Origin of the sequence: Enterobacter sp. BRE11 (assembly GCF_031844285.1) — a bacterium.
Taxonomy (GTDB): Bacteria; Pseudomonadota; Gammaproteobacteria; order Enterobacterales; family Enterobacteriaceae; genus Pantoea.
This window is the reverse complement of sequence record NZ_JAUZUX010000022.1, coordinates 1-55,401: the sequence shown is the minus strand read 5'-3', so window position 1 is coordinate 55,401 and position 55,401 is coordinate 1. Positions and strand designations below refer to the sequence as shown.

Here is a 55,401-nt window from a genome sequence, read left to right as displayed (position 1 = left end):
TGAATCACGCCTGAAGGGAAAGCTGCACGTTATCAGCAAGCGTTACACTCAGCGCATTGAGCGACATAACCTGAATCTGAGACAACATCTGGCAAGGCTGGGACGGAAGTCACTGTCGTTCTCAAAATCGGTGGAGCTGCATGACAAGGTCATCGGGCATTATCTGAACATAAAACACTATCAGTAAGTTGGAGTCATTACCTCGAGATGCGGCAAAGCCCTTGTTCCCCCTCTTTCAGGCAATCCGCACGCTGAACGGTACACCCATCAGTGTCATTTTATTCAACGCCTTCACCCGCGCCCTTGCCTCGCCCACCTGCGCATCGTAATCACGCAGCGACAACCGTTCTCCGAACTGCATCTTCATCCGCGACATCGCCGTTTCCGCCAACGAACGCAGATGGTAGCCGATTTTAAGGTGTATCACGGCGGCTCATACTCTCAATAAATCCCTGTTAGTAAATGCCCCTGTTATAGCTCATTCATTGCCTGAGCCAGCAGTCGCGCAGCTACCTCAAGCGCAGGGGATTGAAAAAATCTTCAGATATATATCATCACTCTGAACATACCCGACTAACGGCAGAATCTCACGACTCTGCCGTTTTTGTATTATTTTTCAGAGGAGTAGTAATGAAAAATTCTGAAGGTTTGAAGTCATTTCAGCAATCGCTTTCCGGCCTACCGCAGTGGGTAACAGAGCGGATTCTGCAACAAATTAACCAGTTAACTGACTACGAGCCAGTGATCGGCATTATGGGTAAGAGCGGTGCCGGTAAATCCTCACTCTGCAATGCCCTGTTTGCCAGTGAGGTATCACCGGTCAGCGATGTGGCCGCCTGCACCCGTGAACCTTTACGCTTTCGTCTGCAGGTTGGCGAGCGCTATATGACCGTCGTGGATTTACCCGGTGTAGGCGAAAGTGGCGCTCGCGATACCGAGTATGCTGCGCTGTATCGCGAACAACTCCCCCGGCTCGACCTGGTTCTGTGGCTGATTAAGGCCGATGACCGGGCGCTGGCGGTGGATGAGCACTTTTATCATCAGGTGATTGGGGAGGCATACCGGCATAAGGTGCTGTTTGTTATCAGCCAGTCGGATAAGGTCGAGCCCACCAGCGGTGGGGGGCCATTGTCCAAAGAGCAGAAGCAGAATATCAGCCGTAAAATCTGTCTGCTGCATGAGCTGTTCCAGCCCGTACATCCAGTGTGTGCCGTGTCGGTCCGTCTTCAGTGGGGACTGCGGGTGATGGCCGAGCGAATGATTAAGTGCCTGCCACGTGAGGCCACCAGCCCGGTGGTGTCGCAACTCCAGCCTTCCTTTCGCACGACGGTAGTCCGGGAACAGGCGCGTAGCGATTTTGGTGAAACCGTCGGTGCTGTACTCGATAGCATCAGTGCCTTTCCCCTGATACCCGCCCCGGTGCGGGCCGTCATTCAGGCCGTGCGCACCACCGTGGTGTCAGTGGCCCGTGCCGTCTGGGATTTCTTCTTCTGAGTATTTAACCCATCCCTGTTACTTCCCTGCCCCTGTCGCCGATGCGACGGGGATTTCTTTTATTTGTTTTCCCATTATGAGGAGTCTGCTTATGACCCGTCTGGCTTCGCGCTTTGGCGCAGCAAACCTTATCCGTCGCGACCGTCCGTTAACCCGTGAAGAGCTGTTTCGCGTAGTGCCCAGTGTATTCAGTGAGGACAAACACGAGTCCCGTAGTGAGCGTTATACCTATATACCCACCATCTCCCTGCTCGACAGCCTACAGCGAGAAGGCTTCCAGCCATTCTTTGCCTGTCAGACCCGCGTGCGTGACCCGGGTCGTCGTGAACATACAAAGCATATGCTGCGCCTTCGTCGGGAGGGGCAGATTACCGGTAAGCAGGTGCCGGAAATCATTTTGCTGAATTCACATGATGGCACCAGTTCGTACCAGATGTTGCCGGGACTATTTCGCGCAGTTTGTCAGAACGGGCTCGTCTGTGGTGAGTCGTTTGGCGAGGTGCGGGTGCCGCACAAGGGGGACGTGGTGAGTCAGGTAATTGAAGGCGCGTATGAGGTACTGGGCATTTTTGACCGTGTGGAGGAGAAGCGGGATGCGATGCAGTCGTTGCTGTTGCAGCCTCCTGCGCAACAGGCACTGGCACAGGCTGCACTGACGTACCGGTTCGGGGAGGACCACCAGCCGGTTGCGCCGTCACAGGTGCTCTCCCCGCGCCGCTGGCAGGATGAGAGTAACGACCTGTGGACCACGTACCAGCGTATTCAGGAGAACCTGATTAAGGGCGGGCTCAGTGGTCGTAGCGCAAAAGGCGGGCGCACGCATACCCGTGCCGTGCGGGGCATAGACGGTGATGTGAAGCTTAACCGGGCACTGTGGGTGATGGCGGAAGCGATGCTCAGTGGTTTTCGGCCTGCGTGAGTTCACACTTTGCATCAGATAACGTTACGGCGGTGTTAATAAATGACACTCCCTGTCATTTTTGGTGGGAATTTTTGCCGAGTATTTCACCGAAAAATGGCGCAGGCCTGACAGATTCAGGCTTCAGGCCTTCCTCAAAATAGCGGCTCCAACAGACATATCCTGACAACCCCCTCCTTTAGAATCTCATGTCTTTCAACCGGTTAACCTGCACGGAGGAACCATCATGCCACCGACAGAGCGTCGCTACGACAGACTGGCGGTCAGGCTGTCGTTGATTATCAGCCGCCTCGTAGCGGGTGAAACGCTGGATATGCAAAAGCTCGCGACCGAGTTTGACGTGTCAGTCCGCACCCTCTACAGAGACTTTCGTGAACGGCTGATTTATCTGGATCTCGAATGCCATCAGGGCTGCTATCGCCTACGGACAGGGGCCGGGCCGCAGGGCGAGCTGGATGTCCTGACGTTTGCCCACCGTACCGGCATCGCCGGCCTCTTTCCGGGGCTGGACCGTCGGCTGGTGAGCCTGCTGCTGAACTGCGAGGGTGCCCCCTGCCTGACCGGAGATGCGGTTTCTGTGGGCTCACCTGCGACCCAGCTGTCCTTTTACCGGCTGGTACAGGCTATTACCACCTGCCAGCGCGTCACGTTGCTGACTGACGGAAATCGTTGCGAAAGACTGGCCCCTTACAGGCTGATTGCCCAGCAGAGCCACTGGTACTTGGTTGCGGAGCATCACGACCGTCCGGTGGTGTTTTCGCTCAGTGATATTCACCTTGTGCAGCCCCTCACTGAGAGTTTTAAACGCAACGAGCGCTTTTACCGACTGACAGAAGATTTAAGTTTTATCCGAGCACTGCCGCATTTTCAGTTTATTCAACAGGCAATCACCAACATAACTACAACCTAAAGGAAATCAGCTTCTTGCCGATACCCTTTTAGGGGAAATTCTACACACAACAAGGTATTTATGATGAAGCGAAACCTGAACACCAGCTACCGGCTGGTATGGAACGAAGTTTTGGGAGCATTTGTTGTTGTCTCAGAATTGGCAAAAGCAAAAGGAAAGCGCAGCACTGCTGTTCTCGCGCTGGCAGTTGCCGGACTGGTGGCAAGCCCTGCGGCACTGGCTGATGATGCGCCGGGAAACACCCGTACGGTAGCGGCCGGTGAGGTAGTCAATGGTGCGGTGATCGGCAATCACGACTCACAGATCGTTTTCGGTAAGACAAACAACACAGTCATCAACACAGGCCTGGAGTTCGGTGCTGATAATGATGACAACAGCGGTGGTCAGTGGGTACAGACGGGGGGCGTGGCAAACCAGACCACCATTAATAATAGCGGGCTGCAGGGTGTACTGGCTGGCGGCAGCGCCACAGACACCACAGTCAACAGCGGTGGTGGTCAGAGCGTGCATGGTCAAGCTTCAGATACCACGCTTGACGGTGGTACACAGTGGGTACACAGCGGCGGTATTACCTCCGGCACGATCATTAATAAAGACGGGGCTCAGCTGGTAAAAGCTGGAGCGCAGGCTACCGGTAGTGTGGTGAATACCGGAGCACAGGGTGGTCCCGATGCAGAGAACAACGACGGGCAGTGGGTTGCCGGTACCGCAACTGATACCACCATTAATAACGATGGTCGTCAGATTATTGCCGCTGGTGGCCTCGCTACCAGCACAGTGATTAAAGCGGACGGCGACCAGAGTGTGCACGGTTCGGCAATTAATACCCTGCTGGAAGGTGGCTTCCAGTACGTTCATGAAGGTGCCAGCGCCGAAGGTACAGTGATTAGCCAGAACGGCTGGCAGGTGGTGAAGAACGGAGCGACGGCAACGGATACCACTATCCTTAATGGTACTGGCACCGAGGTGGCAAACGGCAACAGCGCATCCTCGCAGAGTGTGCAGGCTGGTGGCTCTGCCCTGAACACCACTATCGGTGATGATTCACCCTCCGGCGAATTGCTGACCGACCTGTCGTATCAGATGGTGGATGGTGGACGTGCGGAAAATACCACCATCAATAATGGCGGGGTACAGTCGGTTTTTGCCGGTGGTACAGCTATCGGCTCGGTCGTGAATCGTGGTGGTCGGCTGGAAGTGTCCATCTGGCAGGATGAACCTGTTGCCGGGAAAACGGCAGTGGCCGGGTCGGCGAATAACGTCACAGTGGAAGCGGATGGCATATTGTCGGTGGATGCGGGCACTTCCGCGACGGATGTGGTCATCAAACAGGGCGGTGCATTATGGGCGACCACCGATTCCACGGTTACCGGGACGAACAGTCTTGGGGATTTCTTCATTGATGGCACCACGCATATCGCTACCAATGTCCTGCTGGAAAACGGCGGGCGTCTTGATGTACTAGGCAATGGCATCGCCGATACCACTACGGTTAATCAGGGCAGTATTCTGGCCGTCGCGACCGGTGGTAAGGCGCAGAACATCGTAATGCATGACGGCGGTGTGCTGATTGCCGATACCGGTGCAACGGTCAGCGGTACGAACACCACCGGCGCATTCGGCATTGACGGCGCAACCGGTAAGGCCAGCAACCTGCGTCTTGATAACGGCAGTCAGTTCACGGTACTGGGTAACGGCAGTGCGGATAACACCACAGTGGGTGCAGGCAGTACACTGAATGTGGCCCAAGGTGGCACGCTTACTGGTACCACCACATTTGGCGACGGTGCATCGCTGACAGGGAGTGCCACCAATAGCGGACAACTGCACTTCAGCAACGGTAACGCAGCCATCAGCGGTTCGGTAAGTGGTGACGGGCAATTACTCAAAGAGGGTAACGGTACCCTGACGGTCAGCAATGGCACGTTGTCTCAGTCACAGGTAACCCTGAATCAGGGAACGCTGGCGCTGAACAATGCGATCATCAACAGCGATATCATCGCACAGTCTGGTACCCAAGTGCGCCTGACTGGCAACTCGGTGATGAACGGCGCGATTGACCCGACTGACGTCACCCTCGACAGCGCTGCCAGCTGGAATATTCAGCGTGGGGCGGCAGTGAAATCGGTGCTCGATAACCTCGATAACGCCGGAACCATCAGTTTTACTCCAGCCACCGGTAGTCAATTTGTCCCGGAAACACTGACGGTCACCAATCTGACGGGCCGTAACGGCACCATCAACATGTCGATTCGTCTTGATGACCCGGCCTTCCCGACCGATATGCTGGTCATTGACGGCGGACAGGCAACCGGCAAAACTTGGCTGAACTTCACCCATACCGGTGATGCAGGGCTGGGCCTAGCGACAACCGGCAACGGCATCAAAGTGGTGGATGCGATTAACGGAGCCACCACTGAAGCCGGAGCCTTTGCGCTGGGCCGCAAATTGCAGGCCGGGGCGTACAACTACACCCTGAGCCACGGCAGTGCCGATGAAAACTGGTACCTCACCAGTGAAGCGGGTTACCGTGCCGAAGTGGCGCTGTACGCCTCTTTGTTTGCGCAGAGTATGGATTACGACCGTGCATTGGCGGGAACATACAGTCAGCGCAGCAGCGCCGTGAACGACCAAGGGATCTGGGGACGTATTCAGGGCGGGCATACCGGGCGTGATGGTAACGGCGGCATTGCACAGGGCGACACCCCGGAAAGCAGCGGCAGCTACGGTTTTATGCAGCTTGGTGGTGACTTGTTCAAGCATGATACCGGTACACTTTCCCTAACCACTGGTCTGTATGGCGCAGTAGGCCAATCGTCGGTGGATGTGAAAAACGACGATCGCTCTGCAGCAGGCAGCGTGCGTGACACGGTGTACAGCATCGGCGGCTATCTGACAGCAGTTCATGATGCCAGTGGATTGTGGGCAGATATCGTGGCACAAGGCTCCCGTCACAGCCTGAAAGCCAACTCTTCGGATAACCGTTTTGATACTGACGGCACTGGCTGGCTGGCCTCTGTGGAAACCGGTCTACCGTTTAACATCAGTCAGGGATTGGTGCTGGAGCCACAACTGCAGTACATCTGGCAAGGACTGTCTCTGGATGATGGGCATGACAACGGCGGTTACGTGAACTTTGGTGACGGCAGTGCGCAGCATGTCCGCGCCGGTATCCGTTTTGGCAGTTCGTCTGAAATGGACTTCGGTCAGGGTACCTCTGCGGTCACAGGGTTTGCTGACAGCATGAAGCGCAGCGCAAGTGAGCTTCCGGTGAACTGGTGGGTACGTCCGTCGGTCATCCGCACGTTCAGTTCCGATGGCGATATGAGCATGGGCACGGCGACTGCAGGCAGCAATGTCAGCTTCACCCCGTCTCAGAAAGGCACGTCGCTTGACCTGCAGGCGGGTATTGACGCACGAGTACGGCAGAATGTCACACTGGGCGTGCAGGGCGGTTATACCCGCAGCGTCAGCGGTAACAGCGTTGACGGTTACAACGGTCAGGCCACACTGAAAGTCACCTTCTGATAATCCTGCCACTCTAACCAGAGTGGTATCAGTAGTCCTCACAGCCCCTGTTGCTCTGGCAACAGGGGCTTTTTGCATTTAAGGAGGCATATGCCTGAATCTCACTTACTGCCACCGGGACCCTTCACCCGAAGACATGCGCAAGCGGTCACTACCACGTACAGCAATATCACCCTCGAAGACGACCAGGGCAGTCACTTCCGCCTTGTGGTTCGTGACACTGAAGGCCGGATGGTCTGGCGGGCATGGAACTTTGAACCCGATGCCGCTGAAAGTCTTAACCGCTACATCCGCACCTCTGGCATCCGTACAGGCACCTCCACCCGCTGACCGCGAAGCATTTACCCGCACATTTCACCTCCCCGAACACGCTTTATTCCCCCATTTGCCAGCCATCGCCGCTGGCGTTTTTTATTAACGGAGACATGCCCATGACAACACAGACGCAGTACGACCTCGCACCCGCTAACCAACCCGAATTTGAACTGACCGTCACGCCGGTCCCCGATGAACAGCGTATCGATTTCTGGCCACAGTACTTTGGCGCTATCCCGCAGTGGCTACTCCTGGAGCCGCATATCTTCGCCTGGATGGACCGCTTCTGTGAGGGCTACAGCGGTGGTATCTGGTCGTTCTACACCCTCAGCAATGGCGGCGCATTTATGTCCCCCGAGCCTGACAACGATGAGACATGGCGTCTGTTTAACTGCCTGAACGGTAACGATGCCCAAATGAGTGCAGAAGCAGCAGGTATTGCTGTCTGCCTGATTGCGTATAGCCACCATGCCTGCCGTACAGAATGTGACGCGATGACCGCACACTATTACCGCCTGCGGGACTACACCCTGCAACACCCCGAGTCACAGGCCATTCTGCGCATTATTGATTAAGGAAACTCATTATGGAAAAACTACTTTCCACACAGACTCCGGCATTTCCGCTGACTGCACAACGCACGATAAAACGCGCTTTAACGCTGCTTGATCACCACCTGCGCGAAACTGGCGTGGCATTCACGTCCGCCCAGGCTGCCCGTGACTGGCTGAAATTGAGAATGGCGGGACTGGAGCGCGAAGAGTTCATGGTGATGTACCTGAACCAGCAGAACCAGTTGATTGCCCACGAAACCCTGTTCACCGGTTCAATTAGCAGCACCGAGGTACATCCTCGGGAGGTGGTCAAACGCGCCCTGTATTTCAATGCAGCAGCAGTGATACTGGCGCATAACCACCCCTCCAGGGACACCACACCCAGTCAGGCTGACAAAGCCATTACGCAGCGTCTGGTGCAGGCACTTGCGCTGGTGGACATACGTGTTCCGGACCACCTTATCGTCGGTGGTAACCAGATACTGTCGTTCGCTGAACACGGTCTGTTGTGAGATGCATTTACCTTAAAGGAGAACATTAGTGAATGAAATGACCTGGGGCCTGCAGCGTGACGTCACACCACGCTTCGGTGTCCGGCTGGTGCAGGAGAGCAACCGACTGCACTATCTGTCTGACCGGGCCAGTATCACCGGTAAGTTCAGTGACGTTGAATGTCTAAGGCTGGATGAAGCATTCCCGCACTTTGTCCGTCAGATGGAATTGATGCTGACCACTGGCGATCTGAATCCTCGCCATACACACTGCGTCACCCTGTACCACAACGGTTTTACCTGTGAAGCCGACACCCTTGGCAGTTGCGGCTACGTATACATCGCCATTTACCCCACTCAGCGTTAATTACCTTCACGAGAGCAAACATGAAAACTTTACCTGCAACAACTCTGCGGGTGGTGAAGCCCTGCCTGTCACCCGTGGCTGTCTGGAAAATGTTACTGACACGCCTGCTGGAACAGCACTATGGTCTCACCCTCAACGACACACCGTTCAGTAAGGAACGTGTTATACAGGAACATATCGATGCCGGGATCTCGCTGGCTGATGCCGTGAATTTTCTGGTGGAAAAATACGAACTGGTGCGTATCGACAGGAAGGGGTTTAGCTGGCAGGAACAATCCCCTTATCTCCGGGCTGTAGACATTCTGCGAGCACGGCAGGCAACTGGCTTGTTGCGGCAAAGCCGTAAAAATTTGGTACGGTGAATATTACAGGCAGTGCTACTGGCTTTCATCACTATCCGGGGATGCTGGCAGCGAGATGAAGAGGGCAGGGTAGCAATTCCTTACCTGACCCATTACCTGACCCAAATTGCATCCAAAGAAAAAGGAGTTAGACGATTTCTCATCTAACTCCTTGTTTTATCTGGTGGCCCCTGTTGGGTTTGAACCAACGACCAAGCGATTATGAGTCGCCTGCTCTAACCACTGAGCTAAGGGGCCAGCGGAGCGGGGATTATAATGTATCTGTTTAGAGCGATCCAGCACTCACGCGCCAGATGCTGAAAAAACGTCCATCACATGAGTGCTTGATTAAACTAAACATTTCCAGAACACGCGGTCAAATTTTACCTGTTACGTACAGAAAAGGCGGCCAGGCAAACATGCTCCGATCCGCCTTTAAGCTGACTCATACCCACATTCCCAACTGAAAAATGTTAAGCACCAACCTCTCAATCGCGATAGCGCGACGCCGACTGGCTCAGCGAAAGATAGGGCAGCATCGCGCCGCGCGCCCGGTCATACTCCTGCCACAGCGCGATCTCCTCCAGCGCCGGGATAGTCACCGCTTCGCCCGCCTCCAGTCCCGCCAGCGCGGCATCCACCATCTCTTCCACTTCCATAATCATGCTGGCCGGTACCCCATCGATCGACGTGCCGGAGCGGTCAAAGATCTCCGTGCGCGTCACACCTGGCAGCACAGCCTGCACCTGGACGCCGCTGTTCGCCAGCTCGCGCTGCATTGAGCGGGTCAGCGTCAGCACAAAGGATTTACTGCCGTTATAGGCGCCGTTAAACATCTCATGCATCAGCGAGAGCACCGAGGCGATATTGATAATCACACCGCGTCCACGCGCGCGAAACGCATTGGCCGCCGCATGTGCCAGGCGGGTAGGGGCGATGATGTTGAGTGCCAGCATGGTCTGAATACGATCGATATCCGCATCGATAAACTCGCCGTCCACGCTCATACCGGCGTTATTCGCCAGCAGCGTAATCGCCGTGTTATCTCGCAGCTCCTGCTCGACGCGCTGCAAATCAGCTGTATCGGTCAGATCGGCGCGCAGAATACGCGCCTCAATCTGATGCTGCTGTTGCAGCGTCTGCGCCAGCGTCTCCAGCCGGGACTGGTCGCGCGCCACCAGGATCAGATCGTAGCCGCGCGCTGCAAGGCGCTGAGCGTAGGTGGCGCCGATACCGCTGGATGCGCCGGTGATTAAAGCAAAGCCTTGCGATGATGCTGACATGATAAACCCCTGTTGTATGATGGTTGTCATATTTGTAGTTAATATGACGTTCGTCATATTCATCGTCAAGCTGGAATATGATGGTCGTAATAATTACTATGAACAGCAGAAACTATCAGCGGGAAACGAGCGATGGATAAACAGAGCCATAAGGCGCGCACGCGGCAGCGCATTCTGAATGAGGCGGCACGGGTGATGCGCGAATGCGGCACGGAAAGCATCGGCGTGGCGGCGCTGATGAAGCGCGTCGGGCTGACGCACGGCGGCTTCTATGCGCACTTCGACTCGCGCGAGGCGCTGGTGCAGGCGGTTATCGCCGAAATGTTCACCGACTCGACGCAGCGTATGGCGCCGCTGTGGCAGGGCGCCGATCCGGCCGCGCAGCTGAACGCGCTGATCGACTACTACCTGTCAGAGTCGCATCGCGACTGTCGCGCCGAGGGCTGCCCGATGCCCGCGCTGGTCAGCGAGGTCGGCCATCTGCCGGAAGAGGCGAAAGCGATCTTTACCCAGGGCGTGACGTCGATGCTGCGGCGGTTAGGCGAGCTGCTTGCCGAGCTGGGGCAGCGCGACGCCGAGGCGCTCGCCAGCAGCCTGCTGGCTGAGATGGTCGGCGCGCTGGCGCTGGCGCGCGCCTGCCCGGATCAGGCGCTCTCTGCGGCCATGCTGGCGCGCAGCCGCCAGGCGCTGAAGCGCCGCACCGGGCTGGAGCAGGCAGCATGAGCGAGCACAACATCAGCGATATCATCGCGCCCGGTCTGGAAGTGCTGTTCTGCGGCATTAACCCTGGCCACTCCACGGCGCACACCGGCTATCACTTCGCCCATCCCGGCAACCGCTTCTGGAAGGTGCTCCGTCTGGCTGGCTTTACCCGCGAGCAGCTCCGGCCCGAAGAGGAGCAGCGGCTGCTGGAGACCGGCTGCGGCATCACCATGCTGGTTGAGCGTCCCACCGTGCAGGCGAACCAGCTGGCCGCTGAAGAGCTGCGCGACGGCGGCGCGCGCCTGACCGACAAGGTGCTCAACTACCAGCCGCGCGTGCTGGCGATCCTCGGCAAGGACGCCTTCAAGCGCGCTTTTAATCAGCGCAAGGTGGAGTGGGGCTTACAGGGCATTTTTATGGGTAAAACCCAGGTCTGGGTGCTGCCTAATCCCAGCGGGCTGAACCGTTCCTCGCTCGATGAGATCGTCGCGGCATACCGCCAGCTCTATGATGCGCTGCAGCAGGGCGTGAAATAGCCAGCGGCGAAAAAAGGGCAATAAAAAACCCCGGCGAGCCGGGGTTTTTTAACGCGAGCGGATTAGTCGTCCAGGAAGCTGCGCAGCACTTCCGAACGGCTCGGGTGGCGCAGCTTACGCAGCGCTTTCGCCTCAATCTGACGAATACGCTCACGCGTAACGTCAAACTGTTTGCCCACCTCTTCCAGCGTATGGTCGGTGTTCATATCGATGCCGAAACGCATGCGCAGCACTTTGGCTTCGCGCGCGGTCAGGCCTGCCAGCACGTCATGGGTGGCTGAACGCAGGCTCTCGGAGGTCGCAGAGTCGAGCGGCAGCTCCAGCGTGGTGTCTTCGATAAAGTCGCCCAGATGCGAATCTTCGTCGTCACCAATCGGCGTCTCCATAGAGATAGGCTCTTTGGCGATTTTCAGCACCTTGCGGATCTTGTCTTCTGGCATCAGCATGCGCTCGGCCAGCTCTTCCGGCGTCGGCTCGCGGCCCATCTCCTGCAGCATCTGGCGCGAGATACGGTTGAGCTTGTTGATGGTCTCAATCATATGCACCGGAATACGGATGGTACGCGCCTGGTCGGCGATAGAGCGGGTGATCGCCTGACGGATCCACCAGGTTGCATAGGTCGAGAACTTGTAACCACGACGGTATTCAAATTTATCAACCGCTTTCATCAGGCCGATGTTGCCTTCCTGAATCAGATCGAGGAACTGCAGACCGCGGTTGGTATATTTTTTCGCAATTGAAATCACCAGACGCAGGTTCGCTTCCACCATCTCTTTCTTCGCACGACGCGCTTTCGCTTCGCCGATAGACATGCGACGGTTGATATCTTTGACCTGCTCGATGGTCAGGCCGGTCTCTTCTTCGATCTGATGCAGTTTCTGCAGGCAGCGCATCACATCTTCTTCCACTTCTTTCAGCTTCTCTGACCAGGGTTTATTCATGGCCAGCGCGGCTTTGAACCAGCTCTCGCTGGTTTCGTTGCCGGTAAACAGCGTGATGAAGTTTTTCTTCGGCATTTTGCACAGTTCAACGCACAGCTTCATGATGATGCGCTCTTGCGTGCGCACGCGCTCCATCATTTCGCGCATGTTGTTCACCAGGTAGTCGAATTGCTTCGGCACCAGGCGGAACTGCTTAAAGACGTCAGAAAGGTTCTGAATCTCCGTTACTGCATCAGCATGGCTGCGACCTTTGCTCTTGATAACAAGGCGGGTCGTTTCATACTGCGTGCGCAGCTCGACGAACTTCTCGCGCGCCAGTTCCGGATCGATAGAGTTATCGTCGTCGGAGCTGTCGTCTTCGCTCTCTTCGTCTTCATCTTCGTCGTCGTCGCGGTCTTCCTGAGACAGCTCAGAGCCGACGTGGGTGGCGGTAGGCGCCAGATCTTCTTCAGCGTTTGGATCCACAAAGCCGGTGATCAGGTCGGAGAGGCGAGATTCGCCCGCTTCGACTTTGTCGTACTGCTCCAGCAGATAGGTAATGGCTTCCGGGTATTCCGCAACGGAACACTGAACCTGGTTGATACCGTCTTCGATACGCTTGGCGATGTCGATTTCGCCTTCGCGCGTCAGCAGCTCAACGGTACCCATCTCGCGCATATACATGCGCACCGGGTCGGTGGTGCGGCCAATTTCAGATTCTACGCTGGATAACACCTGAGCGGCGGCTTCCGCGGCATCTTCGTCAGTATCGGTGCTGTTTTCATTCAGCATCAGATCGTCGGCGTCAGGGGCTTCTTCCACCACCTGAATGCCCATATCGTTAATCATCTGGATGATGTCTTCGATCTGATCGGAGTCGACGATATCTTCCGGCAGATGGTCATTGACCTCAGCATAGGTCAGATAGCCTTGCTCCTTACCACGGGTGACAAGCAGCTTAAGCTGTGACTGCGGGTTTTGCTCCATAAGACGGTATCCACACTTCTGTTAATTAGATTGGTGTCGGTCGGCAGCGAGCCAACTATAACAGTGAAGGCGTTGTATTATTGCCGCTGCCTTCGTCGCGGCCAGGGCTTTTGCCCCTTATATATCGGCACTTAAGCCGCTTTGTATTCTGTTCGAGGCTACCTTACTTGCCAGTTTCCGTTCTGGCAGTGCTCGCACTCCTCACGTACTTCAGTACGCTCCGGGTGCTGCGCGCTGGCAGAACGAAAACTGGCTGCGACGGCTACGCCTCTGTTACTGTGCGTTCTGGCCTGTCTGACTTCACCGCCGACGGCCCTGCTACCTTGCGCTCTGAACGGTAGGCTTTCTCGCCTTGCCCGCTAAGAGTCTGTTCTGGACTATCTGACTTTCTCGCCTGGGCCCTGCCAGCGCGCTCTGAATTGGGCCGGCTTCTTTACCCAGTCGTACTAACAGCGCGCGCGGCGTAATGCCAAATTCGTCACGTCTCCGGCCTGGCTTATCGCGTCGCTTAGCCTCGGCTTGCGGCGCATTGCCCCAGAAACGAATGGGCCAGAGATGCGCTTTTCGCTACGCGCAACATTCTGACCCAGTGACATTCTACTTTTTCGCCAGCGCCTGGCTTAATGTCCAGAATTCACGGCGCTCTTCCGCGCTTAAACCCTGGGTGCGATCGCGAGCGATCAGCTCTTCAAGACGTTGTTCAAGCGCGGCGTCGTAAATGCTCGCCAGCGAGTCGTGAAACACCGCTTCAACTTCCTCATCCACTATCATGTGGTTCCACGTGGCTAAGGTTTCAAGCGTCTGGCTAAAATTTGTGCCGCGATATAACTCTAGTAGCTGTCCGGTCGTCAATCCAAGATTCTCAGTGCAGCGGCTGACTAATTCAGCAAACAGCTGCAGGCCCGCCATCTTTACCTGCGACAACCCTTCAAGCGTTGGCACCAGGGTTGCAAGATGCGGGTTTTGCACCAGTAGCGCCACCAGCACGCGCATCGTGGTGCGCTTTAGCGGCGGCGCTGTCGGCGCGGCGCCGCTGGGTGCCAGCTTCGGCATCAGCTTCTCTAACTGGTTATCGTCAAGAATCCCGAGTTTATTACCCAGTTCCTGACGCATATAGATGCGCAGCGTCTCGCCGGGGATCTGGCTAATCAGCGGCAGGGCCAGCGTGCTCAGGCGCGCTTTACCGTCGCGCGTGCTCAGATCGACCTGCGGCAGCAGCGAGTCGAACAGGAAAGAGGAGAGCGGCATCGCCTGCTCCATACGCGCTTCAAACGCCTCTTTACCCTCTTTACGCACCAGCGTGTCTGGATCTTCGCCGTCCGGCAAAAACATAAAGCGTAGCTGACGTCCGTCATTCATGTAAGGCAATGCGGTTTCCAGCGCGCGCCAGGCGGCTTCCCGACCCGCGCGGTCGCCGTCGTAACAGCAGATCACGGTATCGGTGCTGCGGAACAGCAGCTGAATATGCTCCGCCGTTGTGGAGGTGCCCAGCGACGCCACGGCATAATCAATGCCGAACTGCGCCAGCGCCACCACGTCCATATAGCCTTCCACCACTAGCAGGCGGGCAGGCTGCGGATGATGCTTTTGCGCTTCATACAGGCCGTAAAGCTGACGGCCCTTATGGAAAATCGGGGTTTCCGGCGAGTTCAGGTACTTGGGCGTATCGTTGCCCAGCACGCGGCCGCCGAAACCAATTACGCGTCCGCGCTTGTCGCGGATCGGAAACATGACGCGCTCGCGAAAGCGGTCATAGGTGCGGCCCTTATCGTTGGAAACCAGCATGCCGGCTTCCATCAGGGACTCGCGATCCTCTTTATTGCCGCCGAAGCGCTTTAAAACGTTATCCCAGCCCGGCGGCGCGAAGCCGATAGCGAAATGCTCAATCACCTCGGCGCTTAAGCCGCGGTTGCTGAGATAATCGCGCGCCGCGCGCGCATTAGACTGCGTCAGGCTCTGCTGATAAAACCCGTTAAGGCTCTCCATCAGCTGATAGAGGCTCTGGCGCTGATGACGCTCCATCTGGCTCGGGCCGCTGCCCGCTTCGTAGGGCACTTCCAGACCATGCTGCGTTGCCAGCTCTTCGATGCTCTCGACAAATTCCAGCCGATCGTAATTCATCAAAAAGTCGATGGCGTTGCCGTGCGCGCCGCAGCCGAAACAGTGATAAAACTGCTTCTCGCCGTTTACGGTGAAAGAGGGGGTTTTCTCATTGTGGAAGGGACAACACGCGTGGAAGTTCTTGCCCTGCTTTTTCAGCTTAACGCGGGCATCGATAAGATCCACGATATCCGTGCGGGCAAGCAGATCATTGATAAAAACGCGCGGGATTCTTCCAGCCATAAGCCCCAGTTTTTCAGCTCATAAACGGCAACAAGCCGCGCTTCCCTTCGGAAAGCACGGCCTCTTACTTGACTCTGTCTGCGTTTAACACGCGGTGGAGGCGAACCTCCGGAAGAACTTAGTACAGACGAGTGCGGCGTGCGTTTTCGCGAGCCAGTTTCTTGGCGTGACGCTTAACTGCAGACGCTTTAGCGCGCTTACGTTCTGTGGTCGGTTTTTCATAGAACTCACGACGACGAACTTCAGCCAGAACGCCTGCTTTCTCGCAGGAACGCTTGAAGCGACGCAGTGCTACGTCGAATGGCTCGTTTTCACGTACTTTAATTACCGGCATGTAACTCTCACCTCGATAAAATTCGGTTTTTGCTGCTGACTGCGGCGCCAGCACATTTCAAAATGGTGCAGCATTTTACTCCAACGCGAGTCGGTTTGTAAAGCACCATGGACAATTAAGAACCAACAGGAGCGTTTGCCGATGCGGCTGCCGGTTTATTTCAAGGGTGCGGAGTATAGCGCACTCTTTGCGCGCCACGAAATCACTTTTTGCAGCGAAAGCGTCGACGAACGCGGGCGTGGCTATGCTACACTGCGCGCCGCAAGTAAGGGGTAAGTGCTATGCGAATTCTGGGTATTGAAACATCCTGCGATGAAACCGGCATCGCAATCTATGATGACGAAGCGGGCCTGCTCGCCAATCAGCTTTACAGCCAGGTGAAACTGCACGCCGATTATGGCGGCGTGGTGCCGGAACTGGCGTCGCGCGATCACGTGCGCAAAACCGTGCCGCTGATACAGGCGGCGCTGAAACAGGCGAACCTGCAGCCGCAGCAGATCGACGCCGTCGCCTATACGGCGGGGCCTGGGCTGGTCGGCGCGCTGCTGGTCGGGGCCACTATCGGCCGCTCGCTCGCCTTCGCGTGGAAGGTGCCTGCGGTGCCGGTACACCATATGGAAGGGCATCTGCTGGCGCCGATGCTGGAAGAGAATCCGCCGCAGTTCCCGTTTGTGGCGCTGCTGGTATCGGGCGGCCATACCCAGCTGATTAGCGTCACCGGCATCGGCGAATATGCGCTGCTGGGCGAGTCTATCGACGACGCCGCAGGGGAAGCGTTCGACAAAACCGCCAAGCTGTTAGGGCTCGACTATCCCGGCGGCCCGATGCTGTCGAAAATGGCGCAGCAGGGCATGGCGGGACGTTTTACCTTCCCACGTCCGATGACCGATCGCCCCGGACTCGACTTTAGCTTTTCCGGCCTGAAAACCTTTGCCGCCAATACCATTCGCGAGAATGCGGACGACGCGCAAACGCGCGCCGATATCGCCCGCGCCTTCGAGGATGCGGTGGTCGATACCCTGATGATCAAGTGCAAGCGCGCGCTGGAGCAAACCGGCTTTAAGCGGCTGGTGATCGCGGGCGGCGTCAGCGCCAACCGCACGCTGCGCGAGCGGATGGCGCAGATGATGCAGGCGCGCGGTGGAGAAGTCTTCTATGCCCGTCCTGAGTTCTGCACCGACAACGGCGCGATGATCGCCTATGCGGGCATGGTGCGTCTGAAGGGCGGCACGCGCGGCGGGCTGGGCGTCAGCGTACGCCCTCGCTGGCCGCTGGCGGAACTGCCGGCTATTGAAAGCCATTAAGATAACAGCGCTATTTTTCTTACCGACGGCAGCTAAACTTCGCAAGCGGGTGAGACGGACCGAGGAGCAAAGCGTTCCGCGACAGGGATGTCGCGGGCCGAGCTGGCAGGATGCCGCTTTTTGCGTCTTTGCGATCGGGCCGTCTCACCTGCGTCGGCTCCCGACCGTAAAACAGAACAGTCTTTATTTCTTCTCTTCGTCGCGCGCTTTCCTGCGCTTCCAGATTTTACTCTCCTGCCCGCGCCACAGCCGCTGAATATTGTCGTGATGACGCAGCAAAATCAGGCATGACAGCATCGATACCGGAAAGGTGAACTGCGGCTTAAACCACCAGACGTAGAAAGGCGCAATCAGCGCGCTGACGATGGCGCCCAGCGATGAATAGCCGCTCAGCAGCACCGTCAGCAGCCAGGTGCCGGTCATCAGCCCGGTTAAGTCCCAGCCGATCGGCGCGATGGCGCCCAGCGCGGTGGCGACGCCTTTACCGCCGCGAAAGCGAAAAAAGACCGGATAGATATGGCCGAGACAGGCTGCGATTGCGGTAAGGCCAAGGTAAAGCGGTGCGAGATGCAGCAGATAGGCCAGCCAGACTGGCACCATGCCTTTGAGAATATCGAAAACCAAAACGCAGGCCGCAGCGGCTTTGCCGCCGATGCGCAACACATTGGTCGCGCCAGGATTGCCTGAACCCTGAGTACGCGGATCGGGCAGTCCGGCGATTTTGCAGACCAGAATGGCGCTCGAAATCGAACCGCAAAGATAGGCGAAAAAAATCATACCAGGCGCGATAGCACTCATATTACCGTACCGTTTCCTTTAGGGTCGTTTTGTCTTCGTGAACCGTGGATAATACGCATTATATGCCGGAAGTGGTATCCGGCTTAGCCAAAAACAGAGAGTGTCATCATGGATATCGTTTTTATCGAACAACTCACGGTGTACACCACCATTGGCGTTTACGACTGGGAACAGGGTATTCAGCAGAAGCTGGTGCTCGATGTCGAAATGGCGTGGGACAACCGGCTGGCGGCGCGCAGCGACGATGTAAACGACTGTCTGAGCTATGCCGACGTTTCTGAGGCGATCCTCACGCACCTGAGCGGCACGCGCTTCGCGCTGGTGGAGCGGGTAGCGGAAGAAATCGCGGACCTGCTGATGACCCGTTTCAGCACGCCTGGCGTGCGCATAAAAGTCGCCAAACCGGGCGCGGTGGCGCAGGCCAGCCAGGTGGGTGTGCGCATCGAGCGCGGGACTATTCCTAAATGAATCGGTTGTGATTGCCATCACAATGAAACCAAACCAAATTATTGTCTGTCATAACGGTCGCCGTTGCGTTGTGAAGCGCACAGGTCGCCGCAAGCCTTAAGGTTTCCCTCAGGCAGGCGATGGCAAAATTTCAGGCGGAAGCAGACGCGCGACCGCCTTTTTAATGGGTTTGAAACGGATATAAGGAAAATGTGATGGCAGATATTCATCAGCTTTGGGTGGCTGCAATCCTGGGCATCGTGGAGGGGCTGACGGAGTTTTTGCCGGTCTCCTCCACGGGGCACATGATTATTGTTGGCCACCTGCTGGGGTTCGAAGGCGATAAAGCCGAAACTTTTGAAGTGGTCATTCAGCTCGGATCGATCCTCGCCGTCGTGGTGATGTTCTGGCGTCGTCTGTTTGGTTTGATCGGCATTCACTTCGGTGAAGTGAAGCATGAAGGGGTAGGACGCGGCCATCTGACGCTGATCCATATCCTGCTGGGCATGATCCCCGCGGTGGTCATCGGGCTGCTGCTGCATGACCAGATTAAAACGCTGTTTAATCCCATTAACGTTATGTACGCGCTGGTGGTCGGCGGCGTGCTGCTGCTGGCGGCGGAATACCTGAAGCCGAAACAGCCGAAAGCGGTAGGCATTGACGACATCACCTATCGCCAGGCCTTTATGATCGGCTGCTTCCAGTGTCTCGCGCTCTGGCCGGGCTTCTCTCGCTCTGGCGCCACCATTTCCGGCGGCATGCTGATGGGCGTCAGCCGCTACGCGGCGTCGGAGTTCTCGTTTATCCTCGCTGTGCCGATGATGATGGGCGCCACCGTCCTCGATCTCTATAAAAGCATCGGCTTCCTGACGATGAACGATTTCCCGATGTTTGCTGTCGGCTTCGTCACCGCCTTCGTCGTGGCGCTGATTGCGATCAAGGCCTTCCTGGAGCTGATTAAACGTATCTCGTTTGTCTCTTTCGCCATCTACCGCTTTATTGTGGCGGCAGCGGTCTACGCCATCTTTATGTAACGCCTGCGCGGCCAGCAATCAGGCTGGCCGCATCACCGCAATGCCCTGCGCCACGGCAGCGATACGCCGCCGCGTTAACTCCTCTCGCACCTCCGCCCCTTTGAACCCCGCCTCGATAACCGCTTTGGTCGGCACTGACTGCGCCAGCGCGAACGCCTGACGCAGATAATCGCCCTGCGGATAGGGCAGGCTCTCAAGGCCAGCGCGACCGCGCGCGTCCGCCTCGCTGGTCAGCGCGATTTGCTCAACCCGATGCGGCTTGCGCCAGGCGTCGATGCGGTCGAACAATGCCACTAAGGCGTCCGCTGACTGACGTTCGATGGTATGCACCACGTCGTGGAATTCGGTCACGATCAGCGCCAGATCGCGAATGGCGTTGGGCACGCGCAGGCGCTGGCAGATCGCCTCCACCAGCGGCACGCCCGCGGCGCCGTGGCCGTGATGGCTCGGCCACTTCTCCGGCGGCGTCAGCGCCTTGCCGACGTCGTGAAACAGCGTGGCGAAACGCACGTCGATCTCGTCCGACAGCGACGCCGCCATCGTCAGCGTCATCAGGGTATGCACGCCGGTATCGATCTCCGGATGCCACCTCGCTGGCGCAGGAATGCCGTAGAGCCTGTCAAGCTCGGGAAACAGCACCTCAAGCGCGCCGCAGTCGCGCAGCGTCTGGAAATAGACCTGCGGATTGCGCGACGTCAGCGCCTTCTCCGTCTCCTTCCAGACGCGCTCGGCGGTGAGATGGCTCAGCTCGCCGCTGGCCGCCATCTGGCGCATCAGCGCCTGAGTCTCATCGGCAATGCGAAAGTTAAGGTGAGCGAAGCGCGCGGCAAAGCGCGCCACGCGCAGCACGCGCAGCGGATCCTCGTTAAAGGCGTCGGAAACGTGGCGCAGCAGGCGCGCCTGCAGATCGCGTTCGCCGTGAAAGGGATCGATCAGCTCGCCGTTTTCCCGCTGCGCGATGGCATTAATAGTCAGATCGCGGCGTTGCAGATCCTGCTCCAGCGTCACGTCGGGTGCGGACCAGGTGACGAAGCCGGTGTAGCCGTTGCCGCTTTTCCGTTCGGTACGCGCCAGCGCGTATTCTTCACGGCTTTGCGGATGCAGAAAGACCGGAAAATCGCGGCCGACCTGCTGAAAACCCTGCGCCAGCATCGACTCCGGCGTCGCGCCGACTACCACCCAGTCCCGGTCTTTGACCGGTAGTTTTAACAGCGCATCGCGAACGGCGCCGCCTACTAAATACGTCTTCACTCAACAACTCCAGAGATAATAAAAAGGCGCGCCGGACGGCACATCCGCCGCGAAACATTCAGCGCGCTTGTTGCTCTATTGTTGCACACAATGGCCAGATTGCAGGCATGACGAAAAGGGCATCAAAGGATGCCCTGGCGTATGAAACGCAAAACGCAGGAAAATTAATTCATCCAGCGATCTTTTTTCTTACGGCGCGGCACCATGTGCGGCAGCACCAGCCCCAGCAGCAGCCCGACGCCCAGCACGCCGCCGCCATACATAAACCACTGCATAATGATGGTGCGCTGCTTGTCATCCAGCTGAACGTTGGCGGCGTTGACTTTTTTCTGCGCCACGATCAGCTCGTTTTTCAGCTTCTGGTTCTCTTCTTTCAGGCCGTTGATGACGCTGTCGCTATTGGCGACCTTGTTCTGCATCTCGGCGGTGCGCTGGTTCCAGCTGTTGTCGATATTGCCCAGCTTTGCCGTCAGATCTTTGACCTGCTGCTCCAGCTGCGGCACGCGGGTGCGCAGGCTCGGTTCGGCGCTGAGCTGCGACAGCGGGATCCAGGCGGTACGGCCTTCCGAATCGCGGATCTGGCCGTAGTTGGTATCGTTGTTGGTCTGCACCAGCTGCACTTCTTCGCCCGCGTTGAGCTTGCCGAGCAGGCGATACTGATCGCCCGGTCCGCTGCGAATCCAGGTGGATAATTCGTCGGAGATATAGCGTTTTTCATCTGCATGGACTGGTGCGAGCGTGCTGATAGCCAGCAAGGTAAGGCCTGCGATTACAATTTTTTTCATTCGATGTCGTTTTAGCTTGGGGGTCTGTAAATTTACCGGCACAGTCTGGAACCGCCTCGCATAAATCTGAATGAGAACTATCCTGGTCTCATTTCCCTGCGAAAAGGGTAGCGAAAGCGCAAAGAAAGCCGAGACAGCCCGCCTTCAGTGCATTACTCTTCGCCAGATAACCCTCGTAAGTGCCAGCAGCGTATTAAATAAAAAATTATGACCATCGAAATCGAATTAAAGTTCATTGCCACGCCTGACGTCGCCAGCAAGCTGGCGCAGGCGCTCGCCGCTTACCCGCACCAGCATCAGGCCGCGCGGGCGTTAAGCAACACCTATTTTGAAACGGATGACAACCAGCTGCGCCGCTGGGATATGGGCCTGCGTATTCGCGGCGTTGACGGACACCATGAAATGACGCTGAAGAGCGCCGGGAAAACGCTCGGCGGCCTGCATCAGCGCGCGGAATATAATATCGATCTGCCGGAGGCGAAGCTCGATATTGCACGGCTGCCCGCCGAGGTCTGGCCGCAGGGCACCGACGTCGCCGCGCTGCAGCAGCGCCTGCAGCCGCTCTTTAGCACCCATTTTCAGCGCGAAACCTGGCTGGTTCAGGTCGGCGAAAGCGAAGTGGAAGTAGCTTTCGATCGCGGTACGGTGGCCACGGAGACGCTGAGCGAAGATCTGTTTGAGGTTGAGCTGGAGCTGAAAAGCGGCCAGCGCGGCGACATGATGACCTTCGCCCGCGAGCTGGTTGCCATCGGCGGCCTGCGTCTGGGCAGCCTGAGCAAAGCGGCGCGCGGCTATCAGCTGGCGCAGGGCAATCCGCCGCGACCGCTGCGCCCCTTCCCGCTGCTGAAGGCCGCACCGAAAGCGACGGTGGAAGAGGGGATGGTGACCGCGATGTCGAGCGCCCTGAGCCACTGGCAATATCACGAAGAGGTCTGGCTGCGCGGCGACGCCGATGCGCAGCGCAGCGTCGTTGAGGCGCTGGAAGCGCTGCGTCAGGCTTTCTCGCTGTTTGGCGCGCTGGTGCCGCGCAAGGCGAGCAGCGAGCTGCGCCAGAAGCTCACGACGCTGGAAGAGACCCTCGCCGAGCCGGTTAAGGATGTACAGGCGCTGAGCTTCTCGCCGCTCTCCGTTGAAACCCAGTTAGCACTTACTCACTGGCTGGTGGAGTCGCAGTGGCGGCGCTGGATCGATGCAAAAAGCCAGGCGAAGCTCGACGGCTCCTTCAAGCGTTTCAGCGACATCATGCTGAGCCGCATCGCAGCCGATCTCAAAGAGACTTTTAGCGACGTGCAGCAGCTGAATGAGTATCACGACAAGGCGACGCGCCTGTCGCGTCAGCTGCTGGCGGTGCATCTGCTGGCTGGCGCCTATCCGGCGGAAGCCGTTTCCGTCTGGCTGGCGCCGTGGCAGCAGCTGCAGCAGTCTATTGCGCAAAATCAGGAGCACTGGCTGAGATCGCTGGCGAATCAGGCGAGCCGCCAGCCAGCCTTCTGGCTCAACAGCAGCGCGCCACGATGATCTGACCCATCAGGGAGAGAAGACGTTGTTAGAGTTACCCGCGGAATTACAGGCGCAGGCGGCCAGCGTGGCCGAGCGCCTTGGCGTCGCCGCCGACGCCTTAACCGACGCGCAGCGTGCCGCGCTGGCGTTCAGTGATTTCATCGCCGAGAACCTGCAGCGTCACCCGGAATGGTGGCTGGCGATCCAGCAGCAGGCGCCGCAGCCGGAGGAGTGGCAGCACTACGCGCGCTGGCTGGATGACGATCTCACCGCGGTAGAGAGCGAGGCGGCGCTGATGCGCGCGCTGCGGCTGTTTCGCCGTCGCATGCTGGTACGGATCGCCTGGATGCAGTGTCTGGGCGAAGCCAGCACCGAACAGAGCCTGCAGCAGCTTAGCGTGCTGGCTGAAGTGCTGATCGGGCGGGCGCGCGACTGGGTTTACCAGGCGTGCTGTCAGGATTTCGGCACGCCCTGCAACAGCGCGGGCGAGCCGCAGCCGATGCTGATCCTTGGCATGGGCAAACTGGGCGGCGGCGAACTTAACTTCTCATCCGATATCGACCTTATCTTCGCCTGGCCAGAAAATGGCGCGACGCGCGGCGGACGACGCGAGCTGGATAACGCGCAGTTCTTTACGCGCATGGGGCAGCGGCTGATCAAGGTGCTGGATCAGCCCACCATGGACGGCTTCGTCTACCGCGTCGATATGCGGCTGCGCCCTTTCGGCGACAGCGGCCCGCTGGTGCTGAGCTTCGCGGCGCTGGAGGATTACTATCAGGAGCAGGGCCGCGACTGGGAGCGCTATGCGATGGTCAAGGCGCGCCTGATGGGCGACGATCAGGATCGCTGGAGCCAGGAGCTACAGCAGATGCTGCGCCCCTTTATCTATCGCCGCTATATCGACTTCAGCGTGATCCAGTCGCTGCGCAATATGAAAAGCATGATCGCTCGCGAAGTGCGGCGGCGCGGGCTGACCAACAATATCAAGCTGGGCGCGGGCGGCATTCGCGAAACCGAATTTATCGTGCAGGTCTTTCAGCTGATACGCGGCGGACGTGAGCGCTCGCTACAGCTGCGTTCCCTGCTGCCGACGCTTGCCGCCATCGGCGAGCTGGGGCTGCTGACGGCGGAGCAGGTCGCAACGCTGCGTGACGCTTACCTCTTCCTGCGTCGTCTGGAGAATCTGCTGCAAAGCCTTAATGATGAACAGACCCAGACGCTGCCGGGCGATGCGCTTAACCGCGTGCGGCTCGCCTGGGCGATGAACGCCGAGAGCTGGCCCGCGCTGACGGCGCAGCTTGGAACCCATATGGCGGCGGTGCGCGCCATTTTTGACGAGCTAATCGGCGAAGATATTCCCGAGATCGGCGATCAGCCGGAGCTGCTGGAGTTCAGCAGCATGTGGCAGGATTCGCTCGAAGATGCCGAGCTGGCGCCGCTGGTGCCGCAGCTTGACGATGAACAGCGCCGGGCGCTGCATCGCGCGCTGGACGATTTTCGCCAGGACATCAGCCGCCGCACCATCGGACCGCGTGGACGGCTGGCGATCGACCAGCTGATGCCGCGGCTGCTGAGCGAGGTCTGCCCGCGCGACGACGCCGCGGTCACCTTCAGCCGCCTTGTTCCGCTACTGCTGGGCGTGCTCACGCGCAGCACCTACCTGGAGCTTCTTACCGAATATCACGGCGCCCTGCGGCACCTGATCCGCCTGTGCGCGGCGTCGCCAATGATCGCCAGCCAGCTGGCGCGCTATCCGCTGCTGCTGGATGAGCTGCTCGATCCCGCCACGCTCTATCAGCCGACCGCCACCGACGCCTATCGCGACGAGCTGCGCCAGTATCTGATGCGCATCCCGGTCGATGATGAAGAGCAGCAGCTGGAGGCGGTACGCCAGTTCAAACAGGCGCAGCTGCTGCGCATTGCGGCAGCGGATATCGCCGGTACGCTGCCGGTCATGAAAGTGAGCGATCACTTAACATGGCTGGCGGAAGCTATTATCGAATCGGTGGTGCAGCAGGCGTGGCAGATGATGGTGCAGCGCTATGGCCGCCCGCAGCATCTTAAAAACGAGGCCGAGCGCGGCTTCGCGGTGCTGGGCTACGGCAAGCTGGGCGGCTGGGAGCTGGGCTACAGCTCCGATCTCGACCTGGTGTTTCTGCACGACTGTCCGGCAGAGACGGTTACCGATGGCGAGCGCAGCATCGACGGCCGTCAGTTCTATCTGCGGCTGGCGCAGCGCATTATGCATCTCTTCAGCACGCGCACCGCCTCCGGGATCCTCTACGAAGTGGACGCACGACTGCGGCCTTCCGGTGCCGCAGGCATGCTGGTCAGCACCTTTGACGCCTTTGACGAATATCAGCGCCACGAGGCCTGGACCTGGGAGCATCAGGCGCTGGTGCGCGCCCGCGTGGTGTTTGGCGATGAGACGCTTGCAGGGCGCTTTAACGCTATTCGCCGCGCCATTCTCTGCCTGCCGCGCGCGCCGGAGACGCTGCAAAAAGAGGTGCGCGAGATGCGCGAAAAAATGCGCGCGCACCTCAGCAACAGGCACAAAGGGCGCTGGGAGATCAAAACCGATGAAGGCGGCATTACCGATATTGAATTCATTGCACAATATTTTGTCTTAGCTTGGGCCGCCGAGCAGCCCGGACTGACGCGCTGGTCCGATAACGTGCGCATTTTCGAACTGGCGGCGCGCTACGACAAAATGCCGGAGGAGGAGGCGCAGGCGTTGACGCATGCCTACGTGACGCTGAGGGACGCGCTGCACCATCTGGCGCTGCAGGAGCTGCCCGGCCACGTTGAGCCGGACGCCTTCACCACCGAGCGGCAAACCGTGATGGCGAGCTGGCAGCGCTGGCTGGCGCTGCCGCGCGCACCTTAAAGCGCCTGTTGATAGCGCAGATCGCATCTGTGCTATCATCCGCGCACTATTTTTACTGCAGTCTGGAGTGTCTGGAATGAAAGTTACTTTGCCCGCGTTCGACCGTGCTTCGGTACTGGTCGTAGGCGATGTGATGTTGGATCGCTACTGGTATGGCCCAACCAGCCGTATCTCTCCTGAAGCGCCGGTGCCGGTGGTAAAAGTGGACGCTATCGAAGAGCGTCCCGGCGGCGCGGCAAACGTGGCGATGAACATTGCAGCGCTGGGCGCCGCCTCGCAGCTGATTGGCTTAACCGGCGAAGATGACGCGGCGCGCGTGCTGAGCGAAACGCTGAAAAACGTTAACGTTCGCTGTGACTTAGTGGCGGTCAAAACCCATCCCACCATCACCAAACTGCGCGTGCTGTCGCGCAACCAGCAGCTGCTGCGCCTCGATTTTGAAGAGGGGTTCGAGCAGGTCGATCCGGAGCCGATCCATCAGCGGTTGCGTCAGTCGCTGGCGACCGCCGGCGCGCTGGTGCTCTCCGACTATGCAAAAGGGGCGCTCGCCAGCGTGCAGACCATGATTCGCCTGGCGCGCGAGGCGAACGTGCCGGTGCTGATCGATCCCAAAGGCACCGACTTTGAGCGCTATCGCGGCGCGACGCTGCTGACGCCGAACCTGTCAGAGTTCGAAGCGGTGGTCGGCAAATGCAAAAACGAAGAGGAGATCGTCAGCCGTGGCATGCAGCTGGTGGCGGATTATGAGCTCTCCGCGCTGCTGGTGACGCGCTCCGAAAACGGCATGACGCTGCTGCAGCCTGGCAAAGCGCCGCTGCATCTGCCGACGCAGGCGCAGGAAGTGTTCGACGTGACCGGCGCGGGCGATACGGTCATCGGCGTGCTGGCGGCGACGCTGGCGGCGGGTGACGCCCTTGAAGATGCCTGCTTTATGGCGAACGCGGCGGCGGGCGTCGTGGTCGGCAAGCTGGGCACCTCGACCGTCAGTCCGGTCGAGCTGGAAAACGCCATTCATGCGCGTCCCGAAGAGGGCTTTGGCATCATGAATGAAGCGCAGCTTAAAATCGCGGTCGAGCAAGCGCGCAAGCGCGGCGAGAAAGTCGTGATGACCAACGGCGTGTTCGATATTCTGCACGCGGGACACGTCTCTTACCTGGCCAATGCGCGCAAGCTGGGCGACCGCCTGATTGTGGCGGTCAACAGCGACGCCTCAACGAAGCGCCTGAAAGGCAGCAGCCGACCGGTAAATCCGCTGATCAATCGCATGATTGTGCTCGGCGCGCTGGAGGCGGTGGACTGGGTGGTGGCGTTTGAAGAGGATACGCCGCAGCGCTTGATCGCCAGCGTGTTGCCGAATCTGCTGGTAAAAGGCGGCGATTACAAGCCGGAAGATATTGCCGGCAGCAAAGAGGTGTGGGCCAACGGCGGCGACGTGCGCGTGCTGAATTTTGAGGATGGCATCTCTACCACCAACATTATCAAAACCATTCGCGGCGAGTAGTGATGCGGGCGGGCGCATCGCGCCCGCCGTAAAGCTTACTGCGGGGTGTCGATCTTGCCTGCCGGATCGGGCGTCACGACCGCCGGAGCGGGTGCGGAAGGCTGATGGCTTTCCAGCTGCGCCAGACGCTGCTCCAGCGCAGCCAGCTTTTCACGGGTGCGCAGCAGCACCTGCGTCTGCACATCGAACTCTTCACGATTGACCAAATCCATACGCGTCAGCTGCGCCTGCAGAACCTGGCGAATTTTCTTTTCGACATCGTCGCCAAATTCACGAATCCCTTTCGGCATCGCCTCGTGCACCTGACGCGCAAGTTGTTCAATTTTTTTCGTGTCGATCATGATGATTTCCTGGTTTCGTGTTGCTGGGGACAGCAGGGGGTGGATTCTGATAATGGATAAGTGTAATGCCTGAAACGAAAAGGTTAAACCCGAAATCGACATGGCAGGAAATGCAAAACGTACGCGGCGATGAATAATGCGCCAGGCGGCAGACAGGGCCCGATCGCAAAGACGCAAAACCCGGCATCCTTGCCCGCTCGGCACGCGTAAATACGCACCTCATCCTTGAGGTGCGCCCGTCGCCGGGCCAACGCGCTGCGTTGTTCAAAAACGCTCCCTGCGTTTTTGTCCCTGACGCGAGACGCTTTGCTCTTCGGACCCTGTCTGCCGCTGTTGAGCCTTATCTACAGCCTGAAATGCAAAAGCATTTGCGGTTTTGTTGATTGCCCGACCAGTTGAATGGCGCTATAGTGATTTTGCTTATTCTCAGGGCGGGGCGAAATTCCCCACCGGCGGTAAATCAGCGTGAGCTGAAAGCCCGCGAGCGCTTCCCGGTAACGGGAAGGTCAGCAGATCCGGTGTAATTCCGGGGCCGACGGTTAAAGTCCGGATGGGAGAGGGTAACGACATCTGCCGGGCTACGCCCGCTTCGCGTTATTGCCATGTCTTGATGACATCACTCCTAAGCTCGCCCTGATTCTGGTAACTCATATATTTCATAAGGTTTTATTACCATGAATCAGACGCTTCTTTCTGAATTTGGCACGCCGGAACAGCGTGTAGAACGTGCAGTTGCTGCGCTCCGTGAGGGACGCGGCGTGATGGTGCTGGACGACGAAGACCGTGAAAACGAAGGCGATATGATTTTCGCTGCGGAAACCATGACCGTTGAGCAGATGGCGCTCACCATTCGCCACGGCAGCGGCATTGTCTGCCTTTGCCTGACCGAAGAACGCCGTCAGCAGCTTGAGCTGCCGATGATGGTGGAGACCAACACCAGCGCCTACGGCACCGGTTTTACCGTGACCATTGAGGCTGCCGAAGGGGTCACCACCGGCGTATCCGCGCAGGATCGCATCACCACCATTCGCGCAGCGATTGCCGATAACGCCAGGCCGAGCGATCTTAATCGTCCTGGCCACGTCTTCCCGCTGCGCGCGCGCGACGGCGGCGTACTGTCACGCGGTGGTCATACCGAAGCGACCATCGATCTGGTGACGTTGGCGGGCTTTAAGCCAGCGGGCGTGCTGTGCGAACTCACCAATGACGACGGCACCATGGCGCATGCGCCGGAAGCTATCACCTTTGCCAAAGCAAACAATATGCCGGTCGTCACTATCGAAGACCTGGTGGCGTATCGCCGCGCACACGAAACGCGTCAGGCCAGCTAAGCTGTGTCGCTGACCAACGAAAAACGGGCCGCTTAGCGGCCCGTTTTGTTTGTAGCTGGCGCTTAGCCCAGCTCGCTTACCTGCAGCAGCGCCAGGCTCGCACCCATCACCGTCATGCCGCACAGCACGCCGTAACTCGGGTTGTTATGGGGGTCGATTTCGCGCGCCAGCGGCATCAGCTCGTCCACCGACAGCGCCACCATAATACCGGCGACAGCCGCCATCACTGCAGCGATCGCCACCGGCGACATCATCGGGCCGAGCAGCGCAAACGCCAGCAGCCCGCCAAGAATCTCCGCCATGCCGGAGACGCAGGCCCAGAACAGCGCTTTGCTTTTCGAGCCGGTCGCGGCGTACATCGGGCCGGCCACTGCCAGACCTTCGGGAATGTTGTGGATCGCCACCGCCAGGGCGATGCCCAGCCCCAGCTCCATATCGCTGCTCGCGGTGACGTAGGTAGCGACGCCTTCAGGGAAGTTATGCAGGCTGATGCCCAGCGTCAGCAGGATCGCCGTGCGGCGCAGCTTCGCCGGATGGCGCTGCGCCGTCATTAAATCCTGCGGATGCTGATGCGGCAGCAGGCGATCCAGCGCGAAATAGCCGACCAGGCCCAGCATAAACATGCCGTATCCGAGTATCGGCGATATCCCCTCGGTACGCAGCGCGGTCGGCAGCATCTCCATCAGCGAAATCAGCAGCATGATCCCGGCGGCGAAGCCGAGCGCGAACGCCAGCATGCGGTTAGAGGGCTTTTGACCCAGCACGCCGAATAGTGCGCCGATAAACGTAGCGCCGCCAGCCAGAATGGTAAGCAGCAAAGGAACCGACATCGCATTCTCCTTAATGATAATCATTCGCATAAAGTTAGCGATAACCCCACGGAAGGTCGAGCTATTTTTGGTAAAGAAGTGTCGGCCAAAAGTTATTCAAATTCACTGATGCTCTTCATCATGCTTATGCGCGTTTCCGACGCCGCTAAAGGGCGTATCGTTATCTTATGAGATTGATAATTTCCGAGGATGAATCATGCAACCTACAATGCCCGCGCTGTTTTTAGGCCACGGCAGCCCGATGAACGTGCTGGAAGAGAACCGCTACACCCAGGCCTGGCGTCATGCAGGCGAGAGGCTGCCGCGCCCACGCGCGATTATTGCAGTATCGGCCCACTGGTACACGCGCGGCACGGCGGTGACGGCGATGGAAGATCCACGCACCATTCACGACTTCGGCGGCTTCCCGCAGGCGCTGTTTGACACGCGCTATCCGGCACCGGGTTCGCCCGCGCTGGCGCAGGAGATCGCCGAAGCGCTCGCGCCAACGCCGGTGCGCTTCGACCACGAGTGGGGGTTCGATCACGGCTCCTGGGGCGTACTGATCAAGATGTATCCAGACGCCGATATTCCGGTCGTGCAGCTAAGCGTTGATGCGACGCAGCCGCCCGCCTGGCATTTTGAGCAGGGCAAAAAGCTGGCGGCGCTGCGCGACAGCGGCGTGATGATCGTGGCCAGCGGCAACGTGGTGCACAATCTGCGCAAGGTGCGCTGGGACGAGACAGCGGAGGCCTGGCCCTGGGCGCAGCGCTTCAACCAGTTCGTACAGGATAACCTGGACTATAGGGGGGCTACTGAGGCGCATCCGCTGGTGAACTTTATGCAGCATCCGGACGCGGCGCTGTCGAACCCGACGCCGGAACACTATCTGCCGCTGCTCTACGTGCTGGGCGCGCGCCGGGCTGACGAGCCGGTAACTGTGCCGGTAGAGGGCCTGGAGATGGGCGCCATCAGCATGCTGTCGGTGCAGGTGGGTTAAGCAGAAGCGGGCCGGGCAGCCCGCTCTGTTTACTCGATAAAAGCGTGAGGATAGAAGCGTGAAAGATCCTGAGTGATCAGGTCGCGATCCTCGCGCAGGCCGATACCGGCCGGCTGATCGTCTATCAGCCAGCTGCCGATCAGCGTGTAGCTGTCGCCGAACTTCGGCAGCGGGCAGAACTGCTGCACGATCATGCCCTCTTCGCCGTAAGGCCCGCCGACGCGCGCAATTTCCTGACCCTTTTCCACGATGCGAATATTGGCGCCTTCGCGCGAGAAGAGCGGCTTCACCACATATTTATCCATGTGCGGCACGTTGTCTTCAGCGAAATAAGCGGGCAGCAGGTTAGGGTGATTAGGGAATATCTGCCACAGCATCGGCAGCAGCGCCTTGTTGGAGATGATGCTTTTCCAGGCTGGCTCCAGCCAGCGCACGCCCGCATCCGCCAGCTTGGTGGAGAAGATCTCGCGCAGCATAAACTCCCACGGGTAGAGCTTGAACAGGTTGCTGATCACCTGATCCTGCACGTCGGTAAACTGGCCCTTGTCGCCGAGGCCGATCTCGTCGATATAGAGGAATTCGCTCGGCAAACCCGCTTCGGTGGCGCAGTCCTGCAGATACTGCACCGTGCCGCGATCCTCTTCGGTGTCGCGACAGCAGGCGAAGTGCAGCCACTGAAAACCGTGCTGCTGATGCAGGGCGGCGAAACGCGCGATCAGCTTTTCCTGAAGGCTGTTGAACTGATCGCTGCCCGGCGGCAGCTGGCCAGCGTTAAGCTGATCTTCGAGCCAGATCCACTGAAAAAAAGCCGCTTCGTAAAGCGAGGTGGGCGTGTCCGCATTGTTTTCCAGCAGTTTAGCGTCGCCCTGGCCGTCCCAGGCGAGATCGAGGCGCGAATAGAGCGACGGCTGGCGCTGTTTCCATGAGTCGCGCACGAAATCCCAGGTGTGCTTCGGAATGCGAAATTTTTCCAGCAGCTGCTCGCTGCCTACCACTTTCTCCGCCACCTGCAGACACATCTGGTGCAGCTCCGCTGTGGTCGCTTCCAGCTTATCGATCTGCGCCAGCGTGAACTGGTAGTAGGCATCTTCACACCAGTAGGGCTCGCCGTGCATGGTGTGAAAACGAAAGCCATATTCCGTGGCTTTTTCGCGCCAGTCGGGACGCTCGTTGATTGCAATGCGTTGCATAACGGCTTCAGCCTCCCAGCGAACGGCTGGAGGTGCCGGTCGCGCTGCTGCGTGCCATGCTGTTCTGCTTCGCCACCGTTTCGCCGAAGCCGCCGCGCGTGATGGTCGACGTGGTAGCCGGTTTCGGCGCCAGCGCGGTTTTTGGCACGTTCATGGTGCGACCGGAGGTGGCGGCGCCGTAGTTCTTGCCTGAGGCATCAACAAACTGGCCGTTCGCCGGGCTGTTTGGGGTGCGCGGCGAGAAGAGCGGCTGCTGAGCGAAGCCCGCGCCGCCTCCCATCAGGCGTCCCATCATGTAGCCCGCCATGAGCGGCATCCAGAAGCTGCCGCTCTGCTGCGCTTCGGCATTCTGCGTGGTGCCGACGCCAGCCTGGGCTGGCGCCTGCTGGCACTGATTCTCGCCGAATTCCGCCACGCAGTCTTCGCGTGAGGCGTATTTCGGCGCGGTGCGCTCCGCTTCTTTCAGTGCGTTGTTATAGGCGGTGGTGCACTGCGCGCTCTGGCCTGGATTGGCCTTGCTGCAGTCATCCGCATTCTGATACATCGAAACCGTTTCATCGCTCTGTTCGCAGCCCGCCAGGGTAAATACCGTGGCGATGGCCAATGCGACCGGCGTTAAATGGCGTGCCTGCCAGCTTTTACGAAACGCGGCGTGGCGTATATTTTTTGTCCGTTTCATCGTTGTCGTCCTGTGCCCAAAGGTGATGCTCAGGATAGGGGATCGCTGGTGGAAAATGAAGCTGAGGGCCTGATGAGGAAAGGATCTTTACGTTGTTATACGTTTAACGGCGAGGCGGGCCGCAAAGCGGCCATTATGGCCAGCGGCTGAAATTCGAAACGGGTGTGATGTGGACCGAAGAGCAAAGCGTCACGCGCCAGGGAGGGCGCGTGTCGAGCAGGCTGGGATGCCGATTTTGCGACTTTGCGATCGGTCCATATCGCGCACGTTGGCCCCGTCAAGACGGGCCGCAAAGCGGCCCGTTGAGAGAGTTAATTGCGGAACGGGTTGCCGCTGCTGCGCTGGGCGGCAGGGCGCGCGACAGGCGCCGCCGGCTCTGCTGACGGGCCGTTGTCGACGCGTGCGGTCTGCTGTGGATTTTCCGGCGCGACGCTTTCCGGCGAGGTCGAAATCTCTTTGCCGAGCTGGCTGTTGAGCTGCTGCAGATCCTGCTCGTTCAGCGTACCCAGCGCATATTTAATATTAAGCTGGTTAATCAGGTAGCTGTAGCGCGCGTCGGAGAGCTGCTGCTTAGCGTTATAGAGCGTCGTGGTCGCATCCAGCACGTCGACAATGGTGCGTGTGCCGACCTGATAGCCCGCCTCCATGGCGTCCAGCGAGCTTTGCGCAGAGACTACCGCCTGTTTATAGGCGTCGATGCTGCTAACAGAGGCGTTAACGTTGTTATATGAGGAGCGCACGGTCTGCACGGCAGAGCGATGCGCGCTCTCCAGCTGCTCGCTGGCGCTGACGTAGTTGTACTGCGCCTGCTTCACCTGCGAGGTGACCGCGCCGCCGCTGTAGAGCGGCAGCGAGAAGCTCAGGCCCACCTGGTTTGTGCCGCTGATGGAATCGGTGCTGCCGGCGCTCTGGTTGGCGCGGCTGCCGCCATATTTGCTGTTCGACAGGCCGGTTGAGGCGGTCAGATCCAGCGTTGGCATATGGCCTGCTTCTGCAGAACGGATCTGCTCGCGCGCCAAATCCTGATTCAGACGCGCCGACAGCAGGTTCAGGTTGCGGCTCTCCGCCTGCTTCAGCAGCGCGCTGACCGCATCAGGCTTGGTGGTTTTAAAGCGGTCAATATTCAGCGACGCCAGCGCCAGGTAGTCATTGCCGGTGATCTGACGCAGCGCCTCGACCATATTGTCGAGGTTGTTGCGCGCGGTCACTTCGTTTGCCAGCACGCTGTCATACTGCGCGCGGGCATTCTGCACGTCGGTAATCGCTACCAGGCCCACGTTGAAACGCTGTGTGGTCTGATCCAGCTCGCGATAGATCGACTGTTTTTGCGCTTCAATGTAGGAAAGGGTGTCGATTGCCTTTAAAACGTTAAAATAGGCAGTCGCGGTATTGAGAATTAAGTCCTGCTGCGCGACCTGGTAGGTGACATCCTGAATGCCGGCCGTTTTTTCCTGCAGCGTCAGCGCGCGCCACTTCGACATATCGAAAATGGTCTGGGTTAATTGCAGCGATCCGCTGGTCGTGTTGGAATGAAGGCCGCTGCTGTCGCGATAACCGTTGCTATAGGTGTAATCCGCCCCTAAACCCAACTGAGGCAACAAAGGACTGCGCGCTTCGTTAATCTTTTCAAAGGCGGCGTCGCGAGTAGCTGCAGAGCTGCGTAAATCCGGGTTGCTCAGACGCGCTTGTTGATAGACCTGCAGCAGGTCCTCTGCCTGGCTGGCGAGGCTGATACCGGCCAGGCTCAGCCCAATGAGAAGTGGGAGCAGTTTTTTCATTTGCATTCCTTTTGTTGCAGCAAATTACAGGGGTAGCGCTGCCGGATAAGCCAAAAAATAATCGCAGATTCTAGCAGAGTGCGACTGGGAGATAAGTTGGCTGAACGTGCCTTCTCCCCCTAATTTACGTAAATAATTCAGAAAGAACCACTCGGATGGAGTCGCAGGGTTGGCTTTTGCCGCTCCGTCCCAATCTGCATAAGGAGCCCGACGATGAGCGGCGAAAAAAAATCTCCAGTGACTTTTACAAAAAACGATGTAGAAATTATTGCACGCGAAACCGCCTGGAAAGGTTTTTTTTCCATTGTTCGTTACCGGTTTCGCCACCGCCGCTTCAACGGCGAAATGAGTAACGAGGTGGTGCGCGAAGTTTTCGAGCGTGGACACGCTGCGGTGCTGCTACCCTATGATCCCTTACGCGACGAAGTGGTGCTGATCGAACAGATCCGCATTCCCGCCTTTGACGTCAGCGAAACGCCCTGGCTGCTGGAGATGGTGGCGGGCATTATCGAGCCTAACGAAAGCGCCGAAGAGGTAGTACGACGCGAGGCCGTAGAAGAAGCGGGCCTGGCCGTCGGTCGGGTTAAACCCGTGTTAAACTATCTCGCCAGCCCTGGCGGCACCAGTGAACGTTTGTCGATCCTGGTGGGAGAAGTGGATGCCAGCCTGGCAAAAGGATGCCATGGTCTGGAGGAAGAGAATGAGGATATTCTTGTGCATGTGGTCAGCCGCGAACAGGCTTACCGCTGGGTGGAAGAGGGGATTATCGACAACGCGGCGTCTGTCATCGCCCTGCAATGGCTGGCGTTGCACCATGAAAAACTACGAGAAGAGTGGAAGCTAAAATGAAACAGCGCTATATCCCTGATTTCCCCGAAATGATGCGGCTTTGCGAAACTAATTTCGCCCAGCTGCGTCGTTTGCTGCCGCGCAGCGATGAGGCTGGCGCGTCGGTGGTCTATCAGGTAAAAGGCGCTCGCTATCAGTTGACCATAGAAGAGTCCACGCGCTACACCACGCTGGTGGAGATTCGCCAGGTGGCCCCCACCGTCAGCTACTGGAGCCTGCCTTCTATGTCAGTGCGGCTCTATCATGACGCGCTGGTCGCCGAAGTGTGTTCAACACAGCAGATCTATCGCTTTAAAGCGCGCTATGATTATCCTAATAAAAAACTGCATCAGCGCGACGAGAAACATCAGATCAACCAGTTCCTTGCTGACTGGCTACGCTACTGCCTGGCACAGGGCGCGATAGCGGCGCCGGTCTGCTGATCGCACAGATAATGCATTATTCGGCGTGGAGACGAAGGAAACGCTTTGGATAGCCTGCTAACACTTCCTGCGGCGAATGGGGCCGGGATCAGGATTTTGCAAATCACGGACACCCACCTTTTCGCGGGAAAAAACGAATCGCTGCTGGGCGTGAATACCTGGGCGAGTTATGACGCGGTGCTGGACGCCATTGCGGCGCAGCAGCGCGAATACGATCTGATTATCGCCACCGGCGATCTCGCTCAGGATCACTCTGTCGAAGCCTATCAGCACTTCGCTGAGGGTATCGCGCGCCTGCCAAAACCCTGCGTCTGGCTACCGGGCAATCATGATTTCCAGCCGGCAATGGTCGATACGCTGGCCGAGGCGAAGATCAATGCCCACAAGCATGTGCTGCTCGGCGATCACTGGCAGCTGGTGATGCTCGACAGCCAGGTGTTCGGCGTGCCGCACGGCATGCTGAGCGACTATCAGCTGGAGTGGCTCGATAAAACGCTGGCGCTCTATCCGCAGCGCCACACGCTGGTGGTGCTGCATCACCATCCGCTGGCCAGCGGCTGCACCTGGCTCGATCAGCATAGCCTGCGCAATTCTCATAAGCTTGACGCGGTGCTGCAACACTATCCTTTAGCGCGCACCCTGGTGTGCGGCCACATTCACCAGGAGCTGGATATCGACTGGCGCGGCCGCCGCGTGCTGGCGACCCCCTCAACCTGCGTGCAGTTCAAACCGCACTGCACCAGCTTCACTATTGATACCGTCGCCCCCGGATGGCGCTGGTTTACCCTCTATCCGGACGGAACTTTCTCGACCGAAGTCGAACGGCTGCAAACCGACGCGTTTCGGCCAGATCTGGACTCGGAGGGATACTAGCCCATGGCGGCACTGCTCTATCTGCACGGTTTTAATAGCTCGCCACGATCCGCCAAGGCGACACAGCTGCAGCAGTGGATGGCGGTGACGCATCCCCATATTGAGGTGATCGTGCCGCAGCTGCCCGCTTTTCCCGCCGACGCCGCCGCGCTGCTGGAGGAGAAAGTGATGGCCCTGAGCGGCCAGCCGCTCGGCTTAATCGGCTCCTCGCTGGGCGGTTATTTAGCGACCTGGCTCTCCCAGTGTTTTATGCTGCCCGCCGTGGTGGTCAATCCGGCGGTACGCCCGTTTGAACTGCTGGCGGATTACCTTGGGTTGAACCAGAATCCCTACACGGGCCAGCAATATGTGTTAGAGTCTCGCCACATTTACGATCTGAAAGTCATGCAGATTGAGCCGCTGGAAGCGCCCGATTTGATCTGGCTGCTGCAACAAACCGGCGACGAAGTGCTCGACTACCGCCAGGCGCTCGACTACTACAGCGCGTGCCGACAAACGGTAGAGCAGGGCGGCAATCATGCGTTTACTGGATTCGAACGCCATTTCCCGCAGATTCTGGACTTTCTGGGTCTGAATCACGAATAACTCGCGGAAATTGCACATAATTTCACGCTTCTGATTAGAAACTTATCATGAGTCAATCAAGCTATAACGCGGATGCGATTGAGGTTCTGACCGGCCTTGAGCCGGTTCGCCGTCGTCCCGGCATGTACACCGATACGACGCGTCCTAACCATCTGGGCCAGGAAGTCATTGATAACAGCGTCGATGAGGCGCTGGCGGGCCATGCCAGACGGGTCGAGGTGATTCTGCACGCCGATCAGTCGCTGGAGGTCATCGATGACGGGCGCGGCATGCCGGTAGATATCCACCCGGAAGAGGGGGTGCCTGCGGTCGAGCTGATCCTGTGTCGTCTGCATGCGGGCGGCAAATTCTCCAGCAAAAACTACCAGTTCTCAGGCGGCCTGCACGGCGTCGGCATCTCCGTGGTTAACGCCCTGTCGAAGCGCGTCGAGGTCACGGTGCGCCGCAACGGCGAGGTCTATGCCATCGCGTTTGAGAACGGCGAGAAGGTGCAGGAGCTGACCAAAACCGGCACGGTGGCGAAACGCAATACCGGCACCAGCGTGCACTTCTGGCCTGACGAAAGCTTCTTCGACAGCCCGCGCTTCTCGGTTTCCCGCCTGACCCACCTGCTGAAGGCCAAAGCGGTGCTCTGTCCCGGCGTGGAAATCCTTTTTAAAGACAAGGTCAACAATACCGAACAGCGCTGGTGCTACGAAGATGGCCTGACCGACTACCTGTGCGAAGCGGTCAACGGCCTGCCGACGCTGCCGGAAAAACCGTTCGTCGGTAGCTTCTCCGGTGAGACGGAGGCGGTGGACTGGGCGCTGCTGTGGCTGCCGGAAGGCGGCGAGCTGCTGACCGAAAGCTACGTCAACCTGATCCCGACCATGCAGGGCGGCACGCACGTCAACGGCCTGCGCCAGGGGCTGCTCGACGCGATGCGCGAGTTCTGCGAATACCGAAATATCCTGCCGCGCGGCGTGAAGCTGTCGGCGGAAGATATCTGGGATCGCTGCGCATATGTGCTGTCAGTGAAGATGCAGGATCCGCAGTTCGCCGGGCAGACCAAAGAGCGTCTGTCGTCGCGCCAGTGCGCCGCCTTCGTCTCGGCGGTGGTGAAAGACGCCTTCAGCCTGTGGCTCAATCAGAACGTGCAGGCGGCAGAGCAGCTGGCGGAGCTGGCAATCTCCAGCGCGCAGCGCCGTATGCGCGCGGCGAAAAAAGTGGTGCGCAAAAAGCTCACCAGCGGACCGGCGCTGCCGGGCAAGCTGGCGGACTGCACCGCGCAGGATCTCAATAAAACCGAGCTTTTCCTGGTGGAAGGGGACTCCGCAGGCGGATCTGCCAAGCAGGCGCGCGATCGCGAATATCAGGCGATCATGCCGCTCAAAGGCAAGATCCTCAACACCTGGGAAGTCTCTTCCGACGAAGTGCTGGCGTCGCAGGAGGTGCATGACATCTCCGTGGCGATCGGCATCGATCCCGACAGCGACGATCTCAGCCAGCTGCGCTACGGCAAGATCTGCATTCTCGCCGATGCGGACTCGGACGGCCTGCATATCGCCACGCTGCTGTGCGCGCTGTTTGTGAAGCACTTCCGCTCGCTGGTAAAAGGCGGCCACGTCTACGTCGCGATGCCGCCGCTCTACCGTATCGATCTCGGCAAAGAGGTCTATTACGCCCTTGACGAAGATGAGAAAGAGGGCGTACTGGAACAGCTTAAGCGCAAGAAAGGCAAGCCGAACGTGCAGCGCTTTAAAGGGTTGGGCGAAATGAACCCGCTGCAGCTGCGCGAAACCACCCTCGACCCCAATACGCGCCGCCTGGTGCAGCTAACGGTGGACGATAGCGACATCGAGCAGACGCTGCGCGTAATGGATATGCTGCTGGCCAAGAAGCGCTCGGAAGATCGCCGCAACTGGCTGCAGGAAAAAGGTGATTTGGCCGATATCGAAGTGTAATCATCGCGCTGCGGCGCGGCGCGCGATCCCGGGCTGCAGCCTGAATCGTGCGTCCGCCGCGCACCGGAGTAGATGATGAAAGTCACGCTGGAAGAGCTACGCGTGCTGGTGACGGTGGCGGACTGCGGTTCAATCACCTCGGCGGCGGAGCTGCTGGATCAGACCAGCTCAGGCGTGAGCCGCGCCCTGAGCCGCCTTGAGGCCAAACTCAACAGCACCCTGCTGCACCGCACCACCCGACGACTCGCCCTGACCGAAGAGGGCCAGCTTTTCCTGACCCACGCGCGCCAGATTTTGCTCTCCGTCGAACAGGCGGAAGAGCAGATCGCCCGACGCCGGGAGACGCCTTCTGGCCGCCTGCGCATCAACGCCGCCGCGCCTTTTATGCAGCACGTCATCGTGCCGCTGATCGGCGCGTTCCGGCAGCGCTATCCGCTGATTCAGTTAGAGCTCAATACCGACGATATCGTCATCGATCTGCTGGAGCAGCAGACCGATATCGCTATTCGCATCGGCGAGCTGCGCGATTCCACCATGCGCGCCCGGATGCTTGGCAGCAGCCGGGTTAGGCTGCTGGCCAGCCCCGCCTATCTGCAGCAATATGGCGAACCGCAGAGCGTCGAGGCGCTGGCGCAGCATCAGCTTATCGGCTTCAGCCAGCTGGAGATGCATAACGTCTGGCCCGTCTGGCAGCGCGAAGGCGAGCTGCTGCGCATTCAGCCGACCATTGCCGCCTCCAGCGGCGAAATCATTCGCCAGCTCGCGCTGGCGGGCCAGGGCATTGCGCGCATCTCCGACTTCGTCAGCCATCAGGATCTCGCCGCCGGTCGGTTAAAAGAGGTGCTGGTGCAGCAGACGCACGACGTCAGGCTGCCCGTGCATGCGGTTTACTACCGCAACGCGGAGCTGGCGTCGCGCATTACCTGTTTTCTCGACTTTCTCCATCAGGAGATCGCCTCGCAGGCGCGGTTCTGACAAAAAAAGCCGCGCGTCCTGAGGCGCGCGGCGCGTAACAGCCTGTGACGTCAGGCGGTCGGTTCCAGCACCAGAATCTTCACGTCCAGCACGTCGTCTTTAATCTTCTCGCGATGCGCTTCCATGTGCGGCATCTGCTGATGCTGCTCCAGGTGGCGCAGCGAAGCCCACTGCTCCAGCATAAAAATGGAGTCGGGCGAATTCTGCTTCCACGGCACCTGCGCCTGATGATCGACCAGCGCGTCATACTGGTGGCAGCCCTCTTCGGCCAGCACCGACGGGATAAGCGACTTGATCGCCTCCAGCACTTTATTGCGATGTCCAGGTTTAACACAAATTTCAGCCACTACCGTTAGCATGTACCTCTCCTTGTTTGCGGGTCCGCTTTCAGTTAAGCAAAGATCTCGCTGAGATGTGTCCGATAACGTGCGATATCGCGCGGCACGTCCGGCATCTTGATAACGTCGTTGCAGATAAAGGTTGGCAGCGCTTCCATGCCCAGGAACTGGTTGGCTTTATGGAAGTGCAGATAGAGGCCGTCGACGCCAACGCCTTCAAAGAACTGATCGGGATCGGTAAAGGCTTCCAGCGGCGCGTTCCAGGTCAGCGACAGCATATATTTTTTGCCCTGCAGCAGGCCGCCCGATCCATACTTTTTGCTGGCGTCGGCGCGCGAGCGGCCGTCGCTGGCGTAGAGCGCGCCGTGGCCTTCGGTAAAGACGTCGTCGATGTAGCGCTTCACCGTCCAGGGCTCGCCCATCCACCAGCCTGGCATCTGGTAGATCACCACGTCGCTGTCGAGATACTTCTGCACTTCATCCGCGATGACATAGTCGCTGTCGGCCAGGGTGACAGTAACCTGATGGCCTAAATCGCGCAGCTGGCTGGCTGCCACTTCGGCCAGAGTGTGGTTCAGCTCGCCTTTGGAGTGAGCGAAGGTTTTACCGCCGTCAATAATCAGAATATTCATTCACTAATCTCATTTGTGTTGCCATAGAGGGCTACTTTACGCCCTCTGCCTCGGCAGAAAAATGGGATTCAGATCACAAGACTTTTGCGCTGGAAGCAATAATCCAGCGGCTTATGACACACTCCACCAACACTCATCACGTCAAACAGAAGAACAAGAATGCGCACATACCTTATCAGCGCGCTGCTGCTGGCCAGCGGCGTCGCGCAGGCGGACTCCCGTCTGGATCAGATCCTCGCCAGCAAAACCCTGAAGGTCTGCACCACCGGCGACTACAAGCCCTATACCTACCTGCGCCCGGACGGCCAGTACGAAGGGCTGGATATCAGCATGGCGCAGTCGCTGGCCGCCAGCCTGGACGCAAAGATCAGCTGGATGCCGACCACCTGGAAAACCCTGTCGCAGGATTTTAAAGAGAAGCAGTGCGATGTTGCGCTGGGCGGCGTGTCGGTAACGCTGAAGCGCCAGCAGATCGCCTGGTTTGCGCAGCCGCTCGGCGTCGACGGTAAGATTCCGCTGGTGCGCTGTGCCGACAAGGCAAAATACAGCACGGTCGAGCAGCTTAACGCGCCGGCGGTGCGCGTGATTGAGCCAGCGGGCGGCACCAACGAAGCCTTTGTCCACAGCCATCTGCCGCAGGCGACGCTCACCCTGTTCCACGATAACGTTACGATTTTCCAGCAGCTGGTGGACGGGAAGGCCGACGTAATGATCACCGACGCCTCCGAAGCGCTCTATCAGCAGCAGCGCTACCCCCAGCTCTGCGCCGTTAATCCGCAGGCGCCGCTGCAGTACGGCGAAAAAGCCTGGATGATCCCGCGCGACGATATGAGCTGGAAAGCCTATATCGACCAGTGGCTGCACCTCGCTACCGCTACCGGCGAATATGCGCGTATTACCGCGCAGTGGATGGGCGCGGCGCGCTGATTGCCGTGGTCAGCAATCCTGTGCCGCCCTGCGCTTCCCCTGTGACTAATCCTGGCGATTGAGGTACTATCCTCGCCAAATAACCGCCGGGTGTTTCGCCATTGCGGGACACGAAGTGAGGATAAAAATTCAATGAGTGAATTGACGCAGGATGGTGCAGAGCGTCTTGCCCTGCACACATTTACCGAAAACGCGTACCTGAACTATTCGATGTACGTCATCATGGACCGCGCCTTGCCCTATATTGGCGACGGTCTGAAGCCGGTACAGCGCCGTATTGTTTACGCCATGTCGGAACTCGGCCTGAACGCCAGCGCCAAATTCAAGAAGTCGGCGCGTACCGTGGGCGACGTGCTGGGTAAATACCATCCGCACGGCGACAGCGCCTGCTACGAAGCGATGGTGCTGATGGCGCAGCCGTTCTCCTATCGCTATCCGCTGGTGGATGGCCAGGGCAACTGGGGCGCGCCTGACGATCCGAAATCCTTCGCGGCGATGCGCTATACCGAATCCCGCCTCTCTAAATATGCGGAAGTGCTGCTCGGCGAGCTGGGCCAGGGCACGGTGGACTTCGTGCCGAACTTCGACGGCACGATGCAGGAACCGAAAATGCTGCCCGCGCGGCTGCCGAACATTCTGCTGAACGGCACGACCGGCATCGCCGTTGGCATGGCGACTGACATTCCGCCGCACAACCTGCGCGAAGTGGCACAGGCGGCGATCGCCCTGATCGATAAGCCGAACACCAGCCTCGACGCGCTGCTGGATATCGTACAGGGCCCCGATTATCCCACCGAGGCGGAGATCATCACGCCGCGCGACGAGATCCGTAAAATTTACCAGACCGGCCGCGGCTCTGTTCGCCAGCGCGCGGTGTGGAAAAAAGAGGATGGCGAGGTGGTGATCACCGCGCTGCCACACCAGGTTTCCGGCGCGCGCGTGCTGGAGCAGATCGCCGCTCAGATGCGCAATAAAAAACTGCCGATGGTAGAGGATCTGCGCGACGAATCGGATCATGAAAACCCGACCCGCCTGGTGATCGTGCCGCGCTCGAACCGCGTGGATCTCGATCAGGTCATGCACCACCTGTTTGCCACCACCGATCTTGAGAAGAGCTACCGCGTTAACCTCAACATGATCGGCCTCGACAACCGCCCGTCGGTGAAAAACCTGCTGGAGATCCTGTCGGAATGGCTGGTGTTCCGCCGCGACACCGTTAAGCGTCGTCTTAACCATCGCCTTGAGCGCGTGCTGCGTCGCCTGCATATCCTTGAGGGCTTGCTGGTCGCCTTCCTCAATATCGACGAGGTGATCCATATCATCCGCAGTGAGGATGAGCCTAAGCCGGTGCTGATGTCGCGCTTCGGCATCAGTGAAACCCAGGCGGAAGCGATTCTCGAGCTGAAGCTGCGCCACCTGGCGAAGCTGGAAGAGATGAAGATCCGCGGCGAGCAGAGCGAGCTGGAAAAAGAGCGCGATCAGATTCAGGCGATCCTCGCCTCTGAGCGCAAGATGAACACCCTGCTGAAGAAAGAGCTGCAGGCTGACGCCACCGCCTACGGCGACGAGCGCCGTTCGCCGCTGCACGAGCGCGAAGAGGCCAAAGCGCTGAGCGAAAACGAACTGGTGCCGTCCGAGCCGGTCACTATTGTCCTGTCGCAGATGGGCTGGGTGCGCAGCGCCAAAGGCCACGATATCGATCCGTCCGGGCTGAGCTATAAAGCGGGCGACAGCTATCTGGCAGCGGCGCGCGGCAAGAGCAACCAGCCGGTCGCCTTTATCGACTCCACCGGGCGCAGCTATACGCTCGATCCCACCTCGCTGCCGTCGGCGCGCGGGCAGGGCGAGCCGCTGACCGGCAAGCTGACGCCGCCGCCGGGTGCGGTGGTAGAGCAGGTGCTGATGGAGGCGGACGAGCAGAAGCTGCTGATGGCCTCCGACGCCGGCTACGGCTTTATCTGCACCTTCGCCGATCTGGTATCGCGCAACCGCGCCGGCAAAGCGCTGCTGACGCTGCCGGACAACGCGCGCGTCATGACGCCGATGGCGGTGCATCATGAAGATGACATGCTGCTGGCGATTACGCAGGCGGGACGTATGCTAATGTTCCCTGTCGGCGAACTGCCGCAGATGTCGAAAGGCAAAGGCAACAAAATTATCTCTATCCCGGCGGCGGACGCCGCGGCGGGCAACGATAAGCTGGCGTGGCTGCTGATCCTGCCGCCGGGCAGCGCGGTCACGCTCTACGTCGGCAAGCGCAAGCTGGTGCTGCGCAGCGAAGAGCTGCAGAAGTTCCGCGCCGACCGCGGACGTCGTGGCACGCTGCTGCCGCGCGGCCTGCAGCGTATCGACAAGGTAGAGCTGGATGCCCCAGCGCGTGCCGTCAGCGAAGACGGCGAAGCCTGAGCAAGGCGGCGGAGCCTGCTCTCCGCCGCGCCATAATGAGGGATATATGTTACTAGTACTGCGCACCATCTTTGTGGTGATTTACTCGATTCTGGTCTGTGTTTTCGGCTGCATCTGGTGTCTGTTTTCGCCGCGCAACCCGCGCCATGTCGCTACCTTCGGCCATCTCTTCGGCCGTCTCTCTGGCGTATTTGGCATCAAGGTCGAGCTACGTAAACCCGCCGAGGCGGCCCACTACGGCAACGCTATCTATATCGCCAACCACCAGAACAACTACGACATGGTTACGGCGGCGAAGATCGTCCAGCCGACCACCGTCACGGTGGGCAAAAAGAGCCTGCTGTGGATCCCGTTCTTCGGCCAGCTTTACTGGCTGACCGGCAACCTGCTGATTGACCGGGACAACCGCTCAAAGGCGCACAGCACCATCAGCCAGCTGGTCGAACAGTTTCAGAAGAAGCGCATTTCGTTCTGGATGTTCCCGGAGGGCACGCGCAGCCGCGGACGCGGTCTGCTACCGTTTAAAACCGGTGCCTTTCATGCGGCGGTGGCAGCGGGCGTGCCCATTATTCCTATCGTGATTTCCAACACGCACGGCAAGATCAACCTGAACCGCCTGAACAACGGTCTGGTGATCGTCGAGATGCTGCCGCCGGTCGACACCAGCGGCTACACCACGCAGTCGGTGCGCAAGCTGGCGACCCACTGCCGTGAGCTGATGATGGAGAAACTGGAAGCGCTCAACGCCGAAGTCGAAGCGCGCGAAAAAAGCGGTAAACTCTGACCGGCCAACCTCTCGCCGGCACCCGCACGGATGCACGCGGCGCGCTCTGCCCGCCGCGACGCAACACAGCAATAAATCAAGAATAACAATGGGCGCGCAAGCGCCACGCGTAAAGGGTTTGACGTTCTATGTCTTTCAGCAGACGACAGTTTATCCAGCTTTCTGCTGGTGCGGCGCTTGGCGCCGGTCTCTTACCTTCTGCGGCGCGCGCCGCCTCCGCGCCCGGCGGCGATACGCCGCTGCCGGTGCCGCCGCTTATCGAATCGCGTCGCGGTCAGCCGATCTTTCTGACGCTGATGCGCAGCCACTGGTCCTTTCTCGGCGACAACAATAAAGTGCCGGTATGGGGCATCAACGGGCTCTATCTCGGTCCGACGGTGCGCGTCTACAGCGGCGACGACGTCAAGCTGATCTACAGCAACCGCCTTAACGAGCCGGTGGCGATGAGCGTCAGCGGCCTGCAGGTGCCGGGCGCGCTCATGGGCGGGGCGCCGCGCATGATGTCCGCCGGCGTTGACTGGGCGCCGGTGCTGCCGATCCGCCAGAACGCCGCCACCTGCTGGTACCACGCCAGCACGCCGAACCGCATGGCGCCGCACATCTACAACGGTCTGGCGGGCATGTGGCTGATTGAGGATGAGGTGAGCAAGCAGCTGCCGCTGCCGCGCCACTACGGCGTCGACGACTTCCCGCTGATCATTCAGGACAAGCGCCTTGATAACTTCGGCACGCCCGCCTACGATCCGCCGCACGACGGCGGCTTTCTCGGCGACGTGCTGCTGGTTAACGGCGTGCAGAACCCCTTTGTCGAGGTGTCGCGCGGCTGGGTGCGCCTGCGCCTGCTCAACGCCTCAAACGCGCGCCGCTACCAGCTGTCGCTGAGTGATAACCGTCCCTTTACCGTTATCGCCAGCGATCAGGGCTTTCTGCCCGCGCCGGTGGCGGTGCAGCAGCTCTCGCTGGCGCCGGGCGAGCGCCGCGAAGTGCTGATCGATATGTCGCAGGGCGACGAGGTGTCGATTACCGCAGGCACGGCGGCGGGCATTATGGACCGCCTGCGCGGCCTGTTCGAACCCTCATCGATCCTCACCAACACGCTGGTGCTGACGCTGCGCCCGACCGGTCTGCTGCCGCTGGTGACCGACAATCTGCCGATGCGCCTGCTGGCGGATCAGATCCTCGACGGCATGGCGACGCGCACGCGTGAATTCCGTATCGGCGAGGATATGCCGGGCATCAACGGCGCGCAGTGGGATCTGAACCGCATCGATACTACCGTGCAGCAGGGCACCTTCGAGCGCTGGATCCTGCGCGCCGACCGGCCGCAGGCGATGCACATTCAGGGCGCGGTGTTCCTGATCAAAAGCGTCAACGGCGCGCAGCCGATGGGCGAAGATCGCGGCTGGAAAGATACCGTCTGGGTGGATGGCGAGGTTGAGCTGCTGGTGAGCTTTCCGCAAAGCTCGTCCGATCATTTTCCCTTTGTCTACTACAGCCAGACGCTGGAGCTGGCCGATCTTGGCACGGCGGGGCAGCTGCTGGTGCAGCCGACGGCATAAGCGCTCAGGCGAAAAGGGCGCGCTGCCCGGAAGGACAGCGCGCATAGCCTGCATTAATTGAAGGTTTCCGGGTCCGGCCCCAGACGGTTGCCGCGATCCAGCTTCGCGATTTCGCTCAGCTCGGTCTTCTCCAGCCGGAAATCGAACACCGCGAAGTTCTCCGCGATACGCTCAGGCGTCACCGATTTCGGGATTACCACCAGCCCGCTGTCGAGATGCCAGCGGATAACGATCTGCGCCGGGGTTTTGCCGTACTTCTTCGCCAGCTGGCGAATAATCTCCTGATCGAACACCCCTTCGCCGCCCTGCGCCAGCGGGCTCCAGGATTCAGTCTGGATCTGATGCATGGCGTTCCACGCGTGCAGCGTGCGCTGCTGCAGCATCGGATGCAGCTCGATCTGATTGACGACCGGTGAGACGCCAGTTTCATCCAGCAGACGCTTCAGGTGCGCTTCGTGGAAGTTACAAACGCCGATGCTTTTGGTCAGGCCCTGCTGCTGCAGCTTGATCATCTCTTTCCAGGCGTCGACATAGTGATCTTTCTCCGGGCACGGCCAGTGCATCAGATAGAGATCGACCTGCTCCAGCTGCAGTTTTTTCAGGCTGGTTTCCATCGCCTGCTGCACATTCTGCTGATCGTCGTTCCACAGCTTGGTGGTGACGAAAATCTCTTCGCGCGGCACGTCGGTATCCTGTAACGCCTGGCCGATCGCCTCTTCGTTTTTATAGGCCGCAGCGGTGTCGATCGAGCGATAGCCGACCTCCAGCGCCTTAAGCACGGCGCGATGGGCATCTTCATTGCTTGCCTGCCATACGCCCAGCCCCAGCTGCGGCATCATATTGCCATCGTGCAGTTTGATAATCGGTTGATCTGCCATAGGTGCTCCTTTCTGTTGCAGTGAACCTGTGAGGCTTAAGTCTAGTCAACAAACCTGACCTCGTTTCATTGTGGGCGGCAATTCCGTTTCTCGCCCTGCCTGATCCTGCGGAAGTCTTGCCTGTTTCTCCATTTCAGTGGCGAATTACGCAGCAGCCTGGCAGACTGGTTTCTTTACTCTGCGAGAGATATGCATGGCGCACGAAGCTTTGTGTCAGCACCTGGCGAACCAGGTCGTGACCTTAATGACCCATGGACGCAACCGCCTTTGCCCGGTCAAGAACGTCAATCTGATCTACCTTAATCAATATCAGCCGCGCACGCCGGTGATGTACCAGCCCGGCATTGTGATTCTGTTTCAGGGCAGCAAAACCGGCTATCTCGGCAGCACCACTTTTACCTATGACGCCACGAAATATCTGATGCTCACCGTGCCGCTGCCGGTCGAGTGCGAAACCTGGGCGTCGCCGGAAGCGCCGGTCGCCGGCATGTTCCTGACGGTCGATACCGCCAGCCTGCAGGATCTGCTGATCGAGATTGGCGACGACGAAGATTTCCAGCCGCAGCCGCAGACTTCAGGCATTCACTCCGCCTGGCTGACCGAGCCGATGCTGTGCGCGGCGGAGCGCCTGCTGGACGTGATGGTGCATCCGCGCGACGCGCGCGTGCTGGGGCCGCAGATCGTGCGGGAGATTATCTACTACGTGCTGACCGGGCCGACGGGCGGCGCGCTGCTGTCGCTGGTGAGCCGTCAGACCCAGTTCAGCCAGATCGCCCGCGCGCTGCGCCGCATTGAAAACCACTATGCGGACAACCTCAGCGTCGATGCGCTGGCGGCGGAGGTGAACATGAGCGTCTCGGCGTTTCATCACAACTTCAAGGCGGTGACGCAAACCTCGCCGCTGCAGTACCTGAAGCGCTACCGTCTGCATCAGGCGCGGCTGCTGATGCTGCATGACGGGCTGAAGGCGAGTGCGGCGGCGGCGCGGGTGGGCTACGAAAGTCCCTCGCAATTTTCACGGGAGTTTAAGCGCTATTTCGGCGTGACGCCGGGAGAGGAGATTAGCCGCGTGCGTCAGACCGTGGCGGAACCACAGGCCTGACGCCGTGCGATCAGGCCTGTTTCTGGCGACGTTTTTTCCAGATCACCACGATGCTGCCCGCGAGGCCGACAAACAGCAACACCATCGGCAGCACCATCAGGATCGCCATCACCTGATCTTCATGGCGTTTGATAAAGGGCACCTGGCTGATGCCGTAGCCAAACGCCACAACAATCGCCACCCACAGCAGCCCGCTTAGCCAGTTAAACAGCTGGAAACGGCCGTTCTGCAGGCCGGAAATACCCGCCATGGTTGGCAGAATAGTGCGCACGAAGGCCAGGAAGCGGCCAACCAGCAGCGCCATCAGGCCGTGACGGTTAAAGAGCTGCCACGCGCGCTGATGATATTGCGCTGGCAGGTGCATCAGCCAGCTTTTCACCAGCCGCGTGTTGCCAAGCCAGCGTCCCTGAAGATAGCTCAGCCAGCAGCCGAGGCTGGCGGCGGTGGTGAGGATCACCATGGTGGGGATAAAATCCATCACCCCTTTGGCGACCATCGCGCCCGCCAGCAGCAGCAGGCTGTCACCCGGCAAAAAAGAGGCGGGAAGCAGGCCGTTCTCCAGAAACAGCGTCAGAAACATCACGCCGTAAACTACCCAAACCACATTTGGATCGGCCAGCGCGGCGAAATCCTGATGCCAGAGCGCATGAACAATCTCGTGTAAAACACTCATCTGCTATCCCATCGAGTCACAAGGAATCTATTTTAGCGGCAATCCGGCAGAGTGATTTGATCTGCGGCCGGTCGCCATTCTGTGGTTGAGGTTCTGTTTAAGTTACTACTGCGTCAGGCGGGCGAAACCTGCCGTTAAATCGTCAATCAGGTCGTCGACATGCTCCAGGCCAATATGCAGGCGCACCAGCGTGCCGTCAAAATCGACGCCGCCCGCTGGCCTGATTGCCGCCAGCTCTTCCGGCTGATTCGCCAGAATCAGCGACTCGTAGCCGCCCCACGAGTAGGCCATGCTGAAATGGTGGAAGCGATCGAGGTAATGCGCCAGTTTTTCGCTGCTCAGTTTTTCATGCAGCACGAAAGAGAACAGGCCGCTGCTGCCGCTGAAGTCGCGTTTCCAGAAGGCGTGGCCTTTGCTCTGCGCCAGCGCCGGATGGTTGACGCGCGCCACTTCCGGCCGCGTCGCCAGCCACTCCGCCACCTGCAGCGCGCTCGCCTCATGCTGGCGCAGGCGCGTGGCGAGGGTGCGCAGGCCGCGGCTCGCCATATAGGCGCTGTCGGCGTCTACCGTCTGGCCCATCAGATAGGAGTTCTCACGCAGCTGCTCCCAGCAGCGCGCGTTCGCCACTGCGGTGCCGATCATCGCGTCGCTGTGGCCAATCAGATACTTGGTGCCCGCCTGAATCGAAATATCAATGCCGTGCGCCAGCGCGTTAAAGAAAAAGCCCGCCGCCCAGGTGTTATCCATCATGATCACCGCGTCCGGCGCCTTTGCGCGCACCGCTGCGACGATGGCCGGGATGTCCTGCACCTCCATAGTGATAGAGGCTGGAGACTCAAGAAACACCACGCGGGTTTCCGGGCGCACCAGCGCGCCGATTTCGCTGCCGATGGTGTGATCGTAAAAGGTGGTGGCGACGCCGAGCTTGCTGAGGATTTTGGTGCAGAAGTCCTGCGTCGGCTCGTAGACGGCGCCGCACATCAGCACATGGTCGCCCGCGTCGACAAACGACAGAATGGCGTTGGCGACCGCCGCCGCGCCGCAGGGATAGAGCACGCAGCCCGCGCCGCCCTCCAGCTCGGTCATCGCATCCTGCAGCGAAAAGTGGGTCAGGGTGCCGCGGCGGCCATAGAAGAGTTCGCCGGCGGCGCGTCCCGCCGTAGCGCGCTTTTTATCGGCGACGCTATCGAACACCAGCGACGAGGCGCGCTGAATCACGCTGTTGACCGCGCCCTGCGTGTAACGTTTGCTGCGCCCGGCGCTGACTAAGGTAGTATCGATTTTTTTGGTCGTCATTCGTGTTTGCCCTGCGGCCTGCTACAAAGCCTTCACGTTACCACGAATTGCCGGTCAGGGTTGACCCCAAATCCTGATATTCAGAACCTGCCCGAGGGGGAACAGGCGGCGCCGCGCGCCGCCTTTCAGCCGGTTACATCACCCCCATCAGACGCGGTAGCCACAGCGAAATCGCCGGGATGTAAGTAATCAGCATCAGCACCAAAAACAGAATGCCGTAAAAAGGCAGCATCGCGCCGACCACCTGCTCGATTTTCTGTTTGCTCACCGCGCTGGCGACAAACAGCACCGTGCCGACCGGCGGGGTGATCAGCCCGATGCCGAGGTTGGTCATCATGATCATGCCGAAGTGCACCGGATCGATGCCGAGCGTAGTCGCCACCGGCAGCAGCACCGGCGTCAGGATCAGGATAATCGGCGCCATATCCATCAGCGTGCCGATCACCAGCAGCAAGACGTTAATGCACATCAGGATGACGTACTTGTTATCGGACAGGCTGGTAAAGGCGTCGGTGATAAGGGTCGGCAGCTGCATAAAAGTCATGACCGCGCCGAAGCCCGCCGCGAAGGCGATCAGCACCATCACGATAGTCACCGTCTTAATGGTGCGGAACAGCAGGATATGCAGCTGGCTCCACTTGAAGTCGCGATAGATAAACATGGTGACGAAGAAGGCCCAGAGGCAGGCGATCGCCGCCGATTCCGACGCGGTAAAAATACCGGAGAGAATACCGCCCAGGATAATCACGATGGTGAAGAGACCCCAGAAGGCGTCGAAGAAGATCTTCACCGCCTGGCGAAACGGAATGCGCTCGCCCTTGGGATAGCCGCGCTTGCGCGCGAAGGCAAGGCACATCACCATCAGGCAAAGCCCCAGCAGCAGGCCGGGAAAGATGCCAGCGACGAACAGCGAGGAGATCGTCACCACGCCGCCGGTTGCCAGCGAGTAGATCACCGAGTTATGGCTGGGCGGCGTCAGCACCGCCTGCACCGATCCGCTGGCGGTGACCGCCGCCGCGAAGTCGCGCGGATAGCCTTTCTGCTCCATTTGCGGGATCATCACCGAGCCAATCGACGCGGTATCCGCCACCGACGAGCCGGAAATCGCGCCGAAAAAGGTAGAGGCGACAATATTCACCAGCGACAACCCGCCGCGAATAAAGCCGACAAAGATATAGGCGAAGTTCACCAGCCGCCGCGCGATGCCGCCTTCCGCCATAATCGCCCCGGCCAGGATAAAGAAGGGGATGGTAAGCAGCGAGAACTTATTGACGCCGTTCGTAATTTGAATAACCACCGCTTCCAGCGGCAGATCGATCCACCATGCGCCGATAAAGGCGCTGAGGCCCACGGCGAAGGCGACGGGAAAGCCCAACAGCAGCAGCACAACCAGGCTGCCGATCAACATCAATGCGTCCATGGTCGCTCCTTAATGAGTGCCGCCTAAAACCACCACTGGCCGCTGGCTTTGGTCGCCGTTCAGCAGCCGCTCAATCACAAATAACAGGGTAAACAGCGCGCCGATCGGGATTGGCAAATACATCTCGCCGTAGGTCACCGAGGGCAGCGAGGCGAGCGGCTGGATCCACATCGCCACGCACAGGTTATAGCTCGCCTGGAAGATGATTAAACAGGTCACCACCATCAGCAGATCGCACAGGCGAAGCATCAGCCGCTGCGCGGCGGGCGACAGGCGATCGGTCACCATCGAGACGCAGATATGGGTACCGGCGCGATAACCGACCGGCGCGCCGATAAAGGTGAAAAGAATCATGCAAACGATGGCGACCGGCTCGGGCCAGGCCAGCGCGCCGTTGAGCACATAGCGAGCGAAAATGCCGATGGGGATTACCGTCACCATAATCAGCAGCGCGACGGCGGCAATGCCCATGCACAGCAGATAGAGCCCATCCATCAGACGAGAGTATCGGTTCATATGCGTTACCTGAATAACGCCGCGCGGAAGGCGCGGCGGGGGAGGGTTATTTAACGTCGGCGATTTGCGTCATCAGATCCTGATATTTGCCGCCAAACTGATCGCGCACCGGCTGCGTCGCCTTCATGAAATAGTCCCTGTCAGTCTGCTGAAAGGTCACGCCGCCTGCTTTCATCTTCTCAATGGACTGCTCGGTGTAAGTCGCCCACAGCTGGCGTTCTTCATCCTGCGCCTCTTTGCCGAGCTTTTTCAGCAGCGCCTGGTCTTCCGGCGTCAGGCGCGCCCACGAGGTTTTTGAGAAGAGGATCATCTCCGGCTGGATAAAGTGGCCGGTCAGGGTGTAGTACTTCGCGACCGGCAGATAGTTGTGGGCGACGAATGTCGGCGGATTGTTTTCGGTGCCGTCCACCACGCCGGTCTGCATGGCGCTGAAGACTTCACTAACGCCCATCGCCACCGGGTTCGCGCCCATCGCTTTCAGCGTCGCCAGCGAGATGGCGCTGTTCTGCACGCGAATTTTCATCCCTTTAAGATCTTCCGGCTTGCTGAGCGGCTTTTTGGTGATCATGTTGCGTTCGCCCGCGTCGGTCCAGCCAAGAAAGACCATGCGCGCGTTGGCGTCGGCGTCGAATTTATCGACTATTTGCTTGCCGACCTCGCCGTCCAGCACCTTGTGCATATGGTCGACGTCGCGGAAGATGTAGGGCAGCGTCAGCACGCTGGTTTCCGGCGCGATGGTGGTGACCGGCGCCAGCGAGACGCGGATCATGTCGATGGCGCCGAGCTGCACCTGCTGCAGCGTCTGATCTTCGTCGCCCAGCACGCCGCCTGCGTAGACTTTCATCTCCAGCCGCCCGTTAGTCGCCTGTTTCAGCTTGTCGCCCATATGCTGTAGTGCTACGACGGTGGGATAGCCAGCGGGCTGGACCTCCGCCACTTTTAACACCTTCGCTAATGCCGGAGCGGCGTTCAGGCCGAGCGCAGCAGAGACGGAAACGGCAAGGATCCATTTATTCACTCTCATTATTTTTTTCTCCAGGCTGATAGAGGAGGGCACAGGTTACAGGCAGCAGAGGAAATGGCCCGCGTGCTGCCAGAATAGGCAAATTGTGCTGGCTGAAAATGCGGCAATGCTGATTGAATGAACAAGCTCACATTTTGAAACGATGTTTTAATAAATTTATACGGGAAATCACATTTCTGAAATAGCGTTGAAAAGTGTCATAAAAGGTTAGCAACAGCCCAGAGATGGCAGCGCGCTGTTTGTAAATAGTAATGAGAACTACTATCAATTCGCCTTATTTTTGCTATTATTCGCGCTTATCCATTATTCCTGCATATGAAGTTGGAGACGCAGCGTGGTAGCCAGTGACTTAATGCAAACGGATCTCTCTGTTTGGGGCATGTATCAACATGCCGACATCGTGGTAAAAGTGGTAATGATCGGCCTGTTGCTGGCGTCGGTCGTAACCTGGGCGATTTTTTTCGGAAAGTTTGCCGAGCTTAGCGCGGCGAAACGTCGACTGAAAAGCGAGCAGCAGGCGCTGGGCGAAGCCCGCATCCTGAGCGACGCCGCCCGCGCCGCTGCGCAGTTCAAGAGCCACAGCCACAGCGCGGCGTTGCTGAATGATGCGCAAAACGAGATGGCGCTTTCCGCGGGCGTCGAAGATACCGACGGCATTAAAGACCGCACCAGCTTCCGCCTTGAGCGCCGCGTCGCCGCCTTTAGCCGCCACGCGGGTCGTGGCAACGGCTTCCTCGCCACTATCGGCTCTGTCGCCCCGTTTATCGGCCTGTTCGGGACGGTCTGGGGCATTATGAATAGCTTTATCGGTATCGCGCAGACGCAGACCACTAATCTGGCGGTTGTCGCGCCCGGCATCGCTGAAGCGCTGCTGGCTACCGCTATCGGCCTGGTGGCGGCGATTCCTGCGGTGGTGATCTATAACGTTTTCGCGCGCATGATCGCGGGCTACAAAGCGTCGCTGGGCGACGTGGCCGCGCAGATTCTGCTGCTGCAGAGCCGCGATATCGACCTGGGCAACCTTAACGCGAAAAGCGCTGAAGCGCGCCCGGCCGCTCAGAAATTACGCGTAGGTTAAGTTTATGGCGATGCGATTAAACGACGACCTGGAAACCGATGGCGAGATGCATGAAATCAACGTCACGCCGTTTATCGACGTGATGCTGGTTTTGCTGATCATCTTTATGGTGGCCGCGCCGCTGGCGACCGTGGATGTTCGCGTTAATCTGCCCGCCTCGACCAGCGCGCCGCAGCCGCGGCCGGAAAAGCCGGTCTACCTGTCGATTAAAGCGGATAAGCAGTTTTATATTGGCAATGAGCAGGTGACGCCGGAGACGCTGGTGGCGGTGCTGAACAGCCAGACCGAAGGCAACAAAGAGACCACGATATTCTTCCAGGCTGATAAGTCTGTCGATTATGAGACCCTGATGAGCGCGATGGATAAGCTGCGCGGCGCAGGTTATCTCAAGATCGGCCTGATGGGGATGGAAACCGCCGCGAAGTAAATTTGCGCGAGTGGAAAAAGGGCAGCCTGTGGGCT

Annotated in this window: 54 protein-coding genes, 1 tRNA gene, 1 pseudogene and 1 riboswitch; of the genes and pseudogenes, 33 read left to right on the top strand and 23 right to left on the bottom strand. The window is 59.0% G+C overall.

The genetic code is table 11. From position 1 onward, the window contains the following. The coding region (locus tag Q9R34_RS19845; protein ID WP_001317571.1) for an IS1 family transposase at positions 1 to 187 on the top strand (187 nt) is incomplete at its 5' end. Between the two features lie 48 nt (positions 188 to 235). Here Q9R34_RS19845 and Q9R34_RS19840 read toward each other — a convergent pair. Then, positions 236 to 415 (bottom strand): annotated as a pseudogene (locus tag Q9R34_RS19840) (IS5/IS1182 family transposase); the annotation flags it as partial. A gap of 215 nt (positions 416 to 630) precedes the next feature. On the opposite strand from Q9R34_RS19840, the gene Q9R34_RS19835 reads away from it, so the two are divergent. From Q9R34_RS19835 to Q9R34_RS19795, 9 genes are all read left to right on the top strand, one after another. Further along, entirely contained in the window at positions 631 to 1,494 is an 864-nt protein-coding gene (locus Q9R34_RS19835; protein WP_001581464.1) for a GTPase family protein, read from the top strand. Positions 1,495 to 1,585: 91 nt separating this feature from the next. Further along, a complete protein-coding gene (locus Q9R34_RS19830) occupies positions 1,586 to 2,413 on the top strand; it encodes a DUF932 domain-containing protein (protein WP_000197390.1) in 828 nt (275 codons plus the stop codon). Positions 2,414 to 2,639: 226 nt separating this feature from the next. Continuing rightward, positions 2,640 to 3,323, top strand: coding sequence for a helix-turn-helix transcriptional regulator (locus Q9R34_RS19825; RefSeq protein ID WP_001135318.1), 684 nt, complete (start codon positions 2,640 to 2,642; stop codon positions 3,321 to 3,323). A 63-nt stretch (positions 3,324 to 3,386) separates the two neighbouring features. Further along, positions 3,387 to 6,851 carry an AIDA repeat-containing protein gene (locus Q9R34_RS19820; RefSeq protein WP_000828064.1) on the top strand — a complete coding sequence of 1,155 codons (3,465 nt, stop codon included), beginning with the start codon at positions 3,387 to 3,389 and terminating at the stop codon, positions 6,849 to 6,851. Positions 6,852 to 6,941: 90 nt separating this feature from the next. Continuing rightward, the gene (locus tag Q9R34_RS19815) at positions 6,942 to 7,181 is read left to right on the top strand and encodes a DUF905 domain-containing protein (RefSeq protein WP_001115184.1); all 240 of its coding nucleotides are present in this window, start codon (positions 6,942 to 6,944) and stop codon (positions 7,179 to 7,181) included. 101 nt (positions 7,182 to 7,282) lie between these two features. Then, positions 7,283 to 7,741, top strand: a complete 459-nt coding sequence (locus tag Q9R34_RS19810; protein WP_000211839.1) for an antirestriction protein — start codon at positions 7,283 to 7,285, stop codon at positions 7,739 to 7,741. A gap of 8 nt (positions 7,742 to 7,749) precedes the next feature. After that, entirely contained in the window at positions 7,750 to 8,232 is a 483-nt protein-coding gene (gene radC / locus Q9R34_RS19805) for a RadC family protein (RefSeq protein WP_180837426.1), read from the top strand. 28 nt (positions 8,233 to 8,260) lie between these two features. After that, on the top strand, positions 8,261 to 8,578 hold the full coding sequence (locus tag Q9R34_RS19800) for a type IV toxin-antitoxin system YeeU family antitoxin (protein ID WP_001004647.1): 318 nt from the start codon (positions 8,261 to 8,263) through the stop codon (positions 8,576 to 8,578). A 20-nt stretch (positions 8,579 to 8,598) separates the two neighbouring features. After that, entirely contained in the window at positions 8,599 to 8,940 is a 342-nt protein-coding gene (locus Q9R34_RS19795; protein ID WP_014641112.1) for a TA system toxin CbtA family protein, read from the top strand. A gap of 161 nt (positions 8,941 to 9,101) precedes the next feature. Here Q9R34_RS19795 and Q9R34_RS19790 read toward each other — a convergent pair. Continuing rightward, positions 9,102 to 9,177 (bottom strand) — tRNA-Ile (locus Q9R34_RS19790). A 230-nt stretch (positions 9,178 to 9,407) separates the two neighbouring features. Beyond that, entirely contained in the window at positions 9,408 to 10,202 is a 795-nt protein-coding gene (locus Q9R34_RS19785) for an SDR family NAD(P)-dependent oxidoreductase (RefSeq protein ID WP_485896005.1), read from the bottom strand. A 132-nt stretch (positions 10,203 to 10,334) separates the two neighbouring features. Between Q9R34_RS19785 and Q9R34_RS19780 the strand changes: the two genes are divergently transcribed. Together Q9R34_RS19780 and mug are read left to right on the top strand one after the other, a co-directional pair. Further along, positions 10,335 to 10,925 (top strand): TetR/AcrR family transcriptional regulator, encoded by a 591-nt coding sequence (locus tag Q9R34_RS19780; RefSeq protein ID WP_485896003.1) that lies wholly within the window; start codon positions 10,335 to 10,337, stop codon positions 10,923 to 10,925. Beyond that, positions 10,922 to 11,440 carry a G/U mismatch-specific DNA glycosylase gene (gene mug / locus Q9R34_RS19775; RefSeq protein ID WP_485896001.1) on the top strand — a complete coding sequence of 173 codons (519 nt, stop codon included), beginning with the start codon at positions 10,922 to 10,924 and terminating at the stop codon, positions 11,438 to 11,440. The genes Q9R34_RS19780 and mug overlap by 4 nt, the downstream gene beginning before the upstream one ends. A gap of 62 nt (positions 11,441 to 11,502) precedes the next feature. Here the strand turns inward: mug and rpoD are convergent, their stop codons facing one another. From rpoD to rpsU, 3 genes are all read right to left on the bottom strand, one after another. Beyond that, the gene (rpoD, locus tag Q9R34_RS19770; protein ID WP_434125165.1) at positions 11,503 to 13,347 is read right to left on the bottom strand and encodes an RNA polymerase sigma factor RpoD; all 1,845 of its coding nucleotides are present in this window, start codon (positions 13,345 to 13,347) and stop codon (positions 11,503 to 11,505) included. 597 nt (positions 13,348 to 13,944) lie between these two features. Further along, positions 13,945 to 15,690: a DNA primase gene (gene dnaG, locus Q9R34_RS19765; RefSeq protein ID WP_485895999.1), complete on the bottom strand. Its 1,746-nt coding sequence runs from the start codon at positions 15,688 to 15,690 to the stop codon at positions 13,945 to 13,947. Positions 15,691 to 15,808: 118 nt separating this feature from the next. After that, positions 15,809 to 16,024 carry a 30S ribosomal protein S21 gene (gene rpsU, locus Q9R34_RS19760; RefSeq protein ID WP_001144069.1) on the bottom strand — a complete coding sequence of 72 codons (216 nt, stop codon included), beginning with the start codon at positions 16,022 to 16,024 and terminating at the stop codon, positions 15,809 to 15,811. 281 nt (positions 16,025 to 16,305) lie between these two features. On the opposite strand from rpsU, the gene tsaD reads away from it, so the two are divergent. Then, positions 16,306 to 17,328, top strand: coding sequence for a tRNA (adenosine(37)-N6)-threonylcarbamoyltransferase complex transferase subunit TsaD (tsaD, locus tag Q9R34_RS19755; protein WP_485895973.1), 1,023 nt, complete (start codon positions 16,306 to 16,308; stop codon positions 17,326 to 17,328). Positions 17,329 to 17,511: 183 nt separating this feature from the next. Here tsaD and plsY read toward each other — a convergent pair whose 3' ends face one another. After that, a complete protein-coding gene (gene plsY, locus Q9R34_RS19750) occupies positions 17,512 to 18,126 on the bottom strand; it encodes a glycerol-3-phosphate 1-O-acyltransferase PlsY (protein WP_485895972.1) in 615 nt (204 codons plus the stop codon). A 108-nt stretch (positions 18,127 to 18,234) separates the two neighbouring features. Here plsY and folB point away from each other — a divergent pair, with 108 nt between their 5' ends. Both folB and bacA read left to right on the top strand, forming a co-directional pair. Continuing rightward, positions 18,235 to 18,594 (top strand): bifunctional dihydroneopterin aldolase/7,8-dihydroneopterin epimerase, encoded by a 360-nt coding sequence (gene folB / locus Q9R34_RS19745; RefSeq protein WP_434125173.1) that lies wholly within the window; start codon positions 18,235 to 18,237, stop codon positions 18,592 to 18,594. 194 nt (positions 18,595 to 18,788) lie between these two features. Further along, positions 18,789 to 19,607 (top strand): undecaprenyl-diphosphate phosphatase, encoded by an 819-nt coding sequence (gene bacA, locus Q9R34_RS19740; protein WP_434125175.1) that lies wholly within the window; start codon positions 18,789 to 18,791, stop codon positions 19,605 to 19,607. A gap of 18 nt (positions 19,608 to 19,625) precedes the next feature. Here bacA and Q9R34_RS19735 read toward each other — a convergent pair whose 3' ends face one another. Both Q9R34_RS19735 and Q9R34_RS19730 read right to left on the bottom strand, forming a co-directional pair. Beyond that, complete coding sequence (locus Q9R34_RS19735; protein ID WP_485895969.1) at positions 19,626 to 20,858, bottom strand: multifunctional CCA addition/repair protein; 1,233 nt, start codon at positions 20,856 to 20,858, stop codon at positions 19,626 to 19,628. A 164-nt stretch (positions 20,859 to 21,022) separates the two neighbouring features. Further along, positions 21,023 to 21,643, bottom strand: a complete 621-nt coding sequence (locus tag Q9R34_RS19730; RefSeq protein ID WP_485895967.1) for a TIGR04211 family SH3 domain-containing protein — start codon at positions 21,641 to 21,643, stop codon at positions 21,023 to 21,025. Between the two features lie 207 nt (positions 21,644 to 21,850). On the opposite strand from Q9R34_RS19730, the gene Q9R34_RS19725 reads away from it, so the two are divergent. The 3 genes from Q9R34_RS19725 (at position 21,851) to hldE (ending at position 27,531) form a co-directional block, all read left to right on the top strand. After that, positions 21,851 to 23,161 (top strand): CYTH domain-containing protein, encoded by a 1,311-nt coding sequence (locus tag Q9R34_RS19725; RefSeq protein ID WP_485895965.1) that lies wholly within the window; start codon positions 21,851 to 21,853, stop codon positions 23,159 to 23,161. 25 nt (positions 23,162 to 23,186) lie between these two features. Beyond that, positions 23,187 to 26,030, top strand: coding sequence for a bifunctional [glutamate--ammonia ligase]-adenylyl-L-tyrosine phosphorylase/[glutamate--ammonia-ligase] adenylyltransferase (gene glnE / locus Q9R34_RS19720; protein ID WP_485895963.1), 2,844 nt, complete (start codon positions 23,187 to 23,189; stop codon positions 26,028 to 26,030). A 76-nt stretch (positions 26,031 to 26,106) separates the two neighbouring features. Next, positions 26,107 to 27,531: a bifunctional D-glycero-beta-D-manno-heptose-7-phosphate kinase/D-glycero-beta-D-manno-heptose 1-phosphate adenylyltransferase HldE gene (gene hldE / locus Q9R34_RS19715; RefSeq protein ID WP_485895961.1), complete on the top strand. Its 1,425-nt coding sequence runs from the start codon at positions 26,107 to 26,109 to the stop codon at positions 27,529 to 27,531. Between the two features lie 35 nt (positions 27,532 to 27,566). Here the strand turns inward: hldE and ubiK are convergent, their stop codons facing one another. After that, the gene (gene ubiK, locus Q9R34_RS19710) at positions 27,567 to 27,872 is read right to left on the bottom strand and encodes a ubiquinone biosynthesis accessory factor UbiK (protein ID WP_033752486.1); all 306 of its coding nucleotides are present in this window, start codon (positions 27,870 to 27,872) and stop codon (positions 27,567 to 27,569) included. Positions 27,873 to 28,290: 418 nt separating this feature from the next. Further along, a riboswitch (FMN riboswitch) is annotated at positions 28,291 to 28,438 on the top strand. Between the two features lie 108 nt (positions 28,439 to 28,546). Between ubiK and ribB the strand changes: the two genes are divergently transcribed. Further along, positions 28,547 to 29,203 carry a 3,4-dihydroxy-2-butanone-4-phosphate synthase gene (gene ribB, locus Q9R34_RS19705; RefSeq protein WP_434125182.1) on the top strand — a complete coding sequence of 219 codons (657 nt, stop codon included), beginning with the start codon at positions 28,547 to 28,549 and terminating at the stop codon, positions 29,201 to 29,203. A gap of 62 nt (positions 29,204 to 29,265) precedes the next feature. Here the strand turns inward: ribB and zupT are convergent, their stop codons facing one another. After that, complete coding sequence (gene zupT, locus Q9R34_RS19700) at positions 29,266 to 30,033, bottom strand: zinc transporter ZupT (protein WP_033752479.1); 768 nt, start codon at positions 30,031 to 30,033, stop codon at positions 29,266 to 29,268. A 193-nt stretch (positions 30,034 to 30,226) separates the two neighbouring features. On the opposite strand from zupT, the gene ygiD reads away from it, so the two are divergent. After that, positions 30,227 to 31,012, top strand: a complete 786-nt coding sequence (ygiD, locus tag Q9R34_RS19695; RefSeq protein WP_485896014.1) for a 4,5-DOPA-extradiol-dioxygenase — start codon at positions 30,227 to 30,229, stop codon at positions 31,010 to 31,012. Between the two features lie 29 nt (positions 31,013 to 31,041). On the opposite strand, the gene Q9R34_RS19690 is transcribed toward ygiD, so the two are convergent. The 4 genes from Q9R34_RS19690 to Q9R34_RS19675 all read right to left on the bottom strand — a co-directional run bounded on the left by Q9R34_RS19690 (position 31,042) and on the right by Q9R34_RS19675 (position 35,046). Continuing rightward, complete coding sequence (locus Q9R34_RS19690; protein WP_485895958.1) at positions 31,042 to 32,202, bottom strand: glutathionylspermidine synthase family protein; 1,161 nt, start codon at positions 32,200 to 32,202, stop codon at positions 31,042 to 31,044. Between the two features lie 7 nt (positions 32,203 to 32,209). Further along, the gene (locus Q9R34_RS19685) at positions 32,210 to 32,881 is read right to left on the bottom strand and encodes a DUF1190 family protein (RefSeq protein ID WP_485895956.1); all 672 of its coding nucleotides are present in this window, start codon (positions 32,879 to 32,881) and stop codon (positions 32,210 to 32,212) included. 311 nt (positions 32,882 to 33,192) lie between these two features. Beyond that, positions 33,193 to 34,659 (bottom strand): outer membrane channel protein TolC, encoded by a 1,467-nt coding sequence (tolC, locus tag Q9R34_RS19680; protein WP_485895954.1) that lies wholly within the window; start codon positions 34,657 to 34,659, stop codon positions 33,193 to 33,195. A gap of 24 nt (positions 34,660 to 34,683) precedes the next feature. After that, entirely contained in the window at positions 34,684 to 35,046 is a 363-nt protein-coding gene (locus Q9R34_RS19675; protein WP_485896017.1) for a hypothetical protein, read from the bottom strand. Here Q9R34_RS19675 and nudF point away from each other — a divergent pair. From nudF to Q9R34_RS19645, 6 genes are all read left to right on the top strand, one after another. Continuing rightward, complete coding sequence (gene nudF, locus Q9R34_RS19670) at positions 34,927 to 35,508, top strand: ADP-ribose diphosphatase (RefSeq protein ID WP_485896012.1); 582 nt, start codon at positions 34,927 to 34,929, stop codon at positions 35,506 to 35,508. The two genes, Q9R34_RS19675 and nudF, sit on opposite strands and share 120 nt — an antisense overlap. Next, positions 35,505 to 35,930, top strand: a complete 426-nt coding sequence (locus Q9R34_RS19665) for a DUF1249 family protein (protein ID WP_485895952.1) — start codon at positions 35,505 to 35,507, stop codon at positions 35,928 to 35,930. The genes nudF and Q9R34_RS19665 overlap by 4 nt, the downstream gene beginning before the upstream one ends. A 45-nt stretch (positions 35,931 to 35,975) precedes the next feature. Beyond that, the gene (gene cpdA / locus Q9R34_RS19660) at positions 35,976 to 36,803 is read left to right on the top strand and encodes a 3',5'-cyclic-AMP phosphodiesterase (RefSeq protein ID WP_485895950.1); all 828 of its coding nucleotides are present in this window, start codon (positions 35,976 to 35,978) and stop codon (positions 36,801 to 36,803) included. 3 nt (positions 36,804 to 36,806) lie between these two features. Continuing rightward, positions 36,807 to 37,388 (top strand): esterase YqiA, encoded by a 582-nt coding sequence (gene yqiA, locus Q9R34_RS19655; protein ID WP_434125193.1) that lies wholly within the window; start codon positions 36,807 to 36,809, stop codon positions 37,386 to 37,388. Between the two features lie 47 nt (positions 37,389 to 37,435). Next, entirely contained in the window at positions 37,436 to 39,331 is a 1,896-nt protein-coding gene (parE, locus tag Q9R34_RS19650; protein ID WP_434125194.1) for a DNA topoisomerase IV subunit B, read from the top strand. A gap of 75 nt (positions 39,332 to 39,406) precedes the next feature. Continuing rightward, positions 39,407 to 40,306, top strand: a complete 900-nt coding sequence (locus Q9R34_RS19645; protein WP_485895947.1) for a LysR substrate-binding domain-containing protein — start codon at positions 39,407 to 39,409, stop codon at positions 40,304 to 40,306. Between the two features lie 50 nt (positions 40,307 to 40,356). Here Q9R34_RS19645 and Q9R34_RS19640 read toward each other — a convergent pair whose 3' ends face one another. Next, on the bottom strand, positions 40,357 to 40,665 hold the full coding sequence (locus tag Q9R34_RS19640) for a putative quinol monooxygenase (RefSeq protein WP_485895945.1): 309 nt from the start codon (positions 40,663 to 40,665) through the stop codon (positions 40,357 to 40,359). Positions 40,666 to 40,697: 32 nt separating this feature from the next. Then, positions 40,698 to 41,276, bottom strand: coding sequence for an NAD(P)H-dependent oxidoreductase (locus tag Q9R34_RS19635; RefSeq protein WP_485895943.1), 579 nt, complete (start codon positions 41,274 to 41,276; stop codon positions 40,698 to 40,700). Between the two features lie 159 nt (positions 41,277 to 41,435). Between Q9R34_RS19635 and Q9R34_RS19630 the strand changes: the two genes are divergently transcribed. The 4 genes from Q9R34_RS19630 (at position 41,436) to ftsP (ending at position 46,952) form a co-directional block, all read left to right on the top strand. Further along, complete coding sequence (locus Q9R34_RS19630) at positions 41,436 to 42,203, top strand: transporter substrate-binding domain-containing protein (protein WP_485895941.1); 768 nt, start codon at positions 41,436 to 41,438, stop codon at positions 42,201 to 42,203. Positions 42,204 to 42,335: 132 nt separating this feature from the next. After that, complete coding sequence (gene parC / locus Q9R34_RS19625; protein ID WP_434125204.1) at positions 42,336 to 44,609, top strand: DNA topoisomerase IV subunit A; 2,274 nt, start codon at positions 42,336 to 42,338, stop codon at positions 44,607 to 44,609. Between the two features lie 46 nt (positions 44,610 to 44,655). Beyond that, a complete protein-coding gene (locus tag Q9R34_RS19620; protein WP_434125206.1) occupies positions 44,656 to 45,393 on the top strand; it encodes a 1-acylglycerol-3-phosphate O-acyltransferase in 738 nt (245 codons plus the stop codon). A gap of 128 nt (positions 45,394 to 45,521) precedes the next feature. Further along, positions 45,522 to 46,952 carry a cell division protein FtsP gene (ftsP, locus tag Q9R34_RS19615; protein WP_434125207.1) on the top strand — a complete coding sequence of 477 codons (1,431 nt, stop codon included), beginning with the start codon at positions 45,522 to 45,524 and terminating at the stop codon, positions 46,950 to 46,952. A gap of 53 nt (positions 46,953 to 47,005) precedes the next feature. Here the strand turns inward: ftsP and dkgA are convergent, their stop codons facing one another. Beyond that, the gene (dkgA, locus tag Q9R34_RS19610) at positions 47,006 to 47,830 is read right to left on the bottom strand and encodes a 2,5-didehydrogluconate reductase DkgA (RefSeq protein WP_033752450.1); all 825 of its coding nucleotides are present in this window, start codon (positions 47,828 to 47,830) and stop codon (positions 47,006 to 47,008) included. Positions 47,831 to 48,023: 193 nt separating this feature from the next. Here dkgA and Q9R34_RS19605 point away from each other — a divergent pair, with 193 nt between their 5' ends. Beyond that, positions 48,024 to 48,932 carry an AraC family transcriptional regulator gene (locus tag Q9R34_RS19605; RefSeq protein ID WP_485895938.1) on the top strand — a complete coding sequence of 303 codons (909 nt, stop codon included), beginning with the start codon at positions 48,024 to 48,026 and terminating at the stop codon, positions 48,930 to 48,932. Between the two features lie 10 nt (positions 48,933 to 48,942). Here the strand turns inward: Q9R34_RS19605 and Q9R34_RS19600 are convergent, their stop codons facing one another. The 5 genes from Q9R34_RS19600 to Q9R34_RS19580 all read right to left on the bottom strand — a co-directional run bounded on the left by Q9R34_RS19600 (position 48,943) and on the right by Q9R34_RS19580 (position 53,861). Further along, on the bottom strand, positions 48,943 to 49,605 hold the full coding sequence (locus Q9R34_RS19600) for a DedA family protein (RefSeq protein ID WP_434125211.1): 663 nt from the start codon (positions 49,603 to 49,605) through the stop codon (positions 48,943 to 48,945). Between the two features lie 105 nt (positions 49,606 to 49,710). After that, the gene (gene metC, locus Q9R34_RS19595; RefSeq protein ID WP_485895936.1) at positions 49,711 to 50,901 is read right to left on the bottom strand and encodes a cystathionine beta-lyase; all 1,191 of its coding nucleotides are present in this window, start codon (positions 50,899 to 50,901) and stop codon (positions 49,711 to 49,713) included. 133 nt (positions 50,902 to 51,034) lie between these two features. Further along, positions 51,035 to 52,321: a TRAP transporter large permease gene (locus Q9R34_RS19590; RefSeq protein WP_485895934.1), complete on the bottom strand. Its 1,287-nt coding sequence runs from the start codon at positions 52,319 to 52,321 to the stop codon at positions 51,035 to 51,037. A gap of 9 nt (positions 52,322 to 52,330) precedes the next feature. Continuing rightward, positions 52,331 to 52,837: a TRAP transporter small permease gene (locus Q9R34_RS19585; RefSeq protein WP_485895932.1), complete on the bottom strand. Its 507-nt coding sequence runs from the start codon at positions 52,835 to 52,837 to the stop codon at positions 52,331 to 52,333. A 46-nt stretch (positions 52,838 to 52,883) separates the two neighbouring features. Continuing rightward, complete coding sequence (locus Q9R34_RS19580; RefSeq protein ID WP_434125217.1) at positions 52,884 to 53,861, bottom strand: TRAP transporter substrate-binding protein; 978 nt, start codon at positions 53,859 to 53,861, stop codon at positions 52,884 to 52,886. 352 nt (positions 53,862 to 54,213) lie between these two features. Between Q9R34_RS19580 and exbB the strand changes: the two genes are divergently transcribed. Both exbB and exbD read left to right on the top strand, forming a co-directional pair. Beyond that, positions 54,214 to 54,939, top strand: a complete 726-nt coding sequence (gene exbB / locus Q9R34_RS19575) for a tol-pal system-associated acyl-CoA thioesterase (RefSeq protein WP_485896010.1) — start codon at positions 54,214 to 54,216, stop codon at positions 54,937 to 54,939. Between the two features lie 4 nt (positions 54,940 to 54,943). Further along, positions 54,944 to 55,366: a TonB system transport protein ExbD gene (gene exbD / locus Q9R34_RS19570; RefSeq protein ID WP_033792211.1), complete on the top strand. Its 423-nt coding sequence runs from the start codon at positions 54,944 to 54,946 to the stop codon at positions 55,364 to 55,366. Positions 55,367 to 55,401: the final 35 nt, after the last annotated feature.

Bases quoted from the DNA above. Each gene is read 5' to 3' on its own strand.
- Q9R34_RS19725 (WP_485895965.1), top strand. From the start codon at position 21,851: ATGACCATCGAAATCGAATTAAAGTTCATTGCCACGCCTGACGTCGCC.
- Q9R34_RS19690 (WP_485895958.1), bottom strand. From the start codon at position 32,202: ATGCAACGCATTGCAATCAACGAGCGTCCCGACTGGCGCGAAAAAGCC.
- Q9R34_RS19645 (WP_485895947.1), top strand. From the start codon at position 39,407: ATGAAAGTCACGCTGGAAGAGCTACGCGTGCTGGTGACGGTGGCGGAC.
- Q9R34_RS19605 (WP_485895938.1), top strand. From the start codon at position 48,024: ATGGCGCACGAAGCTTTGTGTCAGCACCTGGCGAACCAGGTCGTGACC.
- hldE (WP_485895961.1), top strand. From the start codon at position 26,107: ATGAAAGTTACTTTGCCCGCGTTCGACCGTGCTTCGGTACTGGTCGTA.
- Q9R34_RS19635 (WP_485895943.1), bottom strand. From the start codon at position 41,276: ATGAATATTCTGATTATTGACGGCGGTAAAACCTTCGCTCACTCCAAA.
- Q9R34_RS19600 (WP_434125211.1), bottom strand. From the start codon at position 49,605: ATGAGTGTTTTACACGAGATTGTTCATGCGCTCTGGCATCAGGATTTC.
- tsaD (WP_485895973.1), top strand. From the start codon at position 16,306: ATGCGAATTCTGGGTATTGAAACATCCTGCGATGAAACCGGCATCGCA.
- exbB (WP_485896010.1), top strand. From the start codon at position 54,214: ATGCAAACGGATCTCTCTGTTTGGGGCATGTATCAACATGCCGACATC.
- dkgA (WP_033752450.1), bottom strand. From the start codon at position 47,830: ATGGCAGATCAACCGATTATCAAACTGCACGATGGCAATATGATGCCG.
- Q9R34_RS19810 (WP_000211839.1), top strand. From the start codon at position 7,283: ATGACAACACAGACGCAGTACGACCTCGCACCCGCTAACCAACCCGAA.
- Q9R34_RS19580 (WP_434125217.1), bottom strand. From the start codon at position 53,861: ATGAGAGTGAATAAATGGATCCTTGCCGTTTCCGTCTCTGCTGCGCTC.
- Q9R34_RS19835 (WP_001581464.1), top strand. From the start codon at position 631: ATGAAAAATTCTGAAGGTTTGAAGTCATTTCAGCAATCGCTTTCCGGC.
- parE (WP_434125194.1), top strand. From the start codon at position 37,436: ATGAGTCAATCAAGCTATAACGCGGATGCGATTGAGGTTCTGACCGGC.
- ubiK (WP_033752486.1), bottom strand. From the start codon at position 27,872: ATGATCGACACGAAAAAAATTGAACAACTTGCGCGTCAGGTGCACGAG.
- Q9R34_RS19730 (WP_485895967.1), bottom strand. From the start codon at position 21,643: ATGAAAAAAATTGTAATCGCAGGCCTTACCTTGCTGGCTATCAGCACG.
- Q9R34_RS19665 (WP_485895952.1), top strand. From the start codon at position 35,505: ATGAAACAGCGCTATATCCCTGATTTCCCCGAAATGATGCGGCTTTGC.
- rpoD (WP_434125165.1), bottom strand. From the start codon at position 13,347: ATGGAGCAAAACCCGCAGTCACAGCTTAAGCTGCTTGTCACCCGTGGT.
- ftsP (WP_434125207.1), top strand. From the start codon at position 45,522: ATGTCTTTCAGCAGACGACAGTTTATCCAGCTTTCTGCTGGTGCGGCG.
- Q9R34_RS19585 (WP_485895932.1), bottom strand. From the start codon at position 52,837: ATGAACCGATACTCTCGTCTGATGGATGGGCTCTATCTGCTGTGCATG.
- Q9R34_RS19795 (WP_014641112.1), top strand. From the start codon at position 8,599: ATGAAAACTTTACCTGCAACAACTCTGCGGGTGGTGAAGCCCTGCCTG.
- Q9R34_RS19825 (WP_001135318.1), top strand. From the start codon at position 2,640: ATGCCACCGACAGAGCGTCGCTACGACAGACTGGCGGTCAGGCTGTCG.
- yqiA (WP_434125193.1), top strand. From the start codon at position 36,807: ATGGCGGCACTGCTCTATCTGCACGGTTTTAATAGCTCGCCACGATCC.
- mug (WP_485896001.1), top strand. From the start codon at position 10,922: ATGAGCGAGCACAACATCAGCGATATCATCGCGCCCGGTCTGGAAGTG.
- Q9R34_RS19630 (WP_485895941.1), top strand. From the start codon at position 41,436: ATGCGCACATACCTTATCAGCGCGCTGCTGCTGGCCAGCGGCGTCGCG.
- Q9R34_RS19780 (WP_485896003.1), top strand. From the start codon at position 10,335: ATGGATAAACAGAGCCATAAGGCGCGCACGCGGCAGCGCATTCTGAAT.
- dnaG (WP_485895999.1), bottom strand. From the start codon at position 15,690: ATGGCTGGAAGAATCCCGCGCGTTTTTATCAATGATCTGCTTGCCCGC.
- Q9R34_RS19640 (WP_485895945.1), bottom strand. From the start codon at position 40,665: ATGCTAACGGTAGTGGCTGAAATTTGTGTTAAACCTGGACATCGCAAT.
- metC (WP_485895936.1), bottom strand. From the start codon at position 50,901: ATGACGACCAAAAAAATCGATACTACCTTAGTCAGCGCCGGGCGCAGC.
- Q9R34_RS19830 (WP_000197390.1), top strand. From the start codon at position 1,586: ATGACCCGTCTGGCTTCGCGCTTTGGCGCAGCAAACCTTATCCGTCGC.
- Q9R34_RS19785 (WP_485896005.1), bottom strand. From the start codon at position 10,202: ATGTCAGCATCATCGCAAGGCTTTGCTTTAATCACCGGCGCATCCAGC.
- tolC (WP_485895954.1), bottom strand. From the start codon at position 34,659: ATGAAAAAACTGCTCCCACTTCTCATTGGGCTGAGCCTGGCCGGTATC.
- exbD (WP_033792211.1), top strand. From the start codon at position 54,944: ATGGCGATGCGATTAAACGACGACCTGGAAACCGATGGCGAGATGCAT.
- rpsU (WP_001144069.1), bottom strand. From the start codon at position 16,024: ATGCCGGTAATTAAAGTACGTGAAAACGAGCCATTCGACGTAGCACTG.
- Q9R34_RS19685 (WP_485895956.1), bottom strand. From the start codon at position 32,881: ATGAAACGGACAAAAAATATACGCCACGCCGCGTTTCGTAAAAGCTGG.
- parC (WP_434125204.1), top strand. From the start codon at position 42,336: ATGAGTGAATTGACGCAGGATGGTGCAGAGCGTCTTGCCCTGCACACA.
- folB (WP_434125173.1), top strand. From the start codon at position 18,235: ATGGATATCGTTTTTATCGAACAACTCACGGTGTACACCACCATTGGC.
- bacA (WP_434125175.1), top strand. From the start codon at position 18,789: ATGGCAGATATTCATCAGCTTTGGGTGGCTGCAATCCTGGGCATCGTG.
- ribB (WP_434125182.1), top strand. From the start codon at position 28,547: ATGAATCAGACGCTTCTTTCTGAATTTGGCACGCCGGAACAGCGTGTA.
- plsY (WP_485895972.1), bottom strand. From the start codon at position 18,126: ATGAGTGCTATCGCGCCTGGTATGATTTTTTTCGCCTATCTTTGCGGT.
- Q9R34_RS19590 (WP_485895934.1), bottom strand. From the start codon at position 52,321: ATGGACGCATTGATGTTGATCGGCAGCCTGGTTGTGCTGCTGCTGTTG.
- Q9R34_RS19620 (WP_434125206.1), top strand. From the start codon at position 44,656: ATGTTACTAGTACTGCGCACCATCTTTGTGGTGATTTACTCGATTCTG.
- Q9R34_RS19815 (WP_001115184.1), top strand. From the start codon at position 6,942: ATGCCTGAATCTCACTTACTGCCACCGGGACCCTTCACCCGAAGACAT.
- Q9R34_RS19820 (WP_000828064.1), top strand. From the start codon at position 3,387: ATGAAGCGAAACCTGAACACCAGCTACCGGCTGGTATGGAACGAAGTT.
- zupT (WP_033752479.1), bottom strand. From the start codon at position 30,033: ATGTCGGTTCCTTTGCTGCTTACCATTCTGGCTGGCGGCGCTACGTTT.